Raw genomic sequence first — 56,781 nt, 5'->3', positions numbered from 1 at the left:
CCCCGTGATGAAGACCTCGCTGCGGCTGGGCCTCGTCACCGTCGTCGTCGGCGGTCTGCTCACCGCGGTCAGCGGTGACACCCTCGGCAAGATCATGTACCAGCAGCAGCCGATGAAGATGGCCGCGGCCGAGGCGCTGTGGGACGGCGAGAAGCCGGCGCCCTTCTCGGTCTTCGCCGTCGGTGACGTCGACAAGGGGCACAACAAGGTCGCCATCGAGATCCCCGGCCTGCTGTCCTTCCTCGCCAAGGACGACTTCACCTCGTACGTGCCCGGCATCAACGACGTCAACAAGGCCGAGCAGGAGAAGTACGGGCCCGGCGACTACCGGCCCAACATCCCCGTGGCCTACTGGGGCTTCCGCTGGATGATCGGCTTCGGTATGACGTCGTTCGCCATCGGCCTGGCCGGGCTGTGGCTGACCCGCAAGAAGTTCATGCTGCCGCAGCATCTGCGGGTGGGTGAGGACGAGGTGCCGCACCTCGTGCTGCTGCCGAAGAAGGCCCTCAGCCCGACGCTCACCAAGTGGTACTGGCGCATCGCGATCCTCACCCTGGGCTTCCCGCTGATCGCCAGCTCCTGGGGATGGATCTTCACCGAGATGGGCCGCCAGCCGTGGGTCGTCTACGGCCTGTTCCAGACGCGTGACGCGGTCTCCCCCGGTGTCTCCCAGGCCGAGGTCATCACCTCGATGGTCGTCTTCACCACGCTGTACGCGATCCTCGCCGTCGTCGAGGTCAAGCTGCTGGTCAAGTACGTCAAGGCGGGTCCGCCGGATCTCACCGAGGCCGACCTCAACCCGCCCACGAAGATCGGCGGCGAGTCCCGTGACGCCGACAAGCCGATGGCCTTCTCGTACTAGGCCGAGGGAGCTGCACAGTCATGGAACTGCACGACGTCTGGTTCGTCCTGATCGCCGTCCTGTGGACCGGCTACTTCTTCCTGGAGGGCTTCGACTTCGGGGTCGGTGTGCTCACGAAGCTGCTCGCCCGCAACCGGCCCGAGAAGCGGGTGCTGATCAACACCATCGGCCCCGTCTGGGACGGCAACGAGGTGTGGCTGCTGTCGGCGGGCGGTGCCACCTTCGCCGCCTTCCCCGAGTGGTACGCCACGCTCTTCTCCGGCCTCTACCTGCCGCTGCTGCTCATCCTGGTCTGCCTCATCGTCCGGGGTGTCGCCTTCGAGTACCGCGCCAAGCGCCCTGAGGAGCACTGGCAGCGCAACTGGGAGACGGCGATCTTCTGGACCTCGCTGATCCCCGCGTTCCTGTGGGGTGTGGCCTTCGGCAACATCGTGCACGGCGTGAAGATCGACCAGGAGTTCAACTACGCCGGCGGCGTCCTGGACCTGCTCAACCCTTACGCGCTGCTCGGCGGTCTGGTCACGCTGGCGCTGTTCACCTTCCACGGGACGGTGTTCGTCGGGCTCAAGACGGTCGGGGAGATCCGGGAGCGGGCGCGGAAGCTGGCGCTTCGGGTCGGGCTGGTGACCGCCCTGCTGGCTGTCGCCTTCCTGCTGTGGACGCAGGCCGATCGGGGTGACGGAGCATCGCTCGTCGCGGTGGCCGTAGCGGTGGCGTCGCTCGTCCTGGCCCTGGTCGCGGCGCGGGCGGGGCGTGAGGGCTGGGCGTTCGCCCTGTCGGGGCTCACCATCGTGGCCACGGTGGCGATGCTCTTCCTGACGCTGTTCCCGAACGTCATGCCGTCGACGCTGAACCCGGACTGGAGCCTGACGGTCACCAACGCCTCGTCCAGCCCCTACACCCTGAAGATCATGACCTGGTGCGCGGCGGTCGCCACTCCCGTCGTGATGCTCTACCAGGGCTGGACGTACTGGGTGTTCCGCAAGCGGATCGGTACGCAGCACATCGCCGACCCCGTGCACTGAGGTGTGTTTCACGTGAAACCAATCGATCCGCGTCTGCTCCGGTACGCCCGTGCCACCCGGGGCTTCCTGGTGGCGGTCGTCGCCCTGGGTGCCGTCGGGGCAGGGCTGGTCATCGCGCAGGCGATGCTCATCGCCGAGGTGGTGGTCGGCGCGTTCCAGCACCGCATGGCGGTGTCCGAACTCGGCACTCCCCTGCTGCTGTTGGCCGCTGTCGCGGTCGGCCGGGCGCTGGTCGGCTGGCTCACGGAGCTCGCCGCGCACCGGGCGAGCGCGGCGGTGAAGTCCGAGCTGCGGGGGCGGTTGCTGGAGCGTTCCGCCCAGCTGGGGCCGGGCTGGCTGAGCGGGCAGCGGACCGGTTCGCTGGTCGCCCTGGCCACCCGGGGCGTCGACGCCCTCGACGACTACTTCTCGCGGTATCTGCCGCAGCTGGGTCTCGCGGTGGTCGTGCCGGTGGCGGTGCTGGCGCGGATCGTCACCGAGGACTGGGTCTCCGCGGCCATCATCGTGGGCACCCTGCCGCTCATCCCGGTCTTCATGGTGCTGATCGGCTGGGCCACCCAGTCCCGGATGGACCGTCAGTGGCGGCTGCTGTCGCGGCTGTCCGGGCACTTCCTGGACGTCGTCGCGGGGCTGCCGACGCTGAAGGTCTTCGGGCGGGCCAAGGCGCAGGCCGAGTCGATCCGGCGGATCACGGGTGAGTACCGGCAGGCCACCATGCGGACGCTGCGGATCGCCTTCATCTCCTCCTTCGCGCTGGAGCTGCTCGCGACGATCTCGGTGGCGCTGGTCGCCGTGACGATCGGCATGCGGCTGGTGCACGGCGAGATGGACCTGTACATCGGCCTGGTCATCCTGATCCTGGCGCCGGAGGCATATCTGCCGTTGCGGCAGGTCGGGGCGCAGTACCACGCGGCGGCGGAGGGGCTCGCCGCGGCCGAGGAGATCTTCGACGTTCTTCAGACGCCCGTGCCGGCCTCCGGTTCCGGGGCCGTGCCGGCGGGTGCGCTGGCCTTCGAGGGTGTGGCGGTCCGCTACCCGGGGCGGTCTTCGGACGCCGTGTCGGACGTCTCCTTCACCGTCGAGCCCGGGGAGACGGTCGCGCTGGTCGGGCCGAGCGGTGCGGGCAAGTCGACGCTGGTGAACGTCCTGCTCGGATTCGTGCCGCCGGCCGAGGGCCGGGTGCGGGTCGGGGGAGCCGACCTCGCCGACGTGGACCTGGAGCAGTGGCGGTCCCGGATCGCCTGGGTGCCGCAGCGCCCGCATCTGTACGCCGGGACGATCGCCGAGAACGTACGGCTGGCGCGGCCCGACGCCGACGACGACGCCGTACGGCGGGCGCTGCGGGACGCCGGGGCGCTGGAGTTCGTGGAGGCGCTGCCCGAGGGCGCGGACACCGTGCTCGGTGAGGACGGGGCCGGGCTGTCCGCCGGGCAGCGGCAGCGGCTCGCGCTGGCTCGGGCGTTCCTCGCGGACCGGCCCGTGCTGCTGCTCGACGAGCCGACGGCCGCGCTGGACGGGGCCACCGAGGCCGAGGTCGTGGTGGCTGTACGGCGGCTCGCGGCCGGGCGGACGGTGCTGCTCGTGGTGCACAGGCCGGCGCTGCTGGAGGTAGCGGACCGGGTGGTGCGGCTGACGGAGCCCGAGACCGCCGCGGTGCCTGCCGGGTCCGCAGCGGTCCCGCGTGCAGGGGCGGTTTCCGTCGAGGCCGAGGTGACCGCCGCGGCCTCTCCTGCGGAACCCGGCGGCCGGCCCGCCTCGGGCGGCGGCGTCCTCGCGCGCGTCCGCGCCATGTCCGGTGCCCGGCGCGGACGGCTCGGACTCGCCTTGCTCCTCGGGAGCCTCGCGCTGGGGAGTGCCGTGGGGCTCATGGCCACTTCCGGGTGGCTGATCTCGCGGGCCTCGCAGCAGCCGCCCGTGCTGTATCTGATGGTGGCCGTGACGGCGACGCGGGCCTTCGGGGTCGGGCGGGCCGTGTTCCGGTACGCCGAGCGGCTGGTCTCGCACGACGCTGTGCTGCGGATGCTGGCGGACACCAGGGTCGCGGTGTTCCGCAGGCTGGAGCGGCTGGCTCCTGCCGGGCTGCACCGGACGCGCCGGGGCGATCTGCTGTCCCGGCTGGTCGCGGACGTGGACGCGTTGCAGGACTACTGGCTGCGGTGGTTCCTGCCGGCCGGGGCGGCCGTCGTCGTGTCGGCCGCGTCCGTCGGTTTCACGGCATGGCTGCTGCCGGAGGCCGGGGCCGTGCTCGCGGCCGGGCTGCTGGCGGCGGGGGCCGGCGTGCCCCTCGTCACGGGTGCCGTGGCGCGGCGGGCCGAGCACCGGCTGGCGCCCGCCCGCGGGGTGCTCGCGACGCGCGTGGCCGATCTGCTCACCGGGACCGCGGAGCTGACCGTCGCCGGTGCCCTGTCCGCCCGGACCGCCCAGACACGCGAGGCCGACGGGGTCCTCACCCGGATCGTGTCCCGCGCCGCCACCGCCACGGCCCTCGGCGACGGGCTCACCGCCCTGATCTCCGGCCTGACCGTCACGGCCGCCGCCCTGGTCGGCGCGCAGGCGGTCGCGGCCGGGCGGCTGGACGGCGTGACCATGGCCGTCGTCGTCCTCACCCCGCTGGCCGCCTTCGAGGCCGTGCTCGGGCTGCCGCTCGCCGTGCAGTACCGGCAGCGGGTGCGCCGGAGCGCCGAGCGGGTGTACGAGGTGCTGGACGCCCCGGAGCCCGTGGGGGAGCCCGAGCAGCCCCGGCAGGCGCCCGCGTCGCCGTTCCCGGTCGTCGTCAAGGCACTGGCCGCACGGCACGCGGGGCAGGACCGGGACGCGCTCACCGGGCTGGACCTGACCCTCCACGAGGGCCGCCGGGTCGCCGTGGTCGGACCCTCCGGCTCCGGCAAGACGACCCTGGCGCAGGTGCTGCTGCGGTTCCTCGACGCGGACGCGGGCTCGTACACGCTGGCGGGCGTGGACGCGTACGGGCTCCGCGGGGACGACGTACGCAGGCTCGTCGGGCTGTGCGCGCAGGACGCGCACCTCTTCGACAGCTCGCTGCGCGAGAACCTGCTGCTCGCCCGGAAGGACGCCACCGAGGACGACCTGCGTGCCGCACTCGGCCGGGCCCGGCTGCTGGCCTGGGTCGGCGGCCTGCCCGACGGGCTCGACACGCTCGTCGGCGAGCACGGGGCGCGGCTGTCGGGGGGCCAGCGGCAGCGGCTGGCGCTGGCCCGGGCACTCCTCGCCGACTTCCCCGTCCTGGTGCTGGACGAGCCCGCCGAACACCTGGACCTGCCGACCGCCGACGCGCTCACGGCCGACCTGCTGGCCGCCACCGAGGGCCGTACGACCCTGCTCATCACACACCGGCTGGCGGGTCTGGAGGCGGTGGACGAGGTGATCGTGCTGGACCAGGGACGTGTCGTGCAGCGCGGGGCGTACGCGGCGCTGGTGGCCGTGGACGGGCCGCTGCGGGAGATGGCGCAGCGCGAGGCGGCCTCGGAATCGCTGATGGCCACGCCCTAGCAGGGCCCTACCGGCGTCGCACCGAGCCGCGCACTGGCTGGTCCGACGGCGCCGTACCGACCGCGTCTCTGGCAGGGCACGACCGGACTCGCACTGAGCCGTTCGGGGCCGCCGGTCCCCCGTCCGTACGAGACGAACAGGCCAGCGCGGCCCGGCTGGGTGACGATCACTGACATGCGCTCATATCGCCGCCATCGGTTGGTCGTTCCGGTTCTGCTGTGCGCACTGGCGGTGCTCGCGGCCCGGCCGACGGCGGCGCACAAGGAACCGGGCAGCGGCACCGGCGGGGACTCGGGGCTCAGCGCCGAGGTGGCGCGGCTGTACGAGGAGGCCGCCGTGGCGACCCAGCAGTACGAGGCGGGGCGCCAGAAGGCCGAGGAGCAACGGGCCAGAGCCCAGCGGGCCGAGGAACTCCTGGACGGTCAGCGGCGGCACATCGCGGCCCTGCACGAGGACCTGGGCCGGATCGCCCGTGCCCAGTACCGCTCCAGCGGCGGCCTGCCGGTGGCCGCGCAGCTGATCCTCGCCGAGGGCCCCGACGATCTGATGCGGGGCCAGCACGCCTTCTCACAGACTAATCTCGCCGTGAACAACGCGATCTCCAAGAGCCGCCGGGCCGAGGCACGGCTCGCCGCGGACGAGGCCAAGGCCGCGGCCCACTGGCAGGCGCTGGAGAAGCGGAACACCCAACTCGCCGCTCTCAAGGCGGCCATCGAGCAGAAGCTGGAAACGGCACGCTCGCAGCTCCAGGGGCAGGCGGACGCCTCGGCCGCCGCCGGGTCGTGCCGCGGGGCCGCGCGGCTGGACCAGCCGGAGACGGGGTTCACGAGCGCGTGGGTCGCGCCCGTGGAGGCGTACGAGCTGTCCGCGTCCTACGGCAGCGGGGGTGCACGGTGGTCGAGCCGGCACACCGGGCAGGACTTCGCGGTGCCGATCGGCACGCCGGTGCGGGCCGTGGGCACGGGCCGGGTCGTGAAGGTGTCCTGCGGGGGTGCCTTCGGCATCGAGATCGTGCTCAGACACGCGGGCGGCTACTACACGCAGTACGCCCATCTCGCGTCCGTCGCGGTCGACGAGGGGGAGCACGTCGAACCCGGCCAGTGGATCGGCCAGTCGGGCACCACGGGCAACTCCACCGGTCCGCACCTGCACTTCGAGACCAGGATCACGCCGGAGATGGGATCGTCCGTGAATCCGGTGTCATGGCTGGCGGCTCGCGGGGTGTCGCTCTGACTCCGCCGAGAGCCACCTATGCAGCCCGGTGAGCGCATCAGCGAGCACTACCACCCGGCGCATCCAGCCGCACCGCAGTCCCCTCTCCAGCAGTCCCACCTACGGCCGCGACGGCCACGGCAGTTCCGTGAGCAGCTGCTCGATCACGACCGCCACGCCGTCCTCGTTGTTCGCCACCGTCCGTCCCGAAGCCGCGGCGATCACGTCCGGGTGGGCGTTGCCCATCGCGTAGGACCGGCCGGCCCAGGTCAGCATCTCGACGTCGTTCGGCATGTCGCCGAAGGCGACGACCTGCTCGTGCGAGATGCCGCGCTCGGCGCAGCACAGGGCGAGCGTGCTGGCCTTGGACACACCGGGGCCGCTGATCTCGAGCAGGGCACTGGGGCTGGAGCGGGTGACGTTGGCCCGGTCTCCGATGGCGAGCCGGGCCAGCGTCAGGAAGGCGTCGGGGTCCATGTCGGGGTGGTACGCCAGGATCTTCAAAACCGGCTCCGCCGCCGCGCGGTGGTCCGCCGACAGCAGTTCCTCCGCCGGGGCGAGGCTGTCGGGGATCTCCATGTGCAGCTTGGGGTAGGCCGGTTCCTGGTAGAAGCCGTACGTCTGCTCCACCGCGTACACCGTGCCCGGAGCCGCGTCGCGCAACAGCCGTACGGCGTCCAGCGCGTTCGCCCGCTCCAGCTCCCGTACCTTCACGAACCGGTGGGAGCCGGGGCCTCCGTGCAGGTCGACCACGGCGGCGCCGTTGCCGCAGATCGCCAGGCCGTGGCCGTGCACGTGGTCGCTCACGACGTCCATCCAGCGGGCCGGGCGGCCGGTGACGAAGAAGACCTCGATGCCCGCCTCTTCGGCGGCGGCCAGCGCCGCCACCGTGCGCGGGGACACCGACTTGTCGTCGCGCAGCAGGGTGCCGTCGAGGTCGGTGGCGATCAGCCGCGGAGGAAGGGTGTCGGCCGCGGTATCGGGCTGTCGGGTCGCTGAGGTCACCCCGCCATTGTCCCGCATATGCCTGCACGGGCGTGCGGGAGCCCGCACAAGTGAGTGAATACCGCCCTCACCAGGACTTCCCGAGGGGTTTCCCGCAAGGCCCTCAGCGCAACTGCGCCGGTGCCTCCATGGCGATCTGCTCGAAGGCCTTCTCCTCCGCCGCGAAGGGCGAGTCGGGGATGGGCCAGTGGATCACGATCTCCGTGAAGCCCAGTTCCATGTGCCGGCCGGCGAAGTCGACGAAGGCGTCCAGGGACTGGAGCGGCCGGCCACGGTCCGGGGTGAATCCGGTGAGCAGGACCTTGTCGAGGTCGGCCATGTCCCGGCCGATCTCGGCGCAGATGTCGGCGAGCTTCTCCACCTGCCCGCGGATGGCCTGAACCGACTGTTCAGGAGTGCCGTTCTCGTACAGCTTGGGGTCGCCGGTGGTCACCCACGCCTGCCCGTACCGTGCGGCCAGCCGCATGCCGCGCGGCCCGGTCGCGGCCACCGCGAACGGCAGCCTGGGGCGCTGCACACACCCGGGGATGTTCCGTGCCTCGTGCGCCGAGTAGAAGTCGCCCTCGTACGACACCGCGTCCTCGCTGAGCAGCCGGTCGAGCAGCGGGACGAACTCGGCGAAGCGGTCGGCCCGCTCGCGCGGAGTCCACGGCTCATGGCCGAGCGCGGTGGCATCGAAGCCCGAGCCGCCCGCGCCGATGCCCAGCGTGACCCGCCCGCCGGAGATGTCGTCGAGGGAGATCAGCTCCTTGGCGAGGGTCACCGGGTGCCGGAAGTTCGGCGAGGTCACCAGGGTGCCCAGCCGCAGCCGGTCGGTGCTGGTCGCGGCGGCGGTGAGGGTCGGTACGGCACCGAACCAGGGGCCGTCCCGAAAGCTGCGCCACGACAGGTGGTCGTAGGTGTACGCGGTGTGGAAGCCGAGCTGCTCGGCACGCGTCCAGGCCGCACGACCACCTTCCTGCCAGCGGCGATACGGGAGGATCACGGTGCTCAGACGCAGACTCATGGCATCGAGCCTAAAGGAGCGCTGCGCGTGGCCCGTGTTTCACGTGAAACAGTCACCGTGAGCGGCGCGTCCCGCACGGCGTGTCAGTGAGGCCCGGGAAAGCGCAGATACCGCGGCGGTACGGCCTGGGTGAGCCACACGCCGTTCGCACTCACATGGAAGACATGGCCGTCACGGTGCATGGCGGCCGCGTCCACGGCCAGCACGACCGGCCGGCCACGGCGGGCGCCGACGCGGGTCGCCGTCTCGCGGTCCGGCGAGAGGTGCACGGCATGCCGGTTCATGGGCCTGAGTCCCTCGGCCCGGATCGCGTCCAGGGTGCGGGCGACGGTGCCGTGGTAGAGGTACGCGGGCGGAGTCGCCGTCGGAAGCCCGAGGTCGACCTCGACGCTGTGCCCCTGGCTGGCGCGGATCCGAGTGCCCTCGACGGCGAAACGCCGCTTGTCGTTGGTGGCGACGACATGGTCCAGCTCGGAACGGGTGAATCGGAAGCCATGGGCGGCGGCTGCGGCGATCAGGGCGTCGATCTCGACCCAGCCGCCCTCGTCCAGTGCCAGCCCGATCCGCTCCGGCTGGTGGCGCAGATGCTTCGAGAGGTACTTCGACACCTTGATGGTGCGACTTTCGTCCATCCCCTCAGGGTGCGGGAGAGACCTGAATCACGCGATTGGGTTTCCCCTGGGGGTTTGATCCACAGCCAAGGGGGGTTATCCACAGGCGAGTTCGAGAATTCTGTGGACAACTGGCCCCCCTCTCAAGCTACTTGGCATCACATCGGCGGCTTCAGCCGTGCGATCCCCCGCAGTGCCCCCGGCGCGAACCGCGACAGCCAGCGCGCGCCCCGCGCCTCCGGCGTGACCGGGACCACCGCCTCGTTGCGCGCCACCGCCCGCAGGATCGCGGCGGCGACCTTCTCCGGCGGGTAGTTCCGCAGCCCGTACAGGCGGGCGGCACGCTGCCGCAGCCGCTTCTCCTCACCTGCGTCGACCCCGGCGAAGTGCGCCGTGGACGTGATCGCGGTGTTGACGAAGCCCGGGCAGATCGCCGTCACGCCGATCCCCCGACCAGCGAGTTCCGCCCGCAGGCACTCGCTGAGCATCAGCACGGCCGCCTTGGAGGTGCTGTAGGCGGGCAGTGCCCGGGACGGCTGGTATGCCGCAGCCGACGCCACGTTCACGATGTGGCCGCCCTGCCCGCGCCCGGCCATCTGCCGGCCGAAGAACCGGCAGCCGTGGATCACACCCCACAGGTTGACGTCGAGGACCCTCTTCCAGTCCTCCGGTGTGGTGTCGAAGAAGGAACCGGACAGCCCGATCCCGGCGTTGTTCACGAGGACGTCCACCACCCCATACTCGGCGGTGACTTTCTCGGCGAGCTTCTCCATGGCCTGCTCGTCGGAGACGTCGACCGTCTCCGCCCAGGCCTCGGGAGCGCCGGCCAGGCGGGACGACTCGGCGGTGCGGGCCGCCGCCTCGGCGTTCCGGTCGACGGCCACCACGCGCGCGCCGTTCCCGGCGAACGCCAGCGCCGCCGCCCGCCCGATGCCGCTGCCCGCCCCGGTGACCAGCACGAGCTGTCCGCCGAACCGCTGGGCGTACCTGCCGCGCGCCACCCCCGGGGACCGCCCGCTCTCCACGGACGTCACGAACTCCTCGATCCACGAAGCCAGCTGATCGGGACGGGTGCGGGGGATCCAGTGCCCCGCCTGAACCGTCCTGCGGGTCAACTGCGGAACCCACTGCTCCAGCCCGTCCGTGAGCCGCTCCGACAGGAACCGGTCTTCCAGGGGCGTCACGATCTGCACAGGCGCGTGCGCGTACGCGTCCGTGCGGGGCCTGCGCAGCCGGGGCCGTACGTTGTCCCGGTACAGCCAGGCCCCGTGTGCCGCGTCCGACGGCAGGGACGAGGTCGGGTAACCATCCCGGGGCACCTTCTCGACGCGCTCCAGAACCCCGGGCCAGCGCTTGCCGAGCGGGCCGCGCCAGGCCAGCTCGGGCAGCGCCGGCGTCTGCAGCAGGTACACGTACCAGGACCTGGCGCCCTGCCCGAGGAGCTGGCCGATCCGGCGCGGGGTGGGGCGCTTGACGCGCTTGCTGATCCAGTGGCCGAAGTGGTCGAGGGACGGCCCGGACATCGAGGTGAAGGAGGCGATGCGGCCCTCGGTCCGCTTGACGGTGGTGAACTCCCAGCCCTGTACCGAGCCCCAGTCGTGCCCGACCAGATGCACCGGCCGGTCCGGGCTGATCGCGTCCGCGACGGCCAGGAAGTCGTCCGTCAGCTTCTCCAGCGTGAACCCGCCCCGCAGCGGGCGCGGTGCCGTCGACCGACCGTGGCCGCGGACGTCGTACGCCACCACGTGGAAGCGCCCGGCGAGACGCGCGGCGACCTCGGACCACACCTCCTTGCTGTCGGGATAGCCGTGGACGAGGACGATCGTCGGCCGTCGCGGATCGCCCAGTTCGGCCACGCACAGCTCGACTTCACCGGTCCGCACCCAGCGCTCCCGCGCTCCCGTGAGCAACGTCATCCGGCGAATCTGGCAGTTGTTAGAGACATCGTCAATAGGGCCCCCGGGCGGGTCACCGGTGTCATCCCGGTCGTGGTAACTCTCAAGAACCAGGTCCCCTAGGGGCCCGTACTACTCCAGGTTGACCTGAATACAGCTCTGCGGAGTGACGACCGCCACGAGCGCGGCCCCTACCTTCGAAGCGTGACTGTGATCGCGACCGAAAGCCTGAGCAAGCGGTTCCCCAGGGTGACCGCTCTTGACCGGCTCTCCGTGGACGTCGGGCCCGGTGTGACCGGACTCGTCGGAGCCAACGGAGCCGGCAAGTCCACACTGATCAAGATCCTGCTGGGTCTGTCCCCCGCCACCGAGGGCCGCGCCGAAGTGCTCGGCCTCGACGTCGCCACCAAGGGCGCCGACATCCGTGAGCGGGTCGGCTACATGCCCGAGCACGACTGCCTGCCGCCGGACGTCTCGGCCACCGAGTTCGTCGTCCACATGGCGCGCATGTCCGGCCTGCCACCCACCGCCGCACGCGAGCGCACCGCCGACACGCTGCGGCACGTCGGCCTGTACGAGGAGCGCTACCGCCCCATCGGCGGCTACTCGACCGGCATGAAGCAGCGCGTGAAGCTCGCGCAGGCCCTCGTCCACGACCCGCAGCTGGTCTTCCTCGACGAGCCGACCAACGGCCTCGACCCGGTCGGCCGCGACGAGATGCTCGGCCTGATCCGCCGGATCCACACCGACTTCGGCATCTCGGTCCTGGTCACCTCGCACCTGCTGGGCGAACTGGAGCGCACCTGCGACCACGTCGTCGTGGTCGACGGCGGCAAGCTTCTGCGCTCCAGCTCCACCACGGACTTCACCCAGACCACGACGACCCTCGCGATCGAGGTCACCGACACCGACGAGCATCCGGACGGCACCCGCGCGATGCGCGACGCGCTGCACGCGCGCGGGGTGAGCGTCGAGGACGGCAGCGGCCTGCCGGGCGCCGGCCACATCCTGCTGCTCACCGCCCAGGGCGAGGAGACGTACGACCTGGTCAGGGACGTGATCGCGGACCTCGGGCTCGGCCTGGTGCGCATGGAGCAGCGCCGGCACCACATCTCCGAGGTGTTCACGACCAGTGACCAGCACGAGCAGCGGAAGGAGGCGGTCGGCCATGGCGGTTGAGCACTCCACGGGCACACCCGCCCCGGCACCGGGTGACCAGACCCGCATCCACAACATCGGCTACCGCAGCTACGACGGCCCCCGCCTGGGCCGCGCCTACGCCCGCCGCTCCCTGTACTCGCAGTCCCTGCGCGGCTCCTACGGCCTCGGCCGCTCGGTGAAGTCCAAGGTGCTGCCGATGCTGCTCTTCGTGGTGATGTGCGTGCCCGCGGCCATCATGGTCGCCGTCGCGGTCTTCACCAAGGCCAACGCCCTGCCCGTCGACTACACGCGCTACGCGATCATCATGCAGGCGGTCATCAGCCTGTACGTCGCCTCGCAGGCACCCCAGTCCGTCTCGCGCGACCTGCGCTTCAAGACCGTGCCGCTGTACTTCTCGCGGCCCATCGAGACCGCCGACTACGTCCGCGCCAAGTTCGCGGCGCTCGCCTCGGCGCTGTTCATCCTCACGGCCGCTCCCCTGATCGTGCTCTACGTGGGCGCGCTGCTGGCCAAGCTCGACTTCGCCGACCAGACCAAGGGATTCGCACAGGGACTCGTCTCCGTGGCACTGCTCTCACTGCTCTTCGCCGGCATCGGCCTGGTCATCGCGTCCTTCACCCCGCGCCGCGGCTTCGGCATCGCGGCCGTGATCGCCGTGCTGACCATCACCTACGGCGCGGTCTCCACCCTCCAGGCCATCGCCGACGCACAGGGCAGCGGCGACGCCGTGCCGTGGATCGGACTGTTCTCGCCGATCACGATCGTCGACGGGGTGCAGTCCGCGTTCCTGGGCGCGACCTCCGCCTCCCCCAGCGGGGTGGGGCCGAGCACCGCCGAGGGCGTCGTCTACGTCCTTGTCGCCCTGGGCCTCATCGCGGCGAGCTACGGCCTCCTGATGCGCCGCTACAAGAAGGTGGGACTGTGACCACGCTCTCCATCGACCACGTCTCCCGCTGGTTCGGCAACGTGGTCGCCGTCAACGACATCACCATGACCATCGGCCCCGGCGTCACGGGCCTGCTCGGCCCCAACGGCGCCGGAAAGTCCACCCTCATCAACATGATGGGCGGCTTCCTGGCCCCCTCCACCGGCACGGTCACCCTCGACGGCCAGGCCGTGTGGCGCAACGAGCAGATCTACAAGCAGATCGGCGTCGTGCCCGAGCGGGAGGCGATGTACGACTTCCTCACGGGGAAGGAGTTCGTCCTCGCCAACGCCGAACTGCACGGGCTGGGCGCCAAGGCGGCCCAGAAGGCGCTCGCCACCGTCGAGATGGAGTACGCGCAGGACCGCAAGATCCAGACGTACTCCAAGGGCATGCGCCAGCGCGTGAAGATGGCCTCCGCCCTGGTTCACGACCCGTCCCTGCTCCTGCTGGACGAGCCCTTCAACGGCATGGACCCGCGCCAGCGCATGCAGCTCATGGACCTGCTGCGGCGCATGGGCGACGAGGGGCGCACGGTGCTGTTCTCGTCCCACATCCTCGAAGAGGTCGAGCAACTCGCCTGGCACATCGAGGTCGTCGTCGCCGGCCGGCACGCCGCCAGCGGCGACTTCCGCAAGATCCGCCGCCTGATGACCGACCGGCCGCACCGCTACCTGGTGCGCTCCAGCGACGACCGTGCCCTCGCGGCCGCGCTGATCGCCGACCCGTCGACGTCCGGAATCGAGGTCGACCTCGCCGAGGGCGCGCTGCGCATCCAGGCCGTCGACTTCGGCCGCTTCACGGCCCTGCTGCCGCGGGTGGCCAGGGACCACGGCATCCGGCTGCTCACGGTCTCGCCGTCCGACGAGTCCCTCGAGTCCGTCTTCTCGTATCTCGTCGCGGCGTAGGAGGCCCTGATGTACGACCCCACAGTCGCCCGGCTCACGTACCGGGCCCTGCTCGGCCGGCGCCGGGCCCTCATCCTCGGAGCCCTGCCGCTGCTGCTCATCGCCATCTCGGTGGTGGTGCGCTTTCTCGCGGGGGCGGACGACCAGACGGCGGCGGACCTGCTGGGCGGACTCGCCCTCGCCACGATGGTGCCGATCATCGGCGTCATCGCCGGAACCGGCGCGATCGGGCCGGAGATCGACGACGGCTCGGTGGTGTACCTGCTGTCCAAGCCGATCAAACGCCCGGCGATCATCTTCACCAAGCTGATCGTCGCGATCGCGGTGACGATGGTGTTCTCCGCGGTGCCGACGCTCATCGCCGGCTTCATCCTGAACGGCAACGGCCAGCAGATCGCCGTCGCCTACACGGTGGCCGCACTGGTCGCCTCCATCGCGTACGCGGCCCTGTTCCTGCTGCTCGGCACGGTCTCCCGGCACGCGGTGGTGTTCGGCCTCGTCTACGCGCTGGTCTGGGAGGCGCTGTTCGGCTCCCTGGTGCCGGGCGCCCGCACACTGAGCGTCCAGCAGTGGGCGCTGGCCGTGGCCCAGAAGGTCTCCGGCGGCGACCTGGTGACCTCGGACGTGGGCCTCACCACGGCGACGGTGCTGCTGGTGGCCGTCACGGTGCTGGCCACCTGGTACGCCGGTCAGAAGCTGCGCTCGCTGACCCTCGCCGGCGAGGAGTGACGTGCCCCGGCCCTGACGGGGGCTTCACCCCCGTCAGGGCACACTGGGCGAACGGTATGTAGGGATATCGCACGGAAGTCGGACGGCTGGGAGGGGACGGGGATGGCGGGCGAGAGGGCTCAGTACGACGACCGCGGGCAGTCGGGATCCGGGTCCGGAAACGACGCCTGGGACGACCTCGTCCTGGACGACGACTTCATACGCTCCGCCGGGACCGCCGAGCCGTCCGCCCGCGCCCGGATGCTCGCCGCGCGCTGGCGGCGCGAGGAACCGGAGCCGCAGCCGTGGCGCTCCGACGAGCCGCCTGCGGGCTGGTTCTTCAGCAAGGCCCGGCGGCGCAGGTGGCGCAAGCGCTGACCGACCCCCGACCGACCGCCGATTTAATCGGTGGCGTCCTTTTCGCCCGGCAGGCAGAGTAGTCGTGTCCCTGCCGGACGACGAGTCCGGCGTCACGTTCTGGGAGAGGAGCCGGACGATGTCCATGCACGGCAGTACGTCCAGCTCCCGTCAGGGCAGCCCGCGGCGGGTTCCGGAGTAATTCGCTACCCCTCCGTAGAGCCCGCCCCACACGGGGAGCTGCCCGGGGCGGCCGCTTCGAGCACGCGAATCGCACATCGCGTGAGGCCGCCCACCCGGAGGATTGGCCGAGTGGTAAGGCACTGGCTTGCGCTGTGCTGATCAGAAGCGAGTCATGGTCGGGTCGAAAGGCCCGCGCACGTTCGATCCGTGCATCCTCCGCCGCACCCGCGACACGAAGGCTCAGCCCAGCAACCGCTCCAGCACCACCGCGATGCCGTCCTCCTCGTTCGAGGACGTCACCTCGTCGGCCACCGCCTTCAGTTCCTCATGGGCGTCCGCCATCGCGACACCGTAGGAGGCCCAGGCGAACATCGGTATGTCGTTGGGCATGTCGCCGAAGGCGATCGTGTCGGCCGCCTTCACCTTGAGCCGGCGGGCCGCCAGGGACAGGCCGGTCGCCTTCGACAGGCCCAGGGGCAGGAGTTCGACGATGCCCTTGCCCGCCATGACGACGGTGACGAAACCGCCGGCGGTGCGCGTGGCCACCTCGCACAGCTCGTCGTCCGAGAGCGTCGGGTGCTGGATGTACAGCTTGTTCAGAGGGGCGGCCCACAGGTCCGACGCGTCCGTGAACGGCGTCGCGGGCAGGTTGCCGTGGACCGCGTACCCGGGACCCACCAGCACCTCGCCGTCCAGGCCGTCGCGGCTCGCCGCCAGATACAGCGGGCCGACCTCCGCCTCGATCTTGGCCAGCGCCACCCCGGCCAGCTGCCGGTCCAGCGTCACCGATGTCAGCAGCCGGTGGGCGCCGGCGTCGTACACCTGCGCGCCCTGGCCGCAGACGGCGAGTCCCTGGTAGCCGAGGTCGTCGAGGACGTGCCGGGTCCACGGGGCCGCGCGGCCGGTGACGACGATGTGCGCGGCGCCCGCCGCGGTGGCCGCGGCGAGCGCCTCACGGGTGCGGGGCGACACCGACTCGTCGGAACGCAGCAGCGTCCCGTCGAGGTCGGTGGCGATCAGCTGGTACGGGAAACCGGCGGTGGTCACTTGGCCACCGGTTCCAGGACCTCCCGGCCGCCCAGGTACGGGCGCAGCACCTCGGGTACTCGCACCGAGCCGTCGGCCTGCTGGTGGTTCTCCAGGATCGCCACGATCGTGCGCGGCACGGCGCACAGCGTGCCGTTGAGCGTGGCCAGCGGGCGGACCTGCTTGCCCTCACGGACGCGGATCGACAGGCGGCGGGACTGGAACTCGGTGCAGTCCGAGGTCGACGTCAGCTCGCGGTACTTGCCCTGGGTCGGGATCCACGCCTCGCAGTCGAACTTGCGGGCGGCCGAGGAGCCGAGGTCGGCGGAGGCGACGTCGATGACCCGGAACGGCAGCTCCAGCGAGGTCAGCCACTGCTTCTCCCACTCCAGCAGCCGCTGGTGCTCGGCCTGCGAGTCCTCCGGGGTGACGTAGGAGAACATCTCGACCTTGTCGAACTGGTGCACGCGGAAGATGCCCCGGGTGTCCTTGCCGTGCGACCCGGCCTCACGGCGGAAGCAGGGCGAGAAGCCCGCGTAGCGCAGCGGGAGGCGGTCGGCGTCGAGGATCTCGTCCATGTGGTACGCCGCGAGCGCGACCTCGGAGGTGCCGACGAGGTAGAGGTCGTCGTCGGCGAGGTGGTAGACGTCCTGGGCGGCCTGGCCGAGGAAGCCCGTGCCCGCCATGGACTGGGGGCGCACCAGGGCCGGGGTCAGCATCGGTGTGAAGCCGGCCGCGGTGGCCTGGGCCATCGCCGCGTTCACCAGAGCGAGTTCCAGCAGGGCGCCCACGCCCGTCAGGAAGTAGAAGCGCGAGCCGGAGACCTTGGCGCCCCGCTCCACGTCGATCGCGCCGAGGATCTGGCCGAGCTCCAGGTGGTCCCTGGGCTCGAAGCCATCGGCGGCGAAGTCGCGGATGGTGCCGTGCGTCTCCAGCGTGACGAAGTCCTCCTCGCCGCCCACGGGCACGTCCGGGTGGACGAGGTTGCCGAGCTTCTGGAGCAGTTCCTGGGTCTCGGCGGCCGCGGCGTCGCGTTCCGCGTCGGCGGCCTTGACGTCGGCGGCGAGCTGGCTCGCCTTCTTCAGCAGCTCGGCCTTCTCGTCCCCGGACGCCTTGGGGATGAGCTTGCCGAGCGCCTTCTGCTCGGCGCGCAGCTCGTCGAAGCGGACGCCGGACGACCTGCGCCGCTCGTCGGCAGACAGGAGGGAGTCGACGAGCGCGACGTCCTCTCCACGGGCGCGCTGGGACGCGCGCACACGGTCGGGGTCCTCACGGAGCAGGCGAAGGTCAATCACGTGCTCAAGGCTACCGGTGCGGGGTGACCGTCCACGACTCACTATTCAGGTGTGGCTTACGTACCGCTATGAGGGAATTGCGCACTGTGTCAATAAAACGACCACCTCTCCCCGGAACGGGGCATCGGCAGGGCGCGGCATTGACTCGAATCCCTTGTGGGGAACGGGACTTGGACTCCGGTTGTCCACAGGGGTCCACACTCGCCGAAAAGTTATCCACAGGCTGTGTGGAAGATCTGTGGACTTCGGAATTGATCACTCCGGAAGGTCCCGTCAGGTCGAAGAATTCCCGATGCAAACCTGCTCTACCCTCACTTTCGAGTGGAAATGGGTCACCCCGAAGAGTTACGCAAGGGAAAACGGTGGACGAAGGGTGACCTACCCGTCGATGGATGCATCGGAGGCCTGTAGGGCGATTTGTCGACTGACTCACGCTTCGTTGTCGACTTGTCCCCAGGTCGAGAACCTGGCCTGTGGATAACTTCTGTGGACAACGACAATCAGCAGGTACGACCGACCTGAGACCCGCTGGGAACCGGGCTAGAACCGGCCGTCCTGGCATCGTGCGACCCAGTCCGCCGCCGCCACGAACTCGTCGTCCGACGTCCCCAGCCGCGGCGGCTGGACATCCCCGGGCTCCATGTCCGCGCGCGGATACGAGCCGAGGTAGCGCACCTGGAGGCAGATCCGCTTCAGGCCCATCAGGGCCTCCGCCACCCGGCGGTCGGAAATGTGGCCCTCGGCGTCGATGCAGAAGCAGTAGTTGCCGATGCCCGCGCCGGTGGGCCGCGACTGGAGCAGCATCAGGTTGATGCCGCGGGTGGCGAACTCGCCCAGCAGATCGCGCAGGCCGCCGGGGTGGTCGTCGCGCTGCCAGAGCACGACGGAGGTCTTGTCCGCGCCGGTGGGTGCCGCGGGCCGGGCGGGCCGGCCGACCAGCACGAATCGCGTCTGGGCGTTCTCCGCGTCGTGGATCCCGGTCTCCAGGGCCTCCAGGCCGTAGCGGGCGGCGGCGAACTCGCCGGCGAAGGCGGCGTCGTACTGGCCCTCCTGGACCAGCCGGGCGGCGTCCGCGTTGGAGGCGGCCGACTCCCAGTGGACGTCCGGCAGGTGCTTCTTCAGCCAGTTGCGCACCTGCGGCTGGGCGGCCGGGTGGGCGGAGACCGTCTTGATGTCGGACAGGCTGGTGCCGGGGCGGACCAACAGCGCGAAGGTGATCGACAGCAGCACCTCGCGGTAGATCATCAGCGGCGCGCCGGCGACCAGCTCGTCGAGAGTGGTGGTGATGCCACCCTCGACGGAGTTCTCGATCGGCACGAACGCGGCCTCGGCCTCGCCGGCGCGTACCGCGTCGAGCGCGGACTGGACGGACACGTACGGGATGAGCTCCCGGGTGGCGGCCTCGGGAAGCGTGCGCAGGGCGACTTCGGTGAAGGTGCCCTCGGGGCCGAGATACGCATAGCTCGCTGGCATGACCTCACCCTAATGGGCTTGCGGAAGCGCTATCCCCCACAACCCGCACATCGCTCGACCCTCACCCCTCGAGCAACTTCTGCCCCACGTACTCGCCCTCCGGGGCCCCACCGGGCACCGCGAACAGCCCGCTCGACTCGTGCCGGATGAACCGCGACAGGGCGTCGCCGCGGTCGAGCTTGCGCTGCACCGGCACGAAGCCGCGCAGCGGGTCGGCCTGCCAGCAGATGAAGAGCAGGCCCGCGTCCGGGACGCCGTCCTGGTCGATGCCGTCGTGGAAGGAGAACGGGCGGCGGAGCATCGCCGCGCCGCCGTTCTGGTCGGGCCGGGTGATCCGGGCGTGGGCGTTGATCGGGACGACGAGGTTGCCCTTGGCGTCCGTCTTCTCCAGATCCATCGCGGTCGTCTCGGTGCCGCCGGACAAGGCCGCCCCGTCGGACTTACGGCGGCCGATCACGTCTTCCTGCGCCTTGACGGAGAGCTTCTCCCAGTCGTCCAGGAGCATGCGGATCCGGCGTACGACGGCGTAGGAGCCGTTCGCCATCCAGGCCGGTTCGCCCTTCTCGGGCACGAAGATCCGCTGGTCGAAGTCGGGCTCGGACGGCTTCGGATTGCGGGTGCCGTCGATCTGGCCCATCAGGTTGCGGGCCGTCATGGGGTGGGCGGTGGCGCCCGGCGAGCGGTTGAAGCCGTTCATCTGCCAGCGGACCCGGGCCGCCGAGCCCGCGTCCTTCTGGATGGCGCGCAGGGCGTGGAAGGCCACGAGGGCGTCATTGGCGCCGATCTGCACCCACAGGTCGCCGTTGCTGCGGTTCTTGTCGAGGTGGTCCGAGGAGAACTCGGGCAGCGGGTCCAGGGCGGTCGGGCGCTGCTTCTCCAGGCCGGTCCTGCCGAAGAAGCTGTGGCCGAAGCCGAAGGTGATGGTCAGCGACGAGGGGCCGGCGTCGCGGGCCACGTCGGTGTCGTCGTGCGGGCTCGGCTCGCCCGCCATCAGCCGCCGGGCCGTCTGCGACCAGCGACGCAGCAGGGCGGCGGCTTCCTTGCGGCCGGCACCCGCCGCCAGGTCGAAGGCGATGAGATGGCCGCGGGCCTGGAGGCCGTCGGTGATGCCGGGCTGATGTTTCCCGTGAAACATCGCCCGGTCGGTGCCGAGTGAGGTGAGCGGAGCGGCGGCATCGGAGGGGGCGGCGGCGTATCCGACGGCCGCCCCCGCCGTGCCGAGCACGAGCCCGGTGGCACCGGCGGTGCCGAGCAGGCGGCGCCGTGAGATGCCATCGCCGGCCGGGGCCGCTTCGGTGCCCGCCGGGGTGGTGCGGGGAGTGCGGGTTTCCGGAATGGACTGGTCAGCCATGGTGGTTCAGCCGATCTGCGCGTTCTTGGAGACGGTCACCTCGTCGATGTCGGAGGTCCGCACGGTCACGTCGACCTTCCAGTCGCCGGCCATGGGGATCTGCACTCCGTTCGCCGACCAGTGTCCGGTTGCGAGGTGGTCGGGGACGACGGGCAGCGGCCCGAGGTTCTTGGCCTTGAGGGTGAAGTCGACCTTCACCTCGGGGATGTCGAAGGCCCGGCCATTGGGCCGCTCCACGTAGACGTGCATCTCGTTGTCGCCCACGCGTGCGGGGTCGAGGTCGACCGTGACGATGCCCTTGCCGTCCTTGCCGCCGGTGTCGAAGGGCATGTTCAGGGTCAGCGCCCCGGACGCGCCCGTGTCGGGCGCGGTGGACGCGGAGGATGACGTGGCGGCCTTGGCCTCCTCCTCCGTGCGTCCGGGCTCGGTCTGGGTGAGGACGGTGGTGACGGCGAGCAGGACGACGGCGATGCCGGCCTCGGCCAGCACGGAGCGGCGCAGCCCGAAGCGGTCGGGGTCGGCGTCCCGCAGTCGCTTCTGCCGGGCGGCGTCCCGGGCGGCCCGCTGCCGGGCGAGCTGCGCGGCCCGCTCGGTGTCGGCGGGCTCGGAGCCGGGCTGTTCACCGGCGTCGGAGCCGGCCTCTGTGCCCGTGCCGGGCCGGTCATCGCCGGTCACGGCGGACTCGGCGTCGCCGGCACTGTCACCGGAGGTATCGCCCCCTGATCCGGCGGAGGCATGGGCTCCCGCTCCGGTGGAGGCATCGGCCATGGCTCCGACCCGCGCCTTCTCCCGCTCCGCCGCTGCCGGCACCGCTTCCGCCAGCCGCCCGGTCCACCGTCGCGAGATCCACGCGACGCCGACCAGGACGGCCACGAGGGCGATCTTGGCGAGGAGCAGCTGTCCGTAGCGGGTGTCGGTGAAGGCCGACCAGGAGCCGAGCTGGCGCCAGGACTGGTACGTCCCGGTCGCGATCAGCGCAAGGACGCTGCCGAAGGCGACGCGGGAGAAGCGGCGTACGGCCGACGCGTCGACGGGCGCGTCGGCCGGTGCCCGGTACAGGGCGACCAGCAGCGCGCCCAGCCCCCCGAGCCACGCGGCGACGGCGAGCAGATGGAGGACGTCGACCGGCATGGCGATGCCCGCCTGGAGTCCGACCGAGGCGTGCTCGGACATCGCCCAGCTGGCGGCGAGCCCGGCCGCCACGACGACGCCGCCGATGGCGAGCCCGAAGGTCAGGTCCCGCTTCTCCTGGGGGTCCTCACGCTTGTCGTAGGCCCCGAACAGCACGGCGATGAACAGTGCCGCCGCGGCGAGCAGCAGCAGCCGGGACACCAGGGCGGCGCCGGTCTTGGTCTCGAGCACCTGCCCGAGCAGGGACAGGTCGAAGACGTCGGCGACCTTCCCGGAGCCCGTGAAGGAGCCACGCAGGAGCAGCAGGGCGAGGGTGGCGGCGGTGAGCGCGAGCCACCCGGAGACGACGAACCGCTGCACGGGCCGTACCCCCGAGCCGCGTGGCCAGCAGGCGAGGACGAAGGCGGCGCCGCCGGCCAGCACGATGAACCCGGCGTAGGACACATACCGCCCGAAGCCGTACAGCCAGCCGACGAGGCCGTCGTCGGCGTTCTGCCCGGAGACCGACACGGAGGTCTTGGAGGGGGCGCCGATGGAGAAGGTGTAGGCGCCGGCGACGGGGTGGCTGTCCGCGGACACCACCTGGTAGGCGACCGTGTAGGTGCCGTCGGGCAGGCCGGAATGGAGCCGCACGGCGTACGTGGTGCCGCTGACGTTGGACGGCTCGCCCGCGTCGACGCGCTTGCCCTCGGGGTCGAGCACGCGCAGCGAGTCGCCGGACATCGCGACCTGCTCGGAGAAGGTGAGCGAGATCCGGGCCGGGGCCTTGTCGACCACCGCCCCCTGCGCGGGGTCGCTGCCGGTCACCGCGGCGTGCGCGAAGGCCGGTCCGGCGCCGGCGAGGAGTGCGCAGGCCGCGACCAGGAGCAGCAGCACCACGGTCCGGACGCGGGGGGCGATGGTCTGCGTCACAGTGGTCCCTCCCTCAGTGTCCGGTCTTCGGGGTGTAGGTCGCCGACTTCACCGGCATCTCGACCTCCACCGGGCCGGAGTGGGCGAAGTGGAGCTCGACGGAGACCGTCTGGCCTTCCTTCGGCTTGCGCTTCAGCTGTTCGAACATCAGATGGTTGCCGCCGCTCTTCAGCACGAGTTCGCCGTGCGCGGGGACCTTCAGGCTCTTGACCTCCTGCATGGCCGAGCCGACGGTCTCGTGCACGGTGACCTGCCCGGCCACGTCGCTGGTGACCGAGGTCAGCTCGTCGGCGGCCCCGCCCTTGTTGGTGACGGTGAAGAAACCGGCCGCCATCTCGTCGGAGACGGGCTGCGGCATGTACGCGGAGCCCACGGAGAGTTCCGCCTTACCGCTGCCGGCACCGGAGTCCCCGGAGTCCGAGTCCGAGCCGCCGCAGCCCGCCAGGGCCAGTGACCCGGCTATGACGAGGGCGGCCGGGCCGAGTCGCCGCCTCACGGGTTCTCCCCCTTGGCGATCTTGGGGAGGTCCTTGGTGTAGTCGTCGACGGTGGCGTCCTCGCCGTAGAGCACATAGCCGCCGTCGGTCTTCGGCGAGAAGGCGATGACCTGGGTGCCGTGCTCGGAGACGGTCTTGCCGTTCTTGTCCTTGTGCGGCGGGTCGATGGAGATGCCGAGGGTGCGGGCGCCGGCCTGGATGGTCGGGAAGTCGCCGGTGAGGCCGATGAACTGGGGGTCGATGCCCTTGAGCCACTTGCCGAGCTCGGCCGGCTTGTCGCGGTCCGGGTCGGTGGTGACGAACACGACGCGCAGGTCGTCCTGTTCGGCCTTGGGCAGCTGCTTCTTGGCAACGGCGATGTTGCTCATCGTCGACGGGCACACGTCGGGGCAGTGGGTGTAGCCGAAGTAGATCAGCGTGGGCTTGCCCTCGGTCTCCTTGCGGAGGTCGTACTTCTTGCCCTGGGTGTCGGTGAGGACCAGGTCCGGCTTCTCGAACGGCTTGTCGAGGACGGTGGCGGCCTTCTCGCTGCCGGCCTGCTCCGACACGACGGCGACGGGCTTGTCGCTGTCGTTGCCGCTGCCGCAGGCGGTGAGGGTCAGGGAGGCCGCGGCGAGCAGAGCGGCCGCGGCGAAGGTCTTGGTGCGCATAGAAAAATGTCCCAGATATCGGTGACCCGGCGCGCACCGGGGTGCCCCGCCCGGGGCGGGAACCCGGCGCGCGCCGTGCAACGGAAACGGCGTCAGGCGTTGGTGCGCCGACGCCCGGCCAGTACGCCGTAGGCGACGCCCGCCGCGCCGACCACGATGCCGACGATGCCCAGGACGCGGGCGGTGGTGTCGGTGCCGCTGGAGGAGGCGGTGTCGGCGGCGGTGTCGGCGGAGGCCTTCTCGGCCGACTTGGCGTCGGAGGCCTCGTCGCCCGAGGAGGCGTGGTGCCCGTCCTCGGAGGCGGCCGACAGCTCCAGCACCGGGGCCGGGTTGTCGGGCTCCTCCTGGCCCTCCTGCGGCACCTCGATCCAGCGGACGACTTCCTTGTTGGAGTACGTCTGGAGGGCCTTGAAGACCAGCTGGTCGGCGTCCTCGGGCAGTTGGCCGATCGAGACCGGGAACTTCTCGAAGTAGCCGGGCTCGACGCCCTTGCCGTCGGCGGTCCAGGTGACCTTGGTGACGGCCTCGGAGATCTTCTCGCCGTGCAGCTCCAGCGGCTTGTCCAGCTTGGACTTGGTGACGTCGATCTTCCAGCCGGGCATCGGCTCCGGCATCACCGAGGCCAGCGGGTGGTCGGTGGGGAAGATGACCTCGAGCTTGGTGGTCGAGGCGTCGTCCCGCTCGTTGGGGACCTTGAAGTCGACGACCGCGTAGCCGCCCTTGGCGGCGGCGCCCTCGGGCTGCACGCTGACGTGCGCGAAGGCGGGGACGGACAGGGCGAGAACGGTGACACCGGCGGCGGCACCGGCCGCGGCGATACGGGAAGCCTTCATTGGAAGGGAACACTCCGCTGTGAGTCGAGTCGGGAGGGTCAAGAGGGATGCGCGCACGCGCGCGTGCCGCACGACGGCGGCCCCTCCAAGCCGTCCGAGTCATCCGAATCATCCGGATCGTACGGAAAGGCGGAGTGATGGTCGCGTCGCGTCAGGCGGCGAGGGCGAGTGCGGAGGCGCGAGCCGTGGCGGTCGGCGGACCGCGCCGGATCACCGTGTGCTGAAGCGCGGTCATGCGCGGCATCGCAGGCGCGGGCCGCACGGCGTGAGCGGGGCGCGGACCTGCTTCCGGCGCTCCCGGCAGCCCGGCGCGCAGGGCGCGCACCAGCGCGAGGGCGGCCCACAGGGAGCGCACGAGCGCCCCTTCCGTGACCCCCTGCGCCGACAGTTCGGTGAGCCGCAGCAGGGCCAGGTCACCATGGCGCAGCAGCCAGCCGGCGGCGATCGCCGCGAGGACATGGCCGAGCAGCATCGGCAGGGACGGCCACAGCGAGGCCGACGCCCCGGCGTCCGAGGCCAGCTGCGTGTGCGCACCCGTGGACGGCTGGATCCGGGCGTCGGTGAGGATCTTGTGTGCCTGCGCCGGGCTGATCGCCGCGGCCGTCGTGCCGCACACCAACCGCGCGGCCTGCTGGACCAGCGCGGCGTCACCCGTGCCCGCGGGCGCCGACGATGTGACGGCGGCCGTGCCGTGCTGACCGAGTCCGAACAGCGTGTGCAACACCGTCTGACCGGCCGCGAGCAGCGCCGCGATCCCCGGCAGCGAGCGCACACGCCCGGCGAACGGCGCCGCCACGGCGAGCACCCCGAGGAACCCCGCGCCCAGCGTCCACAGCGGAATGCCGTCGCAGGAGGCGAGCGCGTGACCTGCCCCGGCCAGCACGACACAGACCGCGGCGAACACCGCGGCCCGCAGGATCCGGAGCGTGAGTCCGGAGCGCGTCGCGCACGCGTGGGGGGCAGTCATGGCGGGCTCATCATCGCACTGGCCACCCAGGCCTCGTGCGGCAGGTCCGCAAGATGCCGTACGACCGGAACGTCACCCTCTGGCCCCGCCTGTCCCTCCACATACACCGATCAGGGCTAGGGCGCATCCGCCGTATGGGCGGCGTCACGTCAACTTCACGCTTACATACGGGGACTCAGGGCAATACGTAACGGTATGTCGAGCCGCGGCCAGGAGGCTGGAGCATGAGCATCTGGTGGTCACTCCATCTGCGGCGCGAAGCTGCGAGCGTGCCGCTCGCCAGGCGCCTTCTGATCGGCACGATGGAGACCGCGGGCGTCGATCCCGATATCTCCTACGACCTTTCCGTCGCCCTCAGTGAGGCCTGCGCGAACGCCGTGGAGCACGGTGGGGACACGGCACGTGGCGGTCCCGGTTCGGAGGCGTACCGGGTCACGGCGTACCTCGACGGCGAGAAGTGCCGGATCGAGGTCGCCGACGCGGGCCCTGGATTTCCCGCGGCTTCCGCCGGCCGGTCCCGCCCGCCGGTCCTGCCCGCGCACACCGACGCGGAGAACGGCAGAGGGCTGTGCCTCATCGAGCAGCTCGCCGACCATGTCCACATCGGCAACAAGCCGGGCCGGGGCGGGGCCGTGGTGAGCTTCGACAAGGTCCTCAAGTGGCGCAAGGACGCCGCGCCGCTGATGGCGGTCTGACCTCCGCCGACGCCCGATCGGCTCGGAGGCGGTGTTTCACGTGAAACGTCCGCCCCCTGACCGTCCGCCCCCTGACGGCTTGCCCCCTGACCGTCCGCCCCCTGACGGCTCGCCCCCTGACCGTCCGTCTCCCTAGAGCGCACCCCAGTCCAGCGTCGTGCGTGCCAGCTCCGCCACCTGCGTGAGCAGCGCCAGCCGCGCCGCGCGGACCGCCGGATCCGGGTCCATCACCAGCACCTCGTCGAAGAAGGCGCTGATCGCTTCGACCAGCGGGGCGGAGACCTCGATCAGTGCGCCGAGATCGTCCTCACGGCCGTGCAGGGCCTGGCGTACGGCCTCGGCGTGCTCGGCGAGACGCAGCTCGGCGGGCGCCGTCAGCAGGGACGGATCCGCCGCCTCGACGCCGCCCTCGGGGAGGATGCGCACCACCCGCTGGAACGCGGCAGCGAGTGCCTCGAACTCCTCCGTGCCGATGTGCCGCTCCAGCGTGGCCAGGGTGCGGTCGGCGTGGGAGGGCCGGTCGGCCCACACCAGGACGGCCTGCACGAGCCGGTGCTCGTGCCCGGCGTCCGTGAGCTGCTGCTCGTAGCGCCGGGTGATCAGCTCGGCGGCCTCGGCGACCCGCTCGGCCGGCACCTCGACGCCCTGCGCGGCGTACCGTACGGCCGCCGCGCGCAGCCCTTCGCTCACTCGCACCCCGGCCACGGCGGGAAGACTCCGCAGCACGTTCAGCAGGCCGATCGCGGCCCGGCGCACCCCGTACGGATCGGAGCTCCCGGTCGGCGCGGCCCCGATCACGAACATGCCGGTCACCAGGTCGAACCGGTCGGCGAGCGACAGCACGGCACCCGCGTCCCCGGCCGGCAGGGCGCCGCCGGCGGAGCGCGGCAGCTCCATCTCGGCCAGGGCCCGCGCGACCTCGGCGGACTCACCGGCCCGGCGCGCGTACTCCTCGGCCATCACCCCGGCGAGTCCGGAGAACTCGATCACCATCTGCGACGCCAGGTCGAACTTGGCCAGCGCACCGGCACGCCGGACGACGTCCACCGCCTCCTGCGGAAGCCCGGCCCGCCCGGCCAGGTCCACGGCGAGGGAGGCGAGCCGGTCGGCGCGGTCGGCGACCGTACCGAGCCGGTCCTCGAAGGTCAGCTTGTCCAGCCGGCGCCGGAACTCCGCCGGCGGCACCTTCAGATCCGCCCGCCAGAAGAACGCGGCGTCCTCGTAACGGGCCCGCAGCACCGCCTCGTTGCCCGCTCGCACCACATCGTCGTCGCACAGGGCGTTGGCGAAGGTGACGAAGTGCGGCATCAGCCGCTCGCCGTCCAGCACCGGCAGATAGCGCTGGTGCTTGCGCATCACGGTGGTCAGGACGCTCGCGGGCAGTTCGAGGTAGCGCTCGTCGAACGACCCCCGCACGGCGTACGGGAACTCCAGGATGTCGGTGATCTCGTCGATCAGATCGGCCTGCCCCTCCACGTCGATCCGCCCGCCCACCTCGGCCGCCGCCTCCAGGGCACCACGGACCACCGCGCCGCGCCGGGCGTCCCGGTCGAGCAGGATGCCGTGCATGTGCAGGAAGTGCGGGTAGCCCTCGGCGGAGGTCACCCGTACCTCCGGGTAGGGGGCCTGGCGCTGCACCCGCGTCGTGTCGCTCGCGGCGAGCGAGGAGACCACCACGGGCAGGGGAGTACGGCCCAGCAGGGCGAGCAGCCAGCGCACGGGCCGTGAGAACGACAGACCCGGGTCGCTCCACCGCATGTTGCGGCCGGCGCGCAGCCCCGACACGACCTCGGCCAGCAGATCGCTGAGCACCTCGACGGCCGGACGGCCCTCTTCGTGGCGGGTGACGGCCACGTACTCGACACCCTTGACGTTGACGATCCGCACGTCGGTCGGCTCGGCCCCCTGACTGCGGGCGAAGCCCAGCAGGGCAGGTGTCGGAGCGCCGTCCTTGAAGGCGGCAGCGACCTTGGGGCCGCGCACGGTCCGCATGGTGTCGCGCTCGCGCGGCTGCACACCCTCGACGGTGATGACGATCCGGCGCGGCGTGGCCATCACGGTGATCGCGCCGTGCCCCAGCCGGGTCGCGGCCAGCTTGGCGGTGACCGACTCGCGCACCGCCTCGGTGGTGGCGGGGACGTCGGCGTACGGCAGTTCCTCCACGCCGATCTCGAACAGCAGTGTCTCGGCGTCGGGCACCTTGGGCAGCGCGGCCCGCTGGGCCGGGGCCGGAGCGGCCGCCACCCCGAGCGGATGCTCCAGGGCCGCCCGCCGCCGCTCCCACAGCTTGGCCGACTCGTGCGTCAGGCCGCGCATCAGCGCGAACGCCTTGGCCCGCTCGGTGGTGCTGATCGCGCCGCGCGCGTCGAGCACGTTGAAGGTGTGGCTGCACTTGAGCACGTACGTGTACGCCGGGACCGGCAGCTCCAGATCGAGCAGGCGCCGGGCCTCGGCCGCGTACGCCTCGAAGAGCCGGTGGTTGGTGTCGAGGTCGGCGTCGTCGAGGTAGTAGCGGCTCATCTCGTACTCGTTCTGCCCGAACACCTCGCCGTACGTGATGCCCGGCGCGTAGACGATGTCCTTGAAGTGGGCCACGCCCTGGAGGTTCATCAGGATGCGTTCGAGGCCGTACGTGATCTCCACCGACACCGGGTCCAGGGCGACACCGCCGACCTGCTGGAAGTAGGTGAACTGGGTGATCTCCATGCCGTCCAGCCAGACCTCCCAGCCCAGCCCCCAGGCACCGAGCGCGGGCGAGGCCCAGTTGTCCTCGACGAACCGCACGTCGTGCGCGCCCAGGTCGACACCGAGCGCCTTCAGGCTGCCCAGGTACAGCTCCTGCGGGTTGCCCGGGTCGGGCTTGAGGATGACCTGGAACTGGGTGTGGGTCTGCAGCCGGTTGGGGTTCTCGCCATAGCGCGAGTCGTCCGGCCGCACGCTCGGCTCCACGTAGGCGACGCTCCACGGCTCGGGGCCGAGCACCCGCAGCGCCGTGGCCGGGTTGGCCGTACCGGCTCCGACCTCGGTGTTCAACGGCTGCGTGATCATGCAGCCGTTGTCGCTCCAGTACTTCTGCAGGGTGAGGATGGCGTCCTGCATGGTCAGCGCCGTCTGGACGTTCTTCATGATGATCGCGCCTGTTCCCCGAGTCGGACCGGCAAGGTCGGCCATGATCTCACATGCCCACTACCGTTGACCTGCGGTTTTCCGACCACTGTCCGGATGCCGCCGGTCGATTCACAGCCGACGGTGGAACACACGGTGGGACTCGCGGGCGGCGGCCACCGGGTCTGCGGACGCTCGGCCCGCTGGTTGCGGCGGCGCTGCTACCGGGCGCCGGCCCGGCCGAGACGACGCGCCTGGCCCGACACATCGCCGCCCACCCCGACCGCCGCGCCCCGCGCCGCCGTCCCGCGGCTCCACGGTGTCGGCCCGCTACGGCGCGGTCGGCGCCCGAGGCGAGGCCAGGGCCGGCTTCCCCCATGTCCGCCGCGCCCCGAACACCCTCACCGCGACCCGGACCCAGGGCCACAGAGCCCCAGGCCCGCCTGGACGCCCTGCTCACAGTGATGTCGACGCTCCAGGGCACGGAGGTGCTGTACACGGCGGGCCCGATGGGCCTGCGCGAAGTCCAAGCGAGGGCGCGCGGTGTGCTGGAGGCGGGCGGCACGGCGACGGAACAGGGTGCGTCGGCTCTGCGTGCCCTGGACACCTGCCTCGTCAGCCGTGCCTGGAGCCCCCGTGGCAGCTCCCCTCTGTTTGCGGGGACGCTGTTCTTGGAAGGGTCGGGGGCGCGGGACAGCGTCGATGTGCGGCTCCGCCGCGGGGCGCGACCAGCCCCCACGCCCCCGCACCTGGAACTCAGCCCTTGACGGACGCCATCCACGCCTCGACCTCGTCCGCCCGACGAGGCAACGCCGCACTCAGATTCCGGTTGCCGTCCTCCGTCACGAGGATGTCGTCCTCGATCCGCACACCGATACCCCGGTACTCCTCCGGCACCGTCAGATCATCGGCCTGGAAGTACAGCCCCGGCTCGACGGTCAGGCACATCCCCGGCTCCAGCACACCGTCGACGTACGTCTCGGTCCGCGCGGCAGCGCAGTCGTGCACGTCCATCCCGAGCATGTGCCCTGTCCCGTGCAGCGTCCACCGCCGCTGAAGCCCCAGCTCCAGCACCCGCTCCACCGGCCCCTCGACCAGTCCCCACTCGACCAGCTTCTCGGCCAGCACCCGCTGCGCGGCGTCGTGGAAGTCCCGGTACTTCGCGCCGGGCTGCACAGCGGCGATCCCGGCCTCCTGGGCCTCGTACACGGCGTCGTAGATCTTCCGCTGGATCTCGCTGTACCGGCCGTTGATCGGCAGCGTCCGCGTGACGTCGGCGGTGTAGTACGTGTGCGTCTCGACACCCGCGTCGAGCAGCAGCAGATCGCCCGACCGTACGGGCCCGTCGTTGCGCACCCAGTGCAGCGTGCAGGCGTGCGGCCCGGCCGCGGCGATCGTGCCGTAGCCGACGTCGTTGCCCTCCACCCGCGCGCGGAGGAAGAACGTGCCCTCGATGTACCGCTCGGAGGTCGCCTCGGCCTTGTCGAGGACCTTCACCACGTCCTCGAAGCCGCGCACGGTCGAGTCGACGGCCTTCTGGAGCTCACCGATCTCGAACTCGTCCTTGACCAGCCGCGCCTCGGAGAGGAAGACCCGCAGCTCCTCGTCGCGCTCGGCGGTGACCTTGTCGGTCAGCGCAGCCTCGATACCCGCGTCGTACCCGCGCACGACCCGCACCGGGCCGGTGGCCTCGCGCAGCGCCCCGGCCAGCTCGCGCACGTCGGAGGCGGGGATGCCGTACAGCCGCTCCGCCTCGGTGAGGGAGTGCCGGCGGCCGACCCACAGCTCGCCCTGGCCGTCCAGCCAGAACTCGCCGTTCTCCCGGTTCGAACGCGGCAGGAGGTAGATCGTCGCCTCGTGGCCCTCACCCTCGGGCTCCAGGACCAGGACGCCGTCCTCGGTCTGGTTGCCGGTGAGATAGGCGTACTCGACGGAGGCGCGGAAGGCGTACTCGGTGTCGTTCGAGCGGGTCTTCAGGTTGCCCGCGGGGATCACCAGCCGCTCGCCCGGGAAGCGCGCGGACAGCGCGGCCCGGCGGGCGGCGGTCTCGGCGGCCTGGGGAATGGGCTGGAGATCACGCAGCTCGGTGTCGGCCCAGCCACTCTTCATGTTCTCGGCAAGCTCGTCGGACACGCCGGGGTACAGTCCGTTCTTCCGCTGCTTGATCGGCTCCTCTTCGGCAGTCTCCGGGGTGTCCGAAGGCTCTTCTGCCACGGCGGTCATCCTCCTCGATACGGCGCTGGACCGTCCTCCACTCTACGGCGGCGGGGAAGCGGTCTCAGGGCGATGACGAGGAGCGTTACTCGAACCGCACCGCCAGCAGGACGACGTCCTCCGCTCCGTCAGCCGCGTCCAGTCCGTCCGGCAGCACGCTCCGCAGGACATGGTCGGCGAGGGCGCCGGGGTCGCACCGCAGTGCCCGGGGCGCTCCGGCCGCCGCGGCGTGCAGCCGGGCGAAGGCGCGGTCGGTGGTCTCGCCGGTGCGGTGCAGCAGCCCGTCGGTGTACAGCAGAACCGTCTCTCCGGGCTCGGCGAGGATCTCCACGCTCGGCGCCTCCCAGCACGCGAGCATGCCCAGCGGGGCGGAGACGGACGTCTCGACGAACTCGGTGCGGCGCTGCCCGATCAGCAGCGGCGGACTGTGCCCGGCACCGGCCAGCGTGATCTTGCGGGCGGCGGGTTCGCAGTAGCCGAACAGGGCGGTGGCCGAGCGGGCCGGCTCGGTCAGCCGCAGCAGCAGCTCCAGGTCGGACAGGACGGCGACCGGGTCCTCCCCCTCCATCACGGCGTACGCGCGCAGGGAAGCCCGCAGCCGGCCCATCGCGGCGACCGCGCTGGGCCCGGCTCCGGTGACGGATCCGACGGCGAGGCCGAGGGCGGCGTCGGGCAGCGGCAGCGCGTCGTACCAGTCGCCGCCGCCGCGCGGGCCGGTGCGGTGCCGGGCGGCGATCTGGACACCGGCCACCCGGGGCAGCCGCGCGGGCAGCAGCTCGTCCGACATGGTCGCCATGGCCGCGCGTGTGCGCTCCAGTTCGAGCAGCCGGGCGAGGTGCTCGGCGGCGTACCGGACGTACAGGCCGACGAGGTGGCGCTGCCGTTCGATCGGTTCGGCGGGTTCGTCGTAGAGCCACACGACGGCGCCGAGGCGGTCGGCGGACTCGGAGGATCCGGCGGAATCGGGGGACGCGGCGGACTCGGGGGTCAGGGGGAGGGCGTAGCTGGCGGCGTAGCCGAGGCGGGCCGCGACCTCGCGGTGGCGGGGGTCGAGCCCCTCCTGGGCGAACAGGTCGGGCTCGGCGATGCCGTCCTCGCCGCCGGTCAGTCCGTCGAGGATCCGGCCGTACGACAGGGCGCTGCGGGGCACGGTCTCGATGTGGCCGAGGTCGGCGCGGGCCAGGCCCAGGCCGATGGTGGTGTCCGGGCCGAGTCCGTCGCCCGGTTCCAGGACGACGAGGCCGCGGCGGGCGCCCATCAGGGCGGCGCCGGCCCGCAGCAGTTCCTGGAGCGCCTGGTCCAGCGCGGACGTGCGGGTCAGACGCTCGGTCAGCTCGTGCAGGGTGGTGAGGTCGGAGACCCAGCCGGCGAGACGGTCCTGGAGTACCGCACCCGGTGGGGCCGGAGGGTTTGGCGGGGCGGCCGGGGAGGAACCCGCCGCGACGGGCGCGACAGTGTGTGCGGGAGCCGGAACCGTTGAATCGATTCCAGCCACTTTCGGAGGGTGCGGGGCGTTCATGGTGTCCGGCTTTCCGACCAGTGCGTACTGCTCAAAAGCATCGCAAACCCCCATGTCATTCTGCGCCGCTAGCAGTGTCTCCACATGTACACGCACTCGTGAGGAGATGTCCAGCATTGTCCTGCCGGGATTCCTGGTGTCCGTGAGGTTTGAGGGAAGAACTCTCCTTCCTCTTGCGTAAATGCAAAGTTGGCTTAAAACTGCCGCAAGGGACGGCTTATTGCGGTCGACTGGGCTTGCTCGGCGGAGCGTCACAACGGTCGTGATGGGTACGTACTCGGTGAAGGCCAGGGGTGGTTGGGAACTACCCGGAACCTGGTGACGGACCCGGGCGTCCTATCCACCGACGACCGTGCCCCATCCTCCCGTGGCGGAGGCGGAGAGAAATACGCGCGACGGCAAACGCCATACTTCGCCACCCCTACGCCACGCCCGTGCTTTAGATGGACGCAGTATGGGCGGGACGGCCGCGGAGGCAGTCAAAGCTCGACCCATAGGGGTTCCCCTTGCCCGCGGCAGGGGTGTGATGCGCCAACAGGTACGCACAGTGAAGTGATCGACACATGATGTGATGTGGACCACGGTGTTGCCGGCGTGCAACGGAAAGGAACGAGCGCTCATGCGCGAGATCCTCGGAAGGCGACGCAGGCTCCTGTCCAAGCGCAGCGACGGGAGGCCTGAGCTGATCGGCGCGGCCCTGACCTACGCGACGGAATGGCAGTGGCCCGTACTCCCGGGCGTGGCGGCGGACCCCGAGGGGCGCAGCCGCTGCGGTTGCCCTGACCCCGAGTGCACGGTGCCCGGCGCGCACCCCTTCGACCCCGGCCTCCTCGCGGCCACCACCGACGGGCGCATGGTCCGCTGGTGGTGGAGCAAGCGGCCGACGGCGCCGATCGTCCTGGCCACCGGCGGCAAGGCCCCCTGCGCGGTCTCCCTGCCGGCCCTGCCGGCCGCCCGCGCCCTCGAAGCGCTCGACCGCTCGGGGCTGCGGCTCGGCCCGGTCGTCGCCTCCCCCAGCCGGTGGGCGATCCTCGTGAAGCCGTACTCCATGGAGCAGCTCGGCGAACTGCTCTACGCCAAGGACTTCGTGCCCGGCTCCCTCCGCTTCCACGGCGAGGGCGGCTACCTGGCGCTGCCGCCGTCCGAGACGGGCCAGGGCGAGATCCGCTGGGAGCGGGCGCCGCTGCCCGGCTCGGCCTCGCCGTGGGTGCCCGATGTGGAGGCCGTGGTGGACGCCGTGGTCGAAGCACTCACTCGTACGGGTGTGAGCGCGCCCGAGTTCTAGGACCGTCGGGCGCGCCGAGCCCGGGTTCCGCCCCGGGGCGTTAGGTTCCGGGGCCATGCCGCGTCATTCCCGGGGCCGTCCCCGGGACCTCAGAGAGTTCCGGTTTCTCGCCCTCGCGGGTGTCGTGGCGGCGTGCGCGGTCGCACTGCCCCTGGCGGTGGCGTCCGCGGGCTCCCCGGATGCCCCGGGCTCCCGCGGTCCAGGGGATACGACCCATGCCGGAGGGGCGGCGGACCATACCGGCCAGCACTCCGCCCCGCCGTCCGCGGACGGCAAGGTGCCTGCCGCCGTGGCCGGCCTCCCCGCCCTCGGCCCGGGCCGGTCGACCGCCGCGCGCTGCGGTCCCGCACTCTCCTCTCCCGAGGGCGTCGAGGCGCAGACCTGTGTCGTGACGCAGGCCGCGGACACCTGGGCCCGGACCTACTACCGCAATGCGACCGGCGAGGCGCTGGACGCGGTACTGAGCCTGATGGGGCCCGGCGCCCGGACCGTGCGGATCACCTGCGCGGTGGGCGCCGAGGACGAGCCGGGGGCCTGTGAGACGCCCCGCGAGCCCGCACGCGGGGATCTGCGGGCGTACACGGCGGTCGCGGAGTTCGCCCGGCGGGCCGGACAAGGGCCGCTGCTGCTGCGCTCGGGAAGCAACTCGCCCACCGAAGAAGGCAGTTGAGGATCGGACGCGTTCGGTGAACGGCCGCGCGCATGAAAAGACCCGGTTGCTGGCGACGGGGGATGCACCAGCAACCGGGCTACGGGAACGGTAACAAGAGATCGGCGGTTCGCAAATTCGATCTCGCTCTTTCCGGTCACCGATCGGCTTGTCCCCGCCGGGAGTTGTGAAGGGCGTCACCTGTCCCGAGCGTGAGGGGCCGCGGCCGGCCGTCCGAACGGCCGGACCGGGCCCTATGACGAACCGTCAGCTGAGCGTGACCTGCCGGTTGGTGAGACCGCCACGCGCGCGGCGCTCGTCCGGAGTCAGCGGCGCGTCCGCCGCCAGGGCGGCGGCGAGGCGCTCGGCGAACTCCGCCGCCGGCTTCTCCACGTCCTCGGCCGTGACCCCGCTCGGCAGGTCCCAGACCGGCACGGTGAGCCCGTGAGCGCGGAAGGAGCCCACCAGACGCGTGCCCTCGCCCAGGCTCGACCGGCCCGCGGCGTGCAGCCGCGCGAGAGCGTCCAGAAGCTGCTCCTCGGGGTGGGGCATGACCCACCGCAAATGGTTCTTCTCGGGCGTCTCGCACCAGTACGCGGCGTCCACGCTCTGGAGCTTGACGGTCGGGATGGCCGCGGCGTTGGCCCGCTCCAGGGAGGCGGTCACCTCCGGCGTGGCGTTCTCCGGGTCCGGCACCCAGAACTCGAAGCCGCTGTGCACTTCTGGCTCGAAGGCGCCCTCCGGGTCGAGCAGATCCTGGAGCCGTGGTCCGTCGGCGGGGGCGCGACGGCCCTGCACCGGGGTGCCGGGCTCGGCTTCCAGAGCGCGCTGGAGGATGTCGGCGAGGTCGCGGCTGAGGTCGCCCGACGAGGTGTCGTTCTGCAGGCCGAGGAGGACCGAGCCGTCGTCGCGGCGCAGGGCGGGCCAGGCCATCGGCAGGACCGTGGCCAGCGTGACCGACGGGACGCCCTCGGGGAGGCCGTCCTTGAGCGTCAGCCCGGCCGTGGCCGCCGGGACCAGCTCGCGCAGGGCGACCCAGTCGCACTCGCCGGGCAGGCCCTCGAAGGGGCGGTGCACCAGCTCGGTCACGGCGTGGGCCGCGGCCCGGCCGTGACAGGCCTTGTAGCGGCGGCCGCTGCCGCAGGGGCAGGGCTCACGAGCGCCGACGACCGGGATCTCTCCGTCCGTGATCTGCGGGCGCTTGGCCTTCGTCTGGGGTCGCTTCTTGGCCATCGATGGGTCTCCCGGTTACGGCTCGTCTTGTACGGTCGCGAGCCTAGCCGTTCGTGCCCCGGGGGGCCGGGTCCTGTGGACAAGGCCGGTCCGTGGACAAGCCGAACCCCGTGACAGGGCGGGTCCCTGTCGGTGACAGGTCGGCCGGCGCCGGGTCAGTCCATGTCGTCGAAGGCGTCCGCGAAGTCCAGTCCGGGTAGCTGGGACACCGCCGGGGCCGTCACGCGGGTCGCGAAGTCGTCGCGGCGGTGGCCGGCGTCCGGGTCGTACACGTCGGCGTGGACGACGACCCACACGGTGACCTCACCGCGGATGTCGTCCCGGACACCCCAGTCGTCGGCCAGCGCGGTGATGATGTTCAGCCCCCGGCCGCCGTGCGCCGTGACCGACGGGGTCGCGGGGGCGGGGCGGGTCGGGCCGCCGCCGTCCGTGACCTCGACGATGAGCCGGCCGGACGGGTCCACACGCCACGCGGCGCGAACGTCACCGTCCCCGGAGAACGCGTCGCCCAGGGGCCTGCCGTGTTTGCACGCGTTGCTCAAAAGTTCGGAAAGGATCAGTACGGCGTCGTCGATGACCGATTCCGCTACGCCACCTCTGCGCAACTGTGCACGCATACGGTGCCTCGCTTCCCCCACGCCCGCAGGGCCATGGGGAACGGCCATGCTCGACGACGTGGGCACCTCCTGTGCCACCACCAACGCCACCCCCGAGACCTCCTTCGCCCCACGCCACGGTGTGGATGCCCCATTGGCCTGTACCGGAAACCGGCCAATCCACGTCCGGTGACGCATTCACCACGATCGAACACGGACCGAACGCGCCGGAGCACTCCCTGTAATCGTGTGGCTGGATTTCATCGGTGTGGCCGAGACGCGAGGATCCCGTCCGGCAAGGGATGAGGTCAAGAGGTGTGCATGGGTCTGGTGGGACTTATGAGGTCGGCGGACCTCAGCGGCCGAGTTGGTCGAGCACCGCGCGCGGGCGGTTGGTGATGATGGCGTCGACGCCCAGGCCGACACAGAGGTCCACGTCCTCGGGCTCGTTCACGGTCCACACGTGCACCTGGTGGCCGGCCCGTTTCAGCCGCTCCACATAAAGGGGGTGGTTGCGCACGATCCGGAGGGACGGACCCGCGATCGGCACGCCCGGGGGCAGCCGTCCGTCGCGCAGCCGGGGCGAGACGAACTGCGTCAGGTACACCGTCGGCAGGGTCGGCGAGGCGGCACGCACGCGGTGCAGCGAGCGCGCCGAGAAGCTCATGACCCGTACCCGGGACTCCTCGGCGGTGGCCGGGGCGTCGAGGCCGAACCGCTTCAGCAGGACCAGCAGCCGCTCCTCGACCTGCCCCGCCCAGCGCGTGGGGTGCTTGGTCTCGATGGCCAGTTCCACCCGGCGCCCGGCGTCGGCGACGAGTTCGAGCAACCGCTCCAGCGTGAGGACGGACGTCGCCTCGCGGTCCTCCGGGCGGTGCTCCCAGTCGGGGTCCTCGTCGCGCCCCTTGTAGGCCTCGCCGCTCTTCCAGGAGCCGAAGTCCAGGGCGGCGAGGTCGGCGAGCTCCAGGGCGGAGACCGCGCCGCGGCCGTTGGACGTACGGTTGACCCGGCGGTCGTGTACGCACACCAGGTGGCCGTCGGCGGTGAGGCGCACATCGCATTCGAGGGCGTCCGCGCCGTCCTCGATCGCCTTGGTGTAGGCGGCCAGGGTGTGTTCCGGGGCGTCCTCGGAGGCCCCGCGGTGGGCGACGACTTGAATCACATGCTGTCGAGCGTGAGTCACCGCGTCATGGTGCCACCGCGCGCGGGTACGCGTCTGGTCGGACGGACCCGGCGGATTCACAGGTCCGGACGGAGGCACTGGAATTGCATCCTTTTCGTCGGCAATGACCTATATAAAGAATGGCCCCAGACCCACAGCCACCGCTTATGGTGCTCTGACGGCCAGTGGGAAAAGCTGACGGCATACAAAGGGACAAGCACAGCCGTATCGCGCCGGACCGTCGCCAGCGTGAAAAAGCGTGACCGAGTGCGACCCAGGAAACAGCCGTGGATCGAGGAGAGAAGCTGTGAGCACCGAGAACGAGGGCACCGCGGTACCCCCCGCCCCGTCCGCACCCCCCGTGCCGGTGGACGCTCCCGCTGCTCCGGCGCCCCAGGGGCAGTCATCTCAGGGGCCGGGACCGTACGGACAGGACTCCCAGGGTCAGCCCGCCCCCGGCCAGGGCGCTCCTGGTGACGCCGCACATCACGGCGTCTCGTCCTCCGCCCCCGACCCCTCCTGGCCCCCGCCCCCGCCGCCCACCTCCCCGTACGGCGACGGCGGTTCCGGTTCCGGCGGCGGCTGGGGTTCCTCGTACCAGCAGCCGGCGCCGAAGTCCGGCCGTGGCCGTGGTGGTCTGGTCGCCGCGCTCCTGGTGGCCGCGCTGGTCGCGGGCGGCCTGGGCGGCGGTCTCGGCTACACGCTGGCGAAGAACAACGACGACAGCAGCGGCTCGACGACCGTCTCCGCCTCCAGCAGCGGGGGCGACGTCAAGCGAGACCCGGGCACGGTCGCGGGCGTGGCCGCCCGGGCGCTGCCGAGCACGGTCACGATCGAGGCCGAGAGCAACAGCGGCGAGGGCGGCACGGGCACGGGCTTCGTCTTCGACAAGCAGGGCCACATCGTCACCAACAACCACGTCGTGGCCGGCGCGGTGGACGGCGGCAAGCTCACCGCGACGTTCCCGAGCGGCAAGAGGTACGACGCCCAGGTGGTCGGGCACGCGCAGGGTTACGACGTGGCGGTCATCAAGCTCAAGAACGCCCCGTCGGACCTGAAGCCGCTCACCCTCGGCGACTCGGACAAGGTGGCGGTCGGCGACGCGACCATCGCGATCGGCGCCCCCTTCGGCCTGTCCGACACGGTGACGACGGGCATCATCAGCGCCAAGAACCGCCCGGTCGCCTCCAGCGACGGCAGCGGCAGCCAGGCGTCGTACATGAGCGCCCTGCAGACCGATGCCTCGATCAACCCGGGCAACTCGGGCGGTCCGCTGCTGGACGCGCAGGGCAACGTCATCGGCATCAACTCCGCGATCCAGTCCACCGGCAACGGCGGCTTCGGCACCGGCCAGTCCGGCTCGATCGGCCTGGGCTTCGCCATCCCGATCAACCAGGCCGAGTACGTCGCCCAGGAACTGATCAAGACCGGCAAGCCGGTGTACGCGAAGATCGGCGCGTCCGTCTCGCTGGAGGACACCTCGGGCGGCGCGCAGATCTCCAAGGAGGGGGCGGGCGGCGCCGCCGCACCGGTCGAGCCCGGCGGCCCGGCCGCCAAGGCCGGCCTCAAGCCCGGCGACGTCATCACCAAGCTCGACGACCGGGTGATCGACTCCGGCCCCACCCTGATCGGCGAGATCTGGACCCACAAGCCCGGCGACAAGGTCACGATCACCTACGAGCGCGACGGCAAGCAGCAGACGGTCGACGTGACCCTGGGCTCGCGCGTCGGCGACAACTGACCGGCAGCCGCGCGCAGCGACCCGTTACCCTTGTCCCCGCGCCGCCGATCACGGCCGGCGCGGGGAGGCGTGCCCGAGCGGCCGAAGGGAACGGTCTTGAAAACCGTCGTGGCAGCGATGTCACCGTGGGTTCAAATCCCACCGCCTCCGCAGAGGTCGTAAGCCTCGCAGGTCAGATGGGGTGTCTCTCATGAGAGACACCCCTTCTGCTTGGGTCCTGTCGGTTCGACCACTCCGCGTACCGGGGCCGGGCCGACACCGACCGAGTGCGACCACGTCGCTCCGTTCAGCATCCGGATCGTTGCAAAGGGGACGGGAAGGGGTCAGAGTCGAGAGGGGGCAGGAGGCAGCCATGACCGTCCTCGCGATGTTTCTTCTCATCATCGGGACGATGTTGGTCCTGATTGGGGCGATGTTGATCCTGGTGGGGACGGTCCTGATTGTCCTTGGGGCAATGTTGATCTTCATGGGGATTGCTCTGATCGCGCTTGCGGCCTTCTTGCTCATCCGAAGAGCGCTGAGGCGGCGACAGCAGTGATGGCCAGGCTGAAGCCTGTGCCGGCGGTGTGGCGTAGGTCATGGATGTTGCAGGTCAGAAGGGGTCTCCCAGTTTCGGGGCACCCCTTCTGCGTGATCTCGGTGTGGTGGCAGGCGCAGATGGGCGGTGATCTGCTTTCCCACGGTGCGAAATCCGACGACGACTGTGTCGCTGACGGTGTGCACCAGGTGGAGTCCGTGCCCGCCGACGCGGTGCCGGTCGCCCTTGTGCACCACCGGTTCGTCGGGTGAGGTGTCCCACACGGTGATCGCGAGTGTGCCGGCTGACAGCTGCAGGACCAGGCCGCACGGGCCGGGAGCATGCCGGAGGGCGTTCGTGGCGAGTTCGCTGACGACCAGTTCGGCGTCCATGGCCGGCAAGGCTGGTACGGGCGTGCGGCCGGTCAGCGGGACGCGGGCGAGGAAGGCGCGGAGAACGCGGCGCGCGTCAGCCGCGCTGGCCGCACCGCTGTCCCACGCCACGTCGGAGCGGAGCGTGGCGTGCTCACCCATGCCCTGCTCATCTGCCGCCTGCTTCATAAGCGGGATGACCATGTAGGGCTCTTTCGTTGTGCTCACCACTCTGGAGCGGCTTTCCGGGCTGCGCATACCCGGGCGCCGACCGCGCACACCGGCGGGCTCACGGCCCCGCGGTGCCGAACGGCCCACCAGGGCACGTCGGTAGGCTGTCGGCGCTCCTCACCGGGGGGACGGGGCGGGAGTGGGCAGACGCAGTGGCCGGAGGGAGCGGTTTGAAGACCGTCGTGGCAGCGGGAGTTCCGAGGTGAGCGGGCGCATCGTCGTCGTCACCGCTGTGCACGGCCCGTCGGCCCGGTTCCTGCCGGAGGCCCACACGTCCCTGTGCGAGCAGTGGCTGCCGGAGGGCTGGGCGTGGCACTGGGTGATCCAGGAGGACGGGGAGAGCGCGGACATACGGCCGTACGTGCCCGACGATGAGCGGGTGACGTTCCGGCAGGGCCGGGCCGGAGGCCCCGGGGTCGCTCGGACCATGGCGCTGGCGCATGCCGAGGGTGCGTACGTGAAGGTTCTGGACGCCGACGACCAGTTGACGCCGGGCACGCTCGCGAGGGATCTGGCGGCGCTGGAGGCCGACCGCGGCCTCGGGTGGGCGACGTCGCGGGTGCTGGACCTCATGCCCGACGGGTCGACGGCCCGTTTCCCGGGCGACCCCGACCCCGGGCCGATCGAGCGCGGGGCCGTGTTCGCGCACTGGAAGGCCAACGGCTTCCTCGCCCCGGTCCATCCGGCCTCGCTGTTCGTACGACGGGAGCTGCTGCTCGCCCTCGGCGGCTGGATGGCGCTGCCCGCATCGGAGGACACGGGGCTGCTGCTCGCGTTGAACGCGGTGAGCCGAGGCTGGTTCTCGGGAGAGGTGGGGCTGCTGTACCGGAAGTGGGAGGGCCAGGTGACCGGGCAGAGCGCCCATGTGGACCGGGCCGAGCGCGCTGCCCGGATGGCGGTCGTGGAGGCCAGGGCCCAGGCATTGGGCAGTTTTCGCTGGCCTTTTCCGGCCGGGCACTGACGTGAGCTGATCAACCACCTATGGCTTGAGCTCGGTCTCCCTCGGCGTCTTCGCGGACAGGTCATGGCGGATGTACCACTCCGTACCGAGCAACCGCTCCGGCTCGGGCGCCGGCAGCGCGGCGATCAGGCCCGGAGCCGCGCCCCGTTCCACCTCCGTGCGGTGCGCCAGCACGGCGGCGATTTTCCGGTCCAGCCAGCCGGTGACGTCGACGGTCGCCGTGACCCGGTCGTCCGGGACCGTGCGCATCGTCTTGCCCGTGGTGACCAGGTGGCTGCCCCACGCCCGGACGGCGGAGTGCGGGTGCGTGGACAGGTACAGCGCGCTCGGCTGCCAGGGCTCACCCGCGTCCCGGTAGAGGCGTTCGAATCCGGCGGCGTGGACCGCCGACAGGGTCACGCGGTGGGTGTGTACATGGTCCTCGTGGCCGGTCAGGCCGCCGTAGGCGTCGTGGGTGACGACGATGTCCGGGCGGAAGTCCCGGATCTGGGCGACCAGGGCGCCCACCGCCTCGTCGAACTGGGCGTCGCACAGGCGCGGGCTGCCCGGGGCCGACCGCGGGACGCGGGAGTCGGCGTAACCCAGCATGCGTGGCCGCCCGGCGCCGAGGATGTGGAGCGCCTCGGCCAGCTCCGCGGCGCGCGGGGTGTCCCTCGCCCAGGTGGCCGTGACGACGGCCGTGCGGGCGCCCGCTTCCGCGTGCCGGGCGAGGGTGCCGCCCGCCGACAGGGACTCGTCGTCGGGGTGGGCGAAGACCGCGAGCAGGCTCGGTACCGGCACCGGCCCTCGCTACCGCCGGTCCGGTGACGAGGGTGCGTCGGTGGCGGTGGCGGTGGCGGTGGCGGTGGGTGTGGCTGTGGGTGTGGGTGAGGCTGTGATGGTGATGGCCTGACTGGGGCACCTCTCCGCCGCCTCCAGGATCTCCGGGGCGTCGCCCGCCTCCTCGTGGCCGGGGCGGACGGCTCCGAAACCGTCGACGAACTCGAAGACCGCCGGGGCCCTGTGGACGCACTCGGCGGAGCCGTAGCAGAGGTCGCGGTCGACAGAGACCTTGTGCGCCTTCATTCCCCTCATCCCCTCGTCCTCAACCGGCCGGTACCGGAAGCCTGCGGACCCGAGGTGTTGACTGCCCAGCGCGAGGCCGGCTGAACCGGCCCGCCCTACCGTGCGCCGGCCGCGGCCAGCCAGTGGGCGACCCGGCGTACGGCGGCCTCGTCGAGTCGTTCGGCGAGGGCCTGGACGGTCGCCTCGTCCTCGGGGGAGAGGTCGTACAGGCCCGCCTTGCTCAACCCGGACATGAGGACCTGGTGGCGGCGGCCGGTCATGCGTTCCGTCAGTCCGGCCGGTTGGGGGGCGGGGGCTTGGGGGCTCGGCCGGGACGCGGCCGCCTGGTGCGGGCGTGTGTCGGACTCCGGGGGTGTTTCCGGCTTCAGGAGTGTGTCGAAGCGGTGCCAGTCGCCGTCCTTCGGGCCCCACAGGGCGAAGGTCACCTCGTCCCCACGCGCGCGCAGGGTCTGTGTCATCTCGCCGAGGGCATGCAGGACGGGCGAGCGGTGCGGCGACTCCGCGGCTGTCCGCCAGGTCTGTTCGGCCGGTCGGCAGTACATCGCCACCCAGCGCGGGGCGCCCTGCGGGCGCGGGCTCTCGGGACGTGGCTCCACTGTGCTCACCCCTGTACGTCGCTTGCAGCGGCAGGGCGACCATAGCTGACGAGTCGTCAGGTATCCAGGGTTGGAGAGCGCGGGCCGCTGGGGAGGATCACCACGTCGTCCGGCACCGGTCCCTCCCCTCGTGGGGACCGGTGCCGAACGGTGGGGGCCAACGTCGTCTGGCTCCGTTGGAAAGCCGACCGGATCAGTGCGCTGCTGTGTCCGGATCCTGCCAGTTCCGGCCGCCGACGAGGAGTCTCCGGTTCCGGACGGGCGGTATTACCGCAGGTCAGGCATATAGAGTGAGTTTTCCGGTCCGGACGTCCAGGCGCGGGGAGTTAAGGAGTGGAGACCTTGGGTTCCGACTCCGGGGCACGTACCGCCTTCGCGGAGCGCCTCGCACTGCTGTACAAGGAAGCCGGGAACCCTCCACTCAAACGGGTGTCCGAAGCAGTCGTCCGGCTCCAGCGGGTCGACGAACGCGGGCGTCCCGTCCGGGTGTCCGCGCAGCGCATCAGCGACTGGCGCCGGGCGCGGAACGTACCCGCTCAGTTCACCGCCCTCGCGGCGGTGCTGCACGTGCTGATCCCCGAGGCGCGGCGTGCGCGGCCCACGCCGGTGTCCCCGGGCCTGTACGACCTGGGTCAGTGGCAGCGCTTGTGGGAAGCGGCGGTGGCCGGTCCGGTCGGTGAGCGAGGCTCGGAGTCCCCGGAGCAGGAGGGGCCGGACACCGAGGCCCCGCCCGTGCCGCCCGGCGGGGTGTGCCCGTACCGGGGGCTGGCCTCGTACCGCAGGGAGGACGCCCGGTGGTTCTTCGGCCGGCAGCGGAGCACGGACGCGCTCGTCGACCAGCTCCGGGCCGTGGCGGGGACGGGCGGCCTGGTCATGCTCGTGGGCGCGTCGGGGGCGGGGAAGTCCTCGCTGCTGAACGCCGGGCTGGTGCCCGCGCTGCGGCACGGGGCGCTGGGTGAGGGTGGCGCGCTGGGAGATGGCGGCGAGCGCGGGGATGGCGGGGACCGCGGGGATGGCGGGGACCGCGGGGATGGCGGGGACCGCGGCGACCGCGGCCTCGGTGACGCCAGTTTCCACAGTGACCGCAGTGACCATAGTGACCGCAGTGACCGCAGTGACGGCAGTGACGGCAGTGACGGCAGTGACCGCAGTGACGATAGTGACCATAGTGGCAGTAGCGGCAGCAGCCGCATTGCCGAAGGATCCCCCGGCAGCCGTGCCGGCGCATCCCGTCACGCGACGAAAGTCGTGCAGCTCGTCCCCGGCGGTCATCCCCTGGCGGAGCTGACCCGGTGCATCCCCGAGCTGGCACCCGTCGTCTCGGCCGTGGGCCCACGCGCCCCAAGGGGCCCCGACGTCCGTGCCGCCGTCGCCGCCTGGGCGCGGCGCGAGGCGCCGTCCGGTGCGCGGCCGGTCATCATCGTGGACCAGTTCGAGGAGACGTTCACCCTCTGCCCCGACGAGGCGGAGCGGCGTGCGTTCGTCGACGTCCTGCACGCCGCCTGTTCGCCGGCCGGTGACGGCCACCCGGCCCCGGCGATGGTGGTGCTGGGCATACGGGCCGACTTCTACGAGCAGTGCCTGAGGTATCCCGAACTGGCCGACGCGCTCCAGCACCGGCACATGGTGCTCGGGCCCCTGACCACCGCCGAGCTGCGCGAGGCGGTGACGGGCCCGGCCAAGGCCGTCGGGCTGGAACTGGAACCGGGCCTGGCGGAGCTGATCGTCCGGGAGGTGAGCGCGGACGGCCCGCGCGGGGCGCACGACGCGGGAGTGCTGCCGCTGCTCTCGCACGCCCTGCTCGCCACCTGGCAGCGCAGGAAGGCGGGCCGGCTCACGCTCGCCGGGTACCGCGCGTCCGGCGGCATCCAGGGCGCGGTCGCGGCGACGGCCGAACGGGCCTGGTCCGGTCTCGACCCGGCGGCGCGCACGGCGGCCCGGCTGCTCCTGCTCCGGCTGGTCCGGCTGGGCGAGGACACCCAGGCCACGCGCAGGCGGGGTACCCGCCGCCAGTTGGCGGAGGAGTCGACCGACCCCGGCAAGACCGAGGAGTCCCTGGAGGCACTGGTCCGCGCCCGGCTGGTGACGCTCGACGCGGAGACCGTGGAGATCACCCACGAGGCGCTGCTGCACGCCTGGCCGCGGCTGCGCGACTGGATCGACGACGACCGGCAGGGCAATCTGCTGCGCCAGCGTCTGGAGGAGGACGGCCGGGCCTGGGAGGAGTCGGACCGCGACACCTCACTGCTCTACCGGGGCTCCCGGCTGGAACAGGCCCATGGGTGGGCGAAGTCCGCCGGGGACACGTTCCTGACCCGGAGCGCGGTGGAGTTCCTGGCCGCCTCGGTCAGGCTGCGCCGGCGCATCATCTGGATCAGCCGGGGTGCGGTGGCGACCCTGGTCGTGCTGGCGGTGCTGGCCGTCGGGGCGGCCGTCGTCGCCTGGAAGCAGCGGGACGAAGCCGTGTTCGAACAGGTGCTCGCCCAGGCGGATCGCGTCCAGGACACCGACCCCTCGCTGTCCGCGCAGCTCGACCTGGTGGCACACCGGCTGCGCCCGGACGACAAGGGTGCGAACAGCCGCCTGATCTCCATCGTGAACGCCCCGCTGTCCACGCCGTTGGTCGGCCACAGCGGCGCGGTGTACCTCACGACGTTCAGCCCGGACGGCCGTACCCTCGCCACCGCCAGCTACGACCGGACCGTGCGGCTGTGGAACACGACCGATCCCAAGCGTCCGAAGCCCCTGGGCAAGCCGCTCACCGGTCACACCAGCTGGGTGAGCAGCGCGGTCTTCAGCCCGGACGGGCGCACCCTCGCCAGCGCCTCCGACGACGGCACGATCCGGCTGTGGGACGTGACCGACCCCGGTCACCCGAAGCGGCTCGGCAAGCCCCTGACCGGCCACGACGGCACGATCTACCTGGTCGCCTTCAGCCCGGACGGACGCACGCTGGCCTCGGTCGGCGACGATCACACCGTACGGCTGTGGGACGTGGCCGACCCCGGCCGGCCGCGAGCGCTGGGCAAGCCCCTGACCGGGCACGAGGCCGCCGTACGGTCGGTGGCGTTCAGCCCGGACGGCCGGACGCTGGCGGCCGGCGGCGACGACGGCACGATCCGGCTGTGGGACGTGACGGACCCCCGGCGTCCGGAGCCGATCGGGGAGCCGCTGACCGGCCACACCGCCACGGTGCACTCCGTGGCCTTCAGCCCCGACGGCCGTACGCTCGCCAGCGGCAGCTCGGACAACACCATCCGCCTCTGGGACATGGCCGACCGGCGTCGCCCGGCAGCGATCGGAGCGCCGCTCACCGGCCACACGGGCGCGGTGTGGTCCGTGGCCTTCAGCCCCGACGGCAGCATGCTCGCCGCCGCCAGCGCGGACAGCACGGCGAGTCTGTGGAAGGTCGGTGATCCGGCGTACCCGTCGCAGGTCGGCGCGCCTCTGGCGGGCAGCAGCGGCGAGATGTACGCGCTCGGCTTCAGTCCCGACGGGCGCACCCTGGCCACCGGGTCGGGCGACAACAAGGTCCGTCTGTGGGCGCTGCCGACGGCGGACATGATCGGCCGGACCGGAGTGTTCCGGCCGGACGGGCGGGTGCTCGCGACGGCGGCGCTCGACGGGCGGGTCCGGCTGTGGGACGTGCGCAAGCCCGGCAGGCCCGTGCTGATGGGCGAACCCTTCCGGCCGAAGGGCGGCGTGCGTTCCCTGGAGTTCTCCGCGGACGGCCGCACGCTCGCCATGGTGACGGGGAACCGGGCCCTGCAGCTGTGGAACGTCGGCGATCCGGACCGCCCCGTCCCCCACGGGCCTCCCGTCCCGCTGCGCATCCGGTTCGCCGACCCGCTGGCCTTCAGCCCGGACGGGCGCCTGCTGGCGACCGCTGACGACGACCGCACCGTCCAGCTGTGGGACATCGGCGACCCGTCCCGTCCGCGCCCGCTCGGCGCCCCCCTCACCGGGCACAAGGGGTACGTCAACTCCCTCGTCTTCAGCCCGGACGGCCATACGCTGGCCAGCGGCAGCGCCGACGGCACCATCCGGCTGTGGAACGTGACGGCCCCCGGACGCGCCGTCCTGCGCGGCGCACCTCTCACGGGGCATCTCGGAGCCGTCAACGTCCTCGCCTACAGCCCCGACGGGCAGACGCTGGCCAGCGGCGGCGACGACAACTCCGTCCGGCTCTGGGACCTGGAGAACCCGGCCGCGGCCTCGCAACGCAGGAGCCTCACCGGCCACACGGAGGCGGTCGTGTCCCTGACGTTCAGCCGGAGCGGCCACACCCTGGCCAGCGGCGGCAACGACAGCACCGTGCGGCTCTGGAACCTCTCCGACCCCGCCCGGGCCACCGCGATCGGCCAGTCGATGAGTCCCAACGCCAGGAGCGGCGGCACCTTCCTGTCGTTCAGCCCGAACAGCCACATGATCGGGGTGTCGAGCGGCACCGACACCATCCGGCTGTGGAACCTGGACGTCGAGGCGGCCGCACGCCGCGTCTGCACGATGACCCGGGGCGTTCTGACGCGGGAGACCTGGAGCGAGTACCTGCCCCGGCTGTCCTACGACCCGCCGTGCGAGCCCTGACGGGGCCGGTCGCCCAACAGGCCGCCCCCGTTCGGTAGTTGAGTGATACGAGTCACAACTTGGGCTTTGCTGACGAACAGTCGGTTCCGATGGGCAAGCGCTTGTTACCCTTGGCCATAGCCCGACCGCTGGTGCATCCCCCGTCGCCAGCGGTCGGGCCTTTGTGTGGGCGCGTCAGCCCGCAAGGTCGAGCCGCATCAGGACCCGGGGGTGGCCGGCCAGTACCGAGGTGGTGGCGGCCGCGTAGGTGAAGCCGGCGCGTTCGAAGTTCTTGCGGAGGCCGGCGTACGCCATCGTCAGGTCGACCCTGGCGTCGCCGTTGTCCAGGGGGTACGCCTCGATCGCCGGAGCGCCGTGGGCGCGGGCGAACTCGACGGCGCCGGCGATGAGGGCGTGCGAGATGCCCTGCTTCCGGTGACCGGGGCGGACCCGGACGCACCACAGCGACCAGACGGGCAGGTCGTCGATGTGCGGGATCTTGCGGTTGCGGGCGAAGGAGGTGTCCGCGCGCGGGGCGACGGCGGCCCAGCCGACCGGTTCACCGCCGTCGTAGGCGAGCACGCCGGGCGGGGGCTCCTGGTGACACAGCTCGGCGACGTACTCGCCGCGGGCCGGGCCGCGCAGTTCGTTGTTGAGCTTGGAGGGGATCCGGTAGCTCAGACACCAGCAGACGTTCGCCCCGGCCGACTTGGGTCCCAGCACGGCACGGACGTCCTCGAAGACCGTGGCCGGCCGAACGTCGATGCTCATGCCCCCACGATGTCACGAACTGCCCGGCCAGGCCCTCGGACCCGGTGACACGGCAGGGGTGAACGCGTCGTAGAACGGCTGCGCCATCCCGGCGATCGCCGAGCTGCCCGGCGCGAACGGCGTGATGGGATCGATCGCCCCGGACCGGCCGCCCCCGCCATCGCCACCGGGTTCGAGAGCGCATGCCCGCTTCAACGAACGGCTTCGTCGCTGGTCACAGGGCTGCCGTGAGTGATGGGGGAGTACCGATACGCTTCCGGTATGGACGTCCGTGTCGAGATCATCCGGGAGCCGAGCGAGGAACTCGTCGACGCCTTCGGCCGATTGCTTCCGCAGTTGTCCACGACGGCCCGGGCCCTGGACCGGGCGGCGGTCGACCGGATGGTCCGCTGCGACGCCATCACCGTGCTCGTGGCCCGGGCCGGTGGCGTGATCGCCGGCACCCTGACCCTCGTGCTGCTGCCCCTGCCGTCCGGGCTGAGGGGCCGCGTCGAGGACGTGGTCGTCGACGACGCGGCGCGCGGGCAGGGCATCGCGGGCCTGCTCATCGAGGAGGCCGTGCGGATCGCCCGCGAGGCCGGGGCCCGTACGGTCGACCTCACCTCCCGGCAGGATCGTGCCGCCGCGAACCGCCTCTACGAGCGGCTCGGGTTCCGGGCCCGCGAGTCCACGGTCTACCGCATCGCGCCTTAGGGGGCCTTTCACCATGAGCGCGCCACCCGGGCGGGCGTGGTGAAAGGCCCCCTTAGGCGGAAGCCGCCCGCAGCAAGCGCAGTTGGCCGATCTCCGTCGCGTTCTTCATCAGTTCCGCGTTCAGCCAGGCCGCCATGTGCGCGACCGTGTACTGGGGGTCGTGCGGCCAGGGGAACGGGGCCGTGGCGTCCAGGTCGGGGTCGGTGAGGTCGTCCAGGACGGTCAGCCACTGCGTGTGCAGGCCGCGCAGCCAGTCGATGGCCGGTGCGCCCTCGCCGGGCCAGGCGATGTCCGTGCGGTCGCGGGGCGGGCGGCCCTGGGCGTGGTCGAGGACCATGCTCCACCACCAGCCGATGTGCCAGCTCACCCAGGCGACGGTGGGGACGGGCACGGGGTCGGGCTCGGTCTCCGCCCAGTCCGGTACCCAGGTGCCGTCGGGGCCCTTGCGCATCGTCCAGCAGCGCGGCGCGGGCTCCCAGAGGAAGTCCTCCGGCTCCAGCCGCTCCAGGTGGTACTCGAACAACGACCAGGTCAACTCGTGCTGCCAGCGCAGCAGTTCCGTGCGGGAAACGCTCATCGGACGACCCTACGCAAGCGCCCGGGCGTCCCGGGCCAGTCCCGCCCAGTCGAGGTCGCGCAGCCCGGGCTCCGCGTCACAGCCCGAGGGCAGGCGGGGCGTGGCCTGGAACCAGACGACGGTGAGCCGGGAGCGGTACGCGACCGGATCGTGGGCCGGATCGAGAGCCGTGGAGTGGAACGTGCCGACGCAGGCCACGGCGGGCAGGACCTCGACGGGCCCGAGGCCGCCCGCGTACTGGTCGGGGTAGGCGCGCGGGGGCGGGAGCAGGTGGACCGGTGTGCCGGGGCGGGCCCGCTCGGCGGCGCGCAGCAGGCCGCGGATCCGCCGGTCGTTCACCGGCTTGCAGGGATAGCCCTCCAGCAGGTCGCCGTACGTCGACGTGAATCGCAGCTCGGCGAGATCCACCGGGCGGCCGGAGGCCAGGACGAGGCGGGCGAGCGCCAGGGCCGGCGTTTTGACGTGCTGTCGCATGGAGGTCTTTCGGTGCTCATGGGCAGGCCCTGGCTCAGGGCCGGTGCCCCGTCAGCCGCGCTGCCGACGCGATCGTCGCCCGGGCCTCGCGCGCGGTGAGGCCGGTGCCCCGGGCGGCGTCGACCAGCGCGTCCACGAGCGCGGGGCCGATGCCGTCCTCGTAGGCCCGGCAGGCCGCCCAGAACAGCCGGGTGTTGCGCTGGCCCTCGTGTGCGGCGAGGACGAACTGGACCAGGCCCTGGCCGTGGCCGCCGGTCGCCGGGGGTGTGGGGTGGTGGGCGCGGGGCGGCGGGAGGAGCAGGCGAAGGAGGGAGCGCGGGCAGGGGGCGGGGGCCAGGTGCGAGGTCCCCGGGGCCGCGGCGTACACGCCCTGGCCGGTGCGGGAGCCGGGGCCGACGAGGTAGCCGCCGGCGCCCCGGATGTCGATGCCGGGGGCGAGGCGGCCCGCGGAGTTGGGGACGACCACGTCGGGCGGGCCGGTCAGCCAGAGGTGACGGCCGCCGGACGGGGTCACGACGACCACGGTCGGCGGGATGGTGAACAGGTGCCGCAGCGCCAGCTCGCGCAGGGCGGCCGGGGCGTCCGTGCCGGTCTTCACGTCCAGGTCGATGCCGATCAGATGGTGCGGGGGCAGCCCGCAGGCGATGCCGTACCCGGTCGCCCAGGGCGCCGCGGCGAACAGCTCGCGGATGCGGGCCGGGTCGCTGGAGGCGTCGTAGACCCCGTGGCCGAGCCGGCCGCACTCGCCGTGGCAGGGGGAGGGGGCGGGGTCGTCGCGGTGAGGGGAGCGCAGGGCAGGGAGCTTGGTGCGGGACAAGGGGATGACGGCCAGTCCGCGGTCGGCGGCTGACAGGGCGTGTGCGAGGGCCAGCGTCGTGGCCTGCCGGTCGGTGGTGGCCATGCCTCTAGTTTCGTACGTACGTTCGAAAAAGGAAAGGGGGATCGGGCAGGGCCTCCTCGGCAGCGGAGTCGGCGGCGGCAACTTCGGCAACGCTGCCACCGCCCGGCAGCAGGCCGACGGGCGACAAGCGCCTGTGCGGCGGTACTTCGGTGCCGCCGCACAGGCGTCTTCGACGGCTGCGGGGCCTTGACGGAACGGCGAATCTGACGGACAGTCAGAAACCGTGAACGGTGAGCCGGAGGTCCACGAGGAGTTCGAGGCGCGCCTGAAGGCCTACGAGGGCTGCCCGGCCGCCGCCACCGGGGTCGGCCGGGACCCCGTCAACGCCCCGATGATCAGGCACTGGTGCGAGGCCATGGGCGACACCAACCCGGCGTACACGGGCCCGGACGCCATCGCTCCCCCCACCATGCTCCAGGCGTGGACCATGGCCGGCCTCTCCCGCCGCCCCGAACGCACGGCGGCCTACGACGAACTCCTCGGCCTGCTCGACGAGTCGGGCCACCACGCGGTCGTCGCCACCGACTGCGAGCAGGAGTACGCCCGCCCCCTGCGCCCCGGGGACGAGATCACCTTCGACTCGGTGATCGAGTCGGTGTCGGAGCGCAAGACCACAAAACTGGGACCGGGTTACTTCGTCACCACCCGCACGGACGTCAGGGCGGGCGGCGAACTCGCCGGCACCCACCGCTTCCGCATCCTCAAATACGCCCCCGCACGCCGCCCGACGAACCCGCCGAAGCCGGAGGAACGCCGCCCCCGCCCCGTCGTCAACCGCGACAACGCCGGCTTCTGGGAGGGCGTGGCGCGCCACGCACTGCTGATCCAGCGCTGCACCGGCTGCGGCACCCTGCGTTTCCCCTGGCTGCCGGGCTGCAACAGCTGCGGCCGGCCGGGCTGGGACACCGTCGAGGCGAGCGGCGAGGGCACGGTCTATTCGTACGTCGTCATGCACCGCCCGCCCTTCCCGGCCTTCGAGCCCCCCTACGCGGTCGGGCTGATCGAGCTCGCGGAGGGCGTGCGGATCATCAGCAACGTGGTGGGGGTGCCGTACGACAAGGTGCGCGTCGGGATGCCCGTACGGCTCTGCTTCCGGCAGTACGACGACGAGCTGGTGCTGCCCGTCTTCCAGGGGGTGACGCGGTGAACGCCGGCGATCGCCTCCCTCCCCTGGAGATACCGATCACCCGCACCCTGATCGTCGCCGGGGCGATCGCCTCCCGGGACTACCAGGACGTGCATCACGACCCGGAGCTCGCCCGGCAGAAGGGCTCCCCCGACATCTTCATGAACATCCTGACGACCAACGGCCTGGTCGGGCGCTACATCACCGACCACTTCGGGCCCCGGGCGGAGCTGCGCCGGGTGGCCATCCGGCTCGGCGCGCCCAACCACCCCGGAGACACGATGGTGCTGACGGGCACGGTCGAGGAGGTCGACGGGGACACGGTGACCGTCCGGGTCGTCGGCGCGAACGGCCTCGGCAAGCACGTCACGGGCACGGTGACGGTGAGGGCTCCGGCATGAGCCTGAGAGGACGGGACGGGCTCGGCGGGCGCGCGGCCATCGCCGGCATCGGGGCCACCGAGTTCTCCAAGGACTCGGGCCGCAGCGAACTGCGCCTGGCCGTCGAGGCGGTGCGCGCGGCCCTCGCGGACGCGGGGCTGACACCCGCCGACGTGGACGGGATGGTCACCTTCACCATGGACACCAGCCCCGAGATCACCGTCGCCCAGGCGGCCGGCATCGGCGAGCTCTCCTTCTTCTCCCGCGTCCACTACGGCGGCGGCGCGGCCTGCGCCACCGTCCAGCAGGCGGCCCTGGCGATCGCCTCGGGCGTCGCGGACGTGGTCGTCTGCTACCGGGCGTTCAACGAGCGCTCGGGCCGCCGCTTCGGCTCCGGGGTGCGGCACCGGGAGCCGTCGGCGGAGGGCGCGGCGCTCGGCTGGACGCTGCCGTTCGGACTGCTCACCCCGGCCTCCTGGGTGGCGATGGCGGCCCAGCGGTACCTCTACACCTACGGGCTGACCCCGGAGGCCTTCGGGCACGTGGCCGTCGTGGGCCGCAGGTACGCGGCGGCCAACCCGGCGGCCTACTTCCACGGCCGGCCCATCACCCTGGCCGACCATGCCGCGTCCCGCTGGATCGTCGAGCCGCTGCGGCTGCTGGACTGCTGCCAGGAGACGGACGGCGGTCAGGCGCTCGTGGTCACCTCCGTGGAGCGGGCCCGCGATCTGCCGCACCGTCCCGCCGTGATCGCGGCAGCGGCCCAGGGCGCCGGACGCGCGCAGGAGCAGATGACCAGCTTCTACCGCGACGACCTGACCGGCCTGCCCGAGACGGCGGTGGTGGCCCGGCAGCTGTGGCGGACCTCGGGGCTCGCCCCGGCCGACATCGACGTGGGGATCCTCTACGACCACTTCACGCCGTTCGTGCTGATGCAGCTGGAGGAGTTCGGCTTCTGCGGCCCCGGCGAGGCGCCGGACTTCGTGGCCGGGGAACGCCTGCCGCTCAACACGCACGGCGGGCAGCTGGGGGAGGCGTACCTGCACGGGATGAACGGCGTGGCGGAGGCCGTCCGGCAGATCAGGGGGACGGCCGTGAACCGGATACCGGGTGCGGAACGGGTCCTGGTGACGGCGGGGACGGGCGTGCCCACCTCGGGACTCGTACTGACAGCCGACCCTCAGGGTTGACCCGCAGTTCCCCGGGTCCTTTGCTCCACCTACAGGAGGTGCGGCGAACCCCACCCGTACAACCTGAGGGGGACCCCGCTTCGGGACCTGCGGCCGATCCGCTGACGGTGGCCCCGCTCATAGCGTTGAGCCATGACCACACTCGTCTGCACCAGCGCGTCGAAGGCCGCTGCACCAGCGGCGCAGACCCCTCCGTACCCGTCGTTCTCGTCGTACGTCAGGGCCCGCCGGCCGGTGCTGCTGCGTACCGCCCGCTCGCTCACCGGCAACCCGAGCGACGCGGAGGACCTGTTGCAGACCGCGCTCACCAAGACGTACGTCGCCTGGGAGCGTATCGAGGACCACCGCGCCCTCGACGGCTATGTGCGCCGGGCGCTGCTGAACACCCGGACGTCGCAGTGGCGCAAGCGCAAGGTCGACGAGTTCGCCTGCGAGGAGCTGCCCGAGCCGGATCCGGTGCCCGGCGGTGACGACCCGGCCGAGCAGCAGGCGCTGCGCGACGCGATGTGGCGGGCGATCATGCGGCTGCCGGCCCGGCAGCGGGCGATGGTGGTCCTCAGGTACTACGAGGACCTCAGCGAGGTCCAGACGGCGGAGGTGCTCGGCGTCTCGGTGGGTACGGTGAAGTCGGCCGTCTCCCGTGCGATCAGCAAGCTCCGGGAGGACGCTGAGCTGGGGTTTGTGCGCAGCTGAGCGGACGTGTCGGTCCCCGCTGATCGGTTTGGTTGTCGGCCGTGGGGTGATCGATCACCCGGTCCTAGTGACATACCGCGCGGTATGTGCGCAGAATCAGCGCAACCCTTACCACCGCGTAGGCAATGTCGCCCGGGAGGACGCCGTGCTGAGCACCATGCAGGACGTACCGCTGCTGATCTCGAGGATCCTGACCCATGGGTCGACGATCCACGGGGCATCGCAGGTGACCACCTGGACCGGCGAGGACGAGCCGCACCGCCGCTCCTTCGCCGAGATCGGCGCCCGCGCGGCCCAGCTCGCCCACGCCTTGCGCGAGGACCTCGGCGTCGCCGGCGACGACCGGGTCGCCACCCTGATGTGGAACAACGCGGAGCATGTGGAGGCCTACTTCGCGATCCCCTCCATGGGCGCGGTCCTCCACACCCTGAACCTCCGGCTCCCGCCCGAGCAGCTGGCCTGGATCGTCAACCACGCCGCCGACCGCGTGATCATCGCCAACGGCTCGCTGCTGCCCCTGCTCGCCCCGCTGCTCCCCCACCTGAAGACGGTGGAGCACGTGGTCGTCTCCGGCCCCGGGGACCGCTCCCTGCTCGCGGACGCGACCGCGCGGGTCCACGAGTACGACGACCTGATCGCCGGGAAGCCCACCTCGTACGACTGGCCTGAGCTGGACGAACGCCAGGCCGCCTCCATGTGCTACACCTCCGGCACCACCGGCGACCCCAAGGGCGTGGTCTACAGCCACCGCTCCATCTATCTGCACTCCATGCAGGTCAACATGGCCCAGTCGATGGGCCTGACCGACGAGGACACCTCGCTGGTCGTGGTGCCGCAGTTCCATGTGAACGCGTGGGGGCTGCCGCACGCGACCTTCATGACCGGTGTGAACCTGCTGATGCCGGACCGCTTCCTGCAGCCGGCCCCGCTCGCCGCGATGATCGAGAGCGAGAGGCCGACCCATGCCGCCGCCGTCCCGACCATCTGGCAGGGCCTGCTCGCCGAGCTGACCGCGCACCCCCGCGACGTCTCCTCCCTCACCCAGGTCACCATCGGCGGCTCGGCCTGCCCGCCGGCCCTCATGGAGGCCTTCGACAAGCTGGGCATGCGCGTCTGCCACGCCTGGGGCATGACGGAGACGTCACCGCTCGGCACGGTCGCCCGTCCCCCGGCCGGTGTGGTGGGCACGGAGGAGGAGTTCGCCTACCGCCTCACCCAGGGCCGCTTCCCGGCCGGTGTCGAGGCCCGGCTGACCGGCCCGGGCGGCGAGCGCCTCCCCTGGGACGGCGAGTCGGCCGGTGAGCTGGAGGTGCGCGGCCCGTGGATCGCCGGCGCCTACTACAACGGCCCGGGCGCCGACCCGCTCCGCCCCGCCGACAAGTTCAGCGAGGACGGCTGGCTCAAGACGGGCGACGTGGGGACGATCTCCTCCGACGGCTACCTCACCCTCACCGACCGGGCCAAGGACGTCATCAAGTCCGGCGGCGAGTGGATCTCGTCGGTGGAGCTGGAGAACGCCCTCATGTCCCACCCCGAGGTGGCCGAGGCGGCCGTCGTCGCCGTCCCCGACGAGAAGTGGGGCGAGCGCCCCCTGGCCACGGTCGTCCTCAAGGAGGGCGCCACCGCCACCTTCGAGACCCTGCGCGCCTTCCTCGCCGACGAGGGCGGTATCGCCAAGTGGCAGCTCCCGGAGCGCTGGACGGTCATCGAGGCGGTGCCGAAGACGAGCGTCGGCAAGTTCGACAAGAAGGTGCTGCGCAGGCAGTACGCGGAGGGGGAGCTGGACATCACCCGGCTCTGAGCCTTCGGCACGCCAGGTGGCCTGACCGCCGTCACTGTCGTATGGCGGTCAGCCCCGTTCCTGGCTGCTGTCACTGTCGTATGGCGGTCAGCCCCGTTCCTGGCTGCTGTCACTGTCGTATGGCGGTCAGCCCCGTTCCTGGCTGCTGTCACTGTCGTATGGCGGCC

Annotated in this window: 48 protein-coding genes, 2 tRNA genes and 2 pseudogenes (1 of these 52 only partly in view); 25 read left to right on the top strand and 27 right to left on the bottom strand. The window is 71.7% G+C overall.

The window, feature by feature from the left end; translation table 11 throughout:
- The 4 genes from AC07F0_RS03600 to AC07F0_RS03585 all read left to right on the top strand — a co-directional run.
- Positions 1-862, top strand: partial view of a cytochrome ubiquinol oxidase subunit I gene (locus tag AC07F0_RS03600; RefSeq protein WP_478973744.1) — the 3' portion only. Its footprint begins 647 nt before the window's first position; 862 of the gene's 1,509 nt are visible here — the last part of the coding sequence; its start codon lies off the left edge, out of view; it ends in the stop codon at positions 860-862.
- A 20-nt stretch (positions 863-882) separates the two neighbouring features.
- Positions 883-1,887, top strand: coding sequence for a cytochrome d ubiquinol oxidase subunit II (cydB, locus tag AC07F0_RS03595; RefSeq protein WP_478973741.1), 1,005 nt, complete (start codon positions 883-885; stop codon positions 1,885-1,887).
- A 12-nt stretch (positions 1,888-1,899) separates the two neighbouring features.
- Positions 1,900-5,397 carry a thiol reductant ABC exporter subunit CydD gene (gene cydD / locus AC07F0_RS03590; RefSeq protein ID WP_478973738.1) on the top strand — a complete coding sequence of 1,166 codons (3,498 nt, stop codon included), beginning with the start codon at positions 1,900-1,902 and terminating at the stop codon, positions 5,395-5,397.
- Positions 5,398-5,571: 174 nt separating this feature from the next.
- The gene (locus AC07F0_RS03585; RefSeq protein ID WP_478973736.1) at positions 5,572-6,630 is read left to right on the top strand and encodes a M23 family metallopeptidase; all 1,059 of its coding nucleotides are present in this window, start codon (positions 5,572-5,574) and stop codon (positions 6,628-6,630) included.
- A gap of 99 nt (positions 6,631-6,729) precedes the next feature.
- Here AC07F0_RS03585 and AC07F0_RS03580 read toward each other — a convergent pair whose 3' ends face one another.
- From AC07F0_RS03580 to AC07F0_RS03565, 4 genes are all read right to left on the bottom strand, one after another.
- Entirely contained in the window at positions 6,730-7,632 is a 903-nt protein-coding gene (locus AC07F0_RS03580) for a Cof-type HAD-IIB family hydrolase (protein WP_478973733.1), read from the bottom strand.
- An 85-nt stretch (positions 7,633-7,717) separates the two neighbouring features.
- Positions 7,718-8,620 carry an LLM class flavin-dependent oxidoreductase gene (locus tag AC07F0_RS03575; RefSeq protein ID WP_478973730.1) on the bottom strand — a complete coding sequence of 301 codons (903 nt, stop codon included), beginning with the start codon at positions 8,618-8,620 and terminating at the stop codon, positions 7,718-7,720.
- Between the two features lie 83 nt (positions 8,621-8,703).
- A complete protein-coding gene (locus AC07F0_RS03570) occupies positions 8,704-9,252 on the bottom strand; it encodes an RNA 2'-phosphotransferase (RefSeq protein WP_478973727.1) in 549 nt (182 codons plus the stop codon).
- A gap of 137 nt (positions 9,253-9,389) precedes the next feature.
- The gene (locus AC07F0_RS03565; RefSeq protein ID WP_478973724.1) at positions 9,390-11,147 is read right to left on the bottom strand and encodes an SDR family oxidoreductase; all 1,758 of its coding nucleotides are present in this window, start codon (positions 11,145-11,147) and stop codon (positions 9,390-9,392) included.
- 189 nt (positions 11,148-11,336) lie between these two features.
- Between AC07F0_RS03565 and AC07F0_RS03560 the strand changes: the two genes are divergently transcribed.
- The 6 genes from AC07F0_RS03560 (at position 11,337) to AC07F0_RS03535 (ending at position 15,587) form a co-directional block, all read left to right on the top strand.
- Positions 11,337-12,305, top strand: a complete 969-nt coding sequence (locus AC07F0_RS03560; protein ID WP_020274323.1) for an ABC transporter ATP-binding protein — start codon at positions 11,337-11,339, stop codon at positions 12,303-12,305.
- Positions 12,295-13,212, top strand: a complete 918-nt coding sequence (locus AC07F0_RS03555) for an ABC transporter permease subunit (RefSeq protein ID WP_436728856.1) — start codon at positions 12,295-12,297, stop codon at positions 13,210-13,212. The genes AC07F0_RS03560 and AC07F0_RS03555 overlap by 11 nt, the downstream gene beginning before the upstream one ends.
- Positions 13,209-14,120 (top strand): ABC transporter ATP-binding protein, encoded by a 912-nt coding sequence (locus tag AC07F0_RS03550; protein ID WP_436728857.1) that lies wholly within the window; start codon positions 13,209-13,211, stop codon positions 14,118-14,120. Before AC07F0_RS03555 ends, AC07F0_RS03550 begins: the two co-directional genes overlap by 4 nt.
- A gap of 9 nt (positions 14,121-14,129) precedes the next feature.
- On the top strand, positions 14,130-14,849 hold the full coding sequence (locus AC07F0_RS03545; RefSeq protein ID WP_010032865.1) for an ABC transporter permease subunit: 720 nt from the start codon (positions 14,130-14,132) through the stop codon (positions 14,847-14,849).
- A 102-nt stretch (positions 14,850-14,951) separates the two neighbouring features.
- Positions 14,952-15,206, top strand: a complete 255-nt coding sequence (locus AC07F0_RS03540; RefSeq protein WP_478973721.1) for an SGM_3592 family protein — start codon at positions 14,952-14,954, stop codon at positions 15,204-15,206.
- A gap of 277 nt (positions 15,207-15,483) precedes the next feature.
- Positions 15,484-15,587 (top strand) — tRNA-OTHER (locus AC07F0_RS03535).
- Between the two features lie 21 nt (positions 15,588-15,608).
- On the opposite strand, the gene AC07F0_RS03530 is transcribed toward AC07F0_RS03535, so the two are convergent.
- From AC07F0_RS03530 to AC07F0_RS03490, 9 genes are all read right to left on the bottom strand, one after another.
- Positions 15,609-16,415, bottom strand: coding sequence for an HAD family hydrolase (locus AC07F0_RS03530; protein ID WP_478973718.1), 807 nt, complete (start codon positions 16,413-16,415; stop codon positions 15,609-15,611).
- Positions 16,412-17,689 (bottom strand): serine--tRNA ligase, encoded by a 1,278-nt coding sequence (gene serS, locus AC07F0_RS03525; RefSeq protein ID WP_436728859.1) that lies wholly within the window; start codon positions 17,687-17,689, stop codon positions 16,412-16,414. Before serS ends, AC07F0_RS03530 begins: the two co-directional genes overlap by 4 nt.
- Positions 17,690-18,229: 540 nt before the next feature.
- On the bottom strand, positions 18,230-19,162 hold the full coding sequence (pheA, locus tag AC07F0_RS03520; protein ID WP_478973715.1) for a prephenate dehydratase: 933 nt from the start codon (positions 19,160-19,162) through the stop codon (positions 18,230-18,232).
- Between the two features lie 61 nt (positions 19,163-19,223).
- Entirely contained in the window at positions 19,224-20,513 is a 1,290-nt protein-coding gene (gene efeB, locus AC07F0_RS03515) for an iron uptake transporter deferrochelatase/peroxidase subunit (RefSeq protein ID WP_478973712.1), read from the bottom strand.
- 6 nt (positions 20,514-20,519) lie between these two features.
- Positions 20,520-22,556, bottom strand: a complete 2,037-nt coding sequence (locus AC07F0_RS03510; RefSeq protein ID WP_478973709.1) for a copper resistance CopC/CopD family protein — start codon at positions 22,554-22,556, stop codon at positions 20,520-20,522.
- Between the two features lie 13 nt (positions 22,557-22,569).
- The gene (locus AC07F0_RS03505; protein ID WP_478973706.1) at positions 22,570-23,052 is read right to left on the bottom strand and encodes a copper chaperone PCu(A)C; all 483 of its coding nucleotides are present in this window, start codon (positions 23,050-23,052) and stop codon (positions 22,570-22,572) included.
- On the bottom strand, positions 23,049-23,702 hold the full coding sequence (locus AC07F0_RS03500; protein WP_478973703.1) for an SCO family protein: 654 nt from the start codon (positions 23,700-23,702) through the stop codon (positions 23,049-23,051). Before AC07F0_RS03500 ends, AC07F0_RS03505 begins: the two co-directional genes overlap by 4 nt.
- Positions 23,703-23,794: 92 nt before the next feature.
- Positions 23,795-24,535, bottom strand: a complete 741-nt coding sequence (locus AC07F0_RS03495; RefSeq protein ID WP_478973700.1) for a YcnI family copper-binding membrane protein — start codon at positions 24,533-24,535, stop codon at positions 23,795-23,797.
- A gap of 151 nt (positions 24,536-24,686) precedes the next feature.
- Positions 24,687-25,502 (bottom strand): hypothetical protein, encoded by an 816-nt coding sequence (locus AC07F0_RS03490; protein WP_478973697.1) that lies wholly within the window; start codon positions 25,500-25,502, stop codon positions 24,687-24,689.
- Positions 25,503-25,726: 224 nt separating this feature from the next.
- Between AC07F0_RS03490 and AC07F0_RS03485 the strand changes: the two genes are divergently transcribed.
- Complete coding sequence (locus tag AC07F0_RS03485) at positions 25,727-26,197, top strand: ATP-binding protein (protein WP_478973694.1); 471 nt, start codon at positions 25,727-25,729, stop codon at positions 26,195-26,197.
- Positions 26,198-26,329: 132 nt separating this feature from the next.
- Here the strand turns inward: AC07F0_RS03485 and AC07F0_RS03480 are convergent, their stop codons facing one another.
- The gene (locus AC07F0_RS03480; RefSeq protein WP_478973691.1) at positions 26,330-29,323 is read right to left on the bottom strand and encodes a glycine--tRNA ligase; all 2,994 of its coding nucleotides are present in this window, start codon (positions 29,321-29,323) and stop codon (positions 26,330-26,332) included.
- Between the two features lie 126 nt (positions 29,324-29,449).
- On the opposite strand from AC07F0_RS03480, the pseudogene AC07F0_RS03475 reads away from it, so the two are divergent.
- Positions 29,450-30,069, top strand: a pseudogene (locus AC07F0_RS03475) (triphosphoribosyl-dephospho-CoA synthase); the annotation flags it as partial.
- On the opposite strand, the gene AC07F0_RS03470 reads toward AC07F0_RS03475, so the two are convergent.
- Together AC07F0_RS03470 and AC07F0_RS03465 are read right to left on the bottom strand one after the other, a co-directional pair.
- Positions 30,059-31,525 carry an aminopeptidase P family protein gene (locus tag AC07F0_RS03470; protein WP_478973689.1) on the bottom strand — a complete coding sequence of 489 codons (1,467 nt, stop codon included), beginning with the start codon at positions 31,523-31,525 and terminating at the stop codon, positions 30,059-30,061. The pseudogene AC07F0_RS03475 and the gene AC07F0_RS03470 overlap by 11 nt on opposite strands.
- Positions 31,526-31,601: 76 nt before the next feature.
- Positions 31,602-33,152 (bottom strand): PP2C family protein-serine/threonine phosphatase, encoded by a 1,551-nt coding sequence (locus AC07F0_RS03465; protein ID WP_478973686.1) that lies wholly within the window; start codon positions 33,150-33,152, stop codon positions 31,602-31,604.
- Between the two features lie 502 nt (positions 33,153-33,654).
- On the opposite strand from AC07F0_RS03465, the gene AC07F0_RS03460 reads away from it, so the two are divergent.
- The gene (locus tag AC07F0_RS03460) at positions 33,655-34,320 is read left to right on the top strand and encodes a bifunctional DNA primase/polymerase (RefSeq protein WP_436730103.1); all 666 of its coding nucleotides are present in this window, start codon (positions 33,655-33,657) and stop codon (positions 34,318-34,320) included.
- 55 nt (positions 34,321-34,375) lie between these two features.
- Complete coding sequence (locus AC07F0_RS03455) at positions 34,376-34,990, top strand: hypothetical protein (protein ID WP_478973683.1); 615 nt, start codon at positions 34,376-34,378, stop codon at positions 34,988-34,990.
- Positions 34,991-35,236: 246 nt separating this feature from the next.
- Here the strand turns inward: AC07F0_RS03455 and AC07F0_RS03450 are convergent, their stop codons facing one another.
- The 3 genes from AC07F0_RS03450 to AC07F0_RS03440 form a co-directional block, all read right to left on the bottom strand.
- Positions 35,237-36,202 carry a DUF5926 family protein gene (locus AC07F0_RS03450; protein WP_356928249.1) on the bottom strand — a complete coding sequence of 322 codons (966 nt, stop codon included), beginning with the start codon at positions 36,200-36,202 and terminating at the stop codon, positions 35,237-35,239.
- A gap of 155 nt (positions 36,203-36,357) precedes the next feature.
- Complete coding sequence (locus AC07F0_RS03445) at positions 36,358-36,996, bottom strand: ATP-binding protein (RefSeq protein WP_478973680.1); 639 nt, start codon at positions 36,994-36,996, stop codon at positions 36,358-36,360.
- A 157-nt stretch (positions 36,997-37,153) separates the two neighbouring features.
- Positions 37,154-37,981: a glycerophosphodiester phosphodiesterase gene (locus AC07F0_RS03440; protein ID WP_478973677.1), complete on the bottom strand. Its 828-nt coding sequence runs from the start codon at positions 37,979-37,981 to the stop codon at positions 37,154-37,156.
- A 286-nt stretch (positions 37,982-38,267) separates the two neighbouring features.
- Between AC07F0_RS03440 and AC07F0_RS03435 the strand changes: the two genes are divergently transcribed.
- From AC07F0_RS03435 to AC07F0_RS03425, 3 genes are all read left to right on the top strand, one after another.
- On the top strand, positions 38,268-39,701 hold the full coding sequence (locus tag AC07F0_RS03435) for a S1C family serine protease (RefSeq protein WP_478973675.1): 1,434 nt from the start codon (positions 38,268-38,270) through the stop codon (positions 39,699-39,701).
- A gap of 63 nt (positions 39,702-39,764) precedes the next feature.
- A tRNA-Ser gene (locus tag AC07F0_RS03430) sits at positions 39,765-39,851 on the top strand.
- A 202-nt stretch (positions 39,852-40,053) separates the two neighbouring features.
- Positions 40,054-40,239: a hypothetical protein gene (locus AC07F0_RS03425; protein WP_478973672.1), complete on the top strand. Its 186-nt coding sequence runs from the start codon at positions 40,054-40,056 to the stop codon at positions 40,237-40,239.
- Positions 40,240-40,277: 38 nt separating this feature from the next.
- Here AC07F0_RS03425 and AC07F0_RS03420 read toward each other — a convergent pair whose 3' ends face one another.
- Positions 40,278-40,793 carry an ATP-binding protein gene (locus AC07F0_RS03420; RefSeq protein WP_478973669.1) on the bottom strand — a complete coding sequence of 172 codons (516 nt, stop codon included), beginning with the start codon at positions 40,791-40,793 and terminating at the stop codon, positions 40,278-40,280.
- Between the two features lie 229 nt (positions 40,794-41,022).
- On the opposite strand from AC07F0_RS03420, the gene AC07F0_RS03415 reads away from it, so the two are divergent.
- A complete protein-coding gene (locus AC07F0_RS03415; protein WP_478973666.1) occupies positions 41,023-41,781 on the top strand; it encodes a glycosyltransferase family 2 protein in 759 nt (252 codons plus the stop codon).
- Positions 41,782-41,799: 18 nt separating this feature from the next.
- On the opposite strand, the gene AC07F0_RS03410 is transcribed toward AC07F0_RS03415, so the two are convergent.
- From AC07F0_RS03410 to AC07F0_RS03400, 3 genes and pseudogenes are all read right to left on the bottom strand, one after another.
- Positions 41,800-42,561, bottom strand: a complete 762-nt coding sequence (locus tag AC07F0_RS03410) for a PIG-L deacetylase family protein (RefSeq protein WP_478973663.1) — start codon at positions 42,559-42,561, stop codon at positions 41,800-41,802.
- Between the two features lie 93 nt (positions 42,562-42,654).
- Positions 42,655-42,846, bottom strand: a pseudogene (locus tag AC07F0_RS03405) (ferredoxin); the annotation flags it as partial.
- Positions 42,847-42,941: 95 nt separating this feature from the next.
- Complete coding sequence (locus AC07F0_RS03400; protein ID WP_478973660.1) at positions 42,942-43,442, bottom strand: hypothetical protein; 501 nt, start codon at positions 43,440-43,442, stop codon at positions 42,942-42,944.
- A gap of 333 nt (positions 43,443-43,775) precedes the next feature.
- Between AC07F0_RS03400 and AC07F0_RS03395 the strand changes: the two genes are divergently transcribed.
- Positions 43,776-48,029 (top strand): WD40 repeat domain-containing protein, encoded by a 4,254-nt coding sequence (locus AC07F0_RS03395; RefSeq protein ID WP_478973657.1) that lies wholly within the window; start codon positions 43,776-43,778, stop codon positions 48,027-48,029.
- Between the two features lie 174 nt (positions 48,030-48,203).
- On the opposite strand, the gene AC07F0_RS03390 is transcribed toward AC07F0_RS03395, so the two are convergent.
- Positions 48,204-48,779, bottom strand: coding sequence for a GNAT family N-acetyltransferase (locus AC07F0_RS03390; protein ID WP_478973654.1), 576 nt, complete (start codon positions 48,777-48,779; stop codon positions 48,204-48,206).
- 261 nt (positions 48,780-49,040) lie between these two features.
- On the opposite strand from AC07F0_RS03390, the gene AC07F0_RS03385 reads away from it, so the two are divergent.
- Positions 49,041-49,472 carry a GNAT family N-acetyltransferase gene (locus AC07F0_RS03385; RefSeq protein WP_478973651.1) on the top strand — a complete coding sequence of 144 codons (432 nt, stop codon included), beginning with the start codon at positions 49,041-49,043 and terminating at the stop codon, positions 49,470-49,472.
- A 52-nt stretch (positions 49,473-49,524) separates the two neighbouring features.
- Here the strand turns inward: AC07F0_RS03385 and AC07F0_RS03380 are convergent, their stop codons facing one another.
- Genes AC07F0_RS03380 through AC07F0_RS03370 form a run of 3 tightly spaced genes read right to left on the bottom strand, consistent with a single transcriptional unit; the run spans position 49,525 to position 51,424 of the window.
- Positions 49,525-50,049 carry a DinB family protein gene (locus AC07F0_RS03380; protein WP_478973648.1) on the bottom strand — a complete coding sequence of 175 codons (525 nt, stop codon included), beginning with the start codon at positions 50,047-50,049 and terminating at the stop codon, positions 49,525-49,527.
- Between the two features lie 9 nt (positions 50,050-50,058).
- Positions 50,059-50,523: a hypothetical protein gene (locus tag AC07F0_RS03375; RefSeq protein ID WP_436730091.1), complete on the bottom strand. Its 465-nt coding sequence runs from the start codon at positions 50,521-50,523 to the stop codon at positions 50,059-50,061.
- Positions 50,524-50,557: 34 nt separating this feature from the next.
- On the bottom strand, positions 50,558-51,424 hold the full coding sequence (locus tag AC07F0_RS03370; RefSeq protein WP_478973645.1) for a bifunctional DNA primase/polymerase: 867 nt from the start codon (positions 51,422-51,424) through the stop codon (positions 50,558-50,560).
- Between the two features lie 223 nt (positions 51,425-51,647).
- On the opposite strand from AC07F0_RS03370, the gene AC07F0_RS03365 reads away from it, so the two are divergent.
- The 5 genes from AC07F0_RS03365 to AC07F0_RS03345 all read left to right on the top strand — a co-directional run bounded on the left by AC07F0_RS03365 (position 51,648) and on the right by AC07F0_RS03345 (position 56,614).
- Positions 51,648-52,571 carry a bifunctional MaoC family dehydratase N-terminal/OB-fold nucleic acid binding domain-containing protein gene (locus tag AC07F0_RS03365; RefSeq protein WP_478973642.1) on the top strand — a complete coding sequence of 308 codons (924 nt, stop codon included), beginning with the start codon at positions 51,648-51,650 and terminating at the stop codon, positions 52,569-52,571.
- Positions 52,568-52,951, top strand: a complete 384-nt coding sequence (locus tag AC07F0_RS03360) for a MaoC family dehydratase (RefSeq protein WP_478973639.1) — start codon at positions 52,568-52,570, stop codon at positions 52,949-52,951. The genes AC07F0_RS03365 and AC07F0_RS03360 overlap by 4 nt, the downstream gene beginning before the upstream one ends.
- The gene (locus AC07F0_RS03355) at positions 52,948-54,120 is read left to right on the top strand and encodes a lipid-transfer protein (protein ID WP_478973636.1); all 1,173 of its coding nucleotides are present in this window, start codon (positions 52,948-52,950) and stop codon (positions 54,118-54,120) included. The genes AC07F0_RS03360 and AC07F0_RS03355 overlap by 4 nt, the downstream gene beginning before the upstream one ends.
- Before the next feature lie 132 nt (positions 54,121-54,252).
- Positions 54,253-54,813 carry a SigE family RNA polymerase sigma factor gene (locus AC07F0_RS03350; protein ID WP_478973634.1) on the top strand — a complete coding sequence of 187 codons (561 nt, stop codon included), beginning with the start codon at positions 54,253-54,255 and terminating at the stop codon, positions 54,811-54,813.
- A 157-nt stretch (positions 54,814-54,970) separates the two neighbouring features.
- Positions 54,971-56,614 carry a long-chain fatty acid--CoA ligase gene (locus AC07F0_RS03345; protein ID WP_478974940.1) on the top strand — a complete coding sequence of 548 codons (1,644 nt, stop codon included), beginning with the start codon at positions 54,971-54,973 and terminating at the stop codon, positions 56,612-56,614.
- The last annotated feature ends 167 nt before the right edge of the window (positions 56,615-56,781 follow it).

It is taken from the genome of Streptomyces sp. NPDC045955 (genome assembly GCF_056430805.1).
The sequence above is the reverse complement of the archived record's forward strand: the minus strand, read 5'-3'. Positions and strand labels throughout refer to the sequence as shown.

What these genes read in the sequence shown, in the direction of transcription:
- AC07F0_RS03460 (WP_436730103.1), top strand. Translation starts at nt 33,655, where the DNA reads ATGCGCGAGATCCTCGGAAGGCGACGCAGGCTCCTGTCCAAGCGCAGC.
- AC07F0_RS03425 (WP_478973672.1), top strand. Translation starts at nt 40,054, where the DNA reads ATGACCGTCCTCGCGATGTTTCTTCTCATCATCGGGACGATGTTGGTC.
- pheA (WP_478973715.1), bottom strand. Translation starts at nt 19,162, where the DNA reads ATGCCAGCGAGCTATGCGTATCTCGGCCCCGAGGGCACCTTCACCGAA.
- AC07F0_RS03445 (WP_478973680.1), bottom strand. Translation starts at nt 36,996, where the DNA reads ATGCGTCACCGGACGTGGATTGGCCGGTTTCCGGTACAGGCCAATGGG.
- AC07F0_RS03345 (WP_478974940.1), top strand. Translation starts at nt 54,971, where the DNA reads ATGCAGGACGTACCGCTGCTGATCTCGAGGATCCTGACCCATGGGTCG.
- AC07F0_RS03355 (WP_478973636.1), top strand. Translation starts at nt 52,948, where the DNA reads ATGAGCCTGAGAGGACGGGACGGGCTCGGCGGGCGCGCGGCCATCGCC.
- AC07F0_RS03390 (WP_478973654.1), bottom strand. Translation starts at nt 48,779, where the DNA reads ATGAGCATCGACGTTCGGCCGGCCACGGTCTTCGAGGACGTCCGTGCC.
- AC07F0_RS03490 (WP_478973697.1), bottom strand. Translation starts at nt 25,502, where the DNA reads ATGACTGCCCCCCACGCGTGCGCGACGCGCTCCGGACTCACGCTCCGG.
- AC07F0_RS03350 (WP_478973634.1), top strand. Translation starts at nt 54,253, where the DNA reads ATGACCACACTCGTCTGCACCAGCGCGTCGAAGGCCGCTGCACCAGCG.
- AC07F0_RS03485 (WP_478973694.1), top strand. Translation starts at nt 25,727, where the DNA reads ATGAGCATCTGGTGGTCACTCCATCTGCGGCGCGAAGCTGCGAGCGTG.
- AC07F0_RS03385 (WP_478973651.1), top strand. Translation starts at nt 49,041, where the DNA reads ATGGACGTCCGTGTCGAGATCATCCGGGAGCCGAGCGAGGAACTCGTC.
- AC07F0_RS03370 (WP_478973645.1), bottom strand. Translation starts at nt 51,424, where the DNA reads ATGGCCACCACCGACCGGCAGGCCACGACGCTGGCCCTCGCACACGCC.
- AC07F0_RS03495 (WP_478973700.1), bottom strand. Translation starts at nt 24,535, where the DNA reads ATGAAGGCTTCCCGTATCGCCGCGGCCGGTGCCGCCGCCGGTGTCACC.
- AC07F0_RS03545 (WP_010032865.1), top strand. Translation starts at nt 14,130, where the DNA reads ATGTACGACCCCACAGTCGCCCGGCTCACGTACCGGGCCCTGCTCGGC.
- AC07F0_RS03470 (WP_478973689.1), bottom strand. Translation starts at nt 31,525, where the DNA reads ATGACCGCCGTGGCAGAAGAGCCTTCGGACACCCCGGAGACTGCCGAA.
- AC07F0_RS03480 (WP_478973691.1), bottom strand. Translation starts at nt 29,323, where the DNA reads ATGAAGAACGTCCAGACGGCGCTGACCATGCAGGACGCCATCCTCACC.
- AC07F0_RS03585 (WP_478973736.1), top strand. Translation starts at nt 5,572, where the DNA reads ATGCGCTCATATCGCCGCCATCGGTTGGTCGTTCCGGTTCTGCTGTGC.
- AC07F0_RS03450 (WP_356928249.1), bottom strand. Translation starts at nt 36,202, where the DNA reads ATGGCCAAGAAGCGACCCCAGACGAAGGCCAAGCGCCCGCAGATCACG.
- AC07F0_RS03565 (WP_478973724.1), bottom strand. Translation starts at nt 11,147, where the DNA reads ATGACGTTGCTCACGGGAGCGCGGGAGCGCTGGGTGCGGACCGGTGAA.
- efeB (WP_478973712.1), bottom strand. Translation starts at nt 20,513, where the DNA reads ATGGCTGACCAGTCCATTCCGGAAACCCGCACTCCCCGCACCACCCCG.
- AC07F0_RS03500 (WP_478973703.1), bottom strand. Translation starts at nt 23,702, where the DNA reads ATGCGCACCAAGACCTTCGCCGCGGCCGCTCTGCTCGCCGCGGCCTCC.
- AC07F0_RS03570 (WP_478973727.1), bottom strand. Translation starts at nt 9,252, where the DNA reads ATGGACGAAAGTCGCACCATCAAGGTGTCGAAGTACCTCTCGAAGCAT.
- AC07F0_RS03555 (WP_436728856.1), top strand. Translation starts at nt 12,295, where the DNA reads ATGGCGGTTGAGCACTCCACGGGCACACCCGCCCCGGCACCGGGTGAC.
- AC07F0_RS03455 (WP_478973683.1), top strand. Translation starts at nt 34,376, where the DNA reads ATGCCGCGTCATTCCCGGGGCCGTCCCCGGGACCTCAGAGAGTTCCGG.
- AC07F0_RS03580 (WP_478973733.1), bottom strand. Translation starts at nt 7,632, where the DNA reads ATGCGGGACAATGGCGGGGTGACCTCAGCGACCCGACAGCCCGATACC.
- AC07F0_RS03465 (WP_478973686.1), bottom strand. Translation starts at nt 33,152, where the DNA reads ATGCTGGACATCTCCTCACGAGTGCGTGTACATGTGGAGACACTGCTA.
- AC07F0_RS03420 (WP_478973669.1), bottom strand. Translation starts at nt 40,793, where the DNA reads ATGGTCATCCCGCTTATGAAGCAGGCGGCAGATGAGCAGGGCATGGGT.
- AC07F0_RS03380 (WP_478973648.1), bottom strand. Translation starts at nt 50,049, where the DNA reads ATGAGCGTTTCCCGCACGGAACTGCTGCGCTGGCAGCACGAGTTGACC.
- AC07F0_RS03575 (WP_478973730.1), bottom strand. Translation starts at nt 8,620, where the DNA reads ATGAGTCTGCGTCTGAGCACCGTGATCCTCCCGTATCGCCGCTGGCAG.
- AC07F0_RS03540 (WP_478973721.1), top strand. Translation starts at nt 14,952, where the DNA reads ATGGCGGGCGAGAGGGCTCAGTACGACGACCGCGGGCAGTCGGGATCC.
- AC07F0_RS03375 (WP_436730091.1), bottom strand. Translation starts at nt 50,523, where the DNA reads ATGCGACAGCACGTCAAAACGCCGGCCCTGGCGCTCGCCCGCCTCGTC.
- cydB (WP_478973741.1), top strand. Translation starts at nt 883, where the DNA reads ATGGAACTGCACGACGTCTGGTTCGTCCTGATCGCCGTCCTGTGGACC.